Origin of the sequence: Streptomyces tendae, from assembly GCF_014650435.1 — a bacterium.
GTDB classification, from domain to species: domain Bacteria; phylum Actinomycetota; class Actinomycetes; order Streptomycetales; family Streptomycetaceae; genus Streptomyces; species Streptomyces tendae.
Window position 1 is genome coordinate 169,678 of sequence record NZ_BMUY01000001.1, and the last position, 56,590, is coordinate 226,267.

Sequence of the window (56,590 nt, forward strand, 5' to 3'; positions counted from 1 at the left end):
CCCGTGCTCCAGGCGGATCACCGCCTCCTCGGCCTGCTCCCGGTCCTTGAGGGCGTCGAAGGCGCCGTCGTTGAAGATGTTGCAGTTCTGGTAGATCTCGATCAGGGCGGTGCCGGGGTGCTCGGCGGCCTGCCGCAGGACCTCGGTGAGGTGCTTGCGGTCGGAGTCGACGGTCCGGGCGACGAAGGACGCCTCCGCGCCGAGGGCGAGGGAGACCGGGTTGAAGGGCGCGTCCAGGGAGCCCATCGGGGTCGACTTGGTGATCTTCCCGACCTCGGAGGTCGGCGAGTACTGCCCCTTGGTCAGGCCGTAGATCCGGTTGTTGAACAGCAGGATCTTGAGGTTGACGTTGCGGCGCAGGGCGTGGATGAGGTGGTTGCCGCCGATGGAGAGGGCGTCGCCGTCGCCGGTGACGACCCACACGGACAGGTCGCGGCGGGAGGCGGCGAGGCCGGTGGCGATCGCGGGGGCGCGGCCGTGGATGGAGTGCATCCCGTAGGTGTTCATGTAGTACGGGAAGCGGGAGGAGCAGCCGATGCCGGAGACGAAGACGATGTTCTCCTTCGCCAGGCCGAGCTGCGGCATGAAGCCCTGCACGGCGGCGAGGATGGCGTAGTCGCCGCAGCCGGGGCACCAGCGCACTTCCTGGTCCGACTTGAAGTCCTTCATGGACTGCTTGCCCTCGGCCTTCGGCACGAGCTGGAGCAGTGCGTTGCCGTCAGCCATCGATGGCCTCCTTCAGGACCGTGGCGAGCTGTTCCGCCTTGAACGGCATGCCGTTGACCTGGTTGTACGACTGGGCGTCGACCAGGTACTTCGCCCGGATCAGGGTGGCGAGCTGGCCGAGGTTCATCTCCGGGACCACCACCTTGTCGTAGCGGCCCAGGATGTCGCCGAGGTTGGCCGGGAAGGGGTTGAGGTGGCGCAGGTGGGCCTGGGCGACCCGGCCGCCCTCCTTGCGGATCCGCCGCACGGCGGCGGTGATCGGCCCGTACGTCGAGCCCCAGCCCAGCACCAGCGTCCGCGCGCCGTCCGGGTCGTCGACGTCCAGGTCGGGGACCTCGATGCCGTCGACCTTGGCCTGACGGGTGCGGACCATGAAGTCGTGGTTGGCCGGGTCGTAGGAGATGTTCCCGGTGCCGTCCTGCTTCTCGATGCCGCCGATCCGGTGTTCCAGACCCGGCGTGCCCGGCACCGCCCACGGGCGGGCCAGGGTGTGCGGATCGCGCTGGTAGGGCCAGAACACCTCGGTGCCGTCGTCCAGCGTGTGGTTCGGGCCCTGCGCGAACCGCACCGCCAGGTCGGGCAGTTCGTCCGGCTCGGGGATCCGCCAGGGTTCGGAGCCGTTGGCCAGGTAGCCGTCGGACAGCAGGAACACCGGAGTCCGGTACGTCACCGCGATCCGCGCCGCCTCCAGAGCGGCCTCGAAGCAGTCGGCCGGGGTGCGCGGGGCGACCACCGGGACCGGCGCCTCGCCGTTGCGCCCGTACATCGCCTGCAGCAGGTCGGCCTGCTCCGTCTTGGTCGGCAGACCCGTCGACGGGCCGCCCCGCTGGATGTCCACCACCAGCAGCGGCAGCTCCAACGACACCGCCAGCCCGATCGTCTCGCTCTTGAGCGCCACCCCCGGACCCGACGTCGTCGTCACCGCCAGCGACCCGCCGAAGGCAGCACCCAGCGCCGCACCGATCCCCGCGATCTCGTCCTCCGCCTGGAAGGTGCGCACGCCGAAGTTCTTGTGCCGGGACAGCTCGTGCAGGATGTCGGAGGCCGGGGTGATCGGGTACGAGCCCAGGAACAGCGGCAGGTCCGTCTGCCGGGACGCGGCGATCAGGCCGTAGGCCAGCGCCAGGTTCCCGGAGATGTTGCGGTAGGTGCCGGGCGGGAACGCCGCCGCCGCCGGCGCCACCTCGTAGGAGACGGCGAAGTCCTCCGTGGTCTCCCCGAAGTTCCAGCCCGCGCGGTAGGCCGCGATGTTGGCGGCGGCGATCTCCGGCTTCTTCGCGAACTTCGACCGCAGGAACTTCTCCGTGCCCTCGGTGGGCCGGTGGTACATCCACGACAGCAGCCCGAGCGCGAACATGTTCTTGCTGCGCTCGGCCTCCTTGCGGCTGAGGTCGAACTCCTTGAGCGCCTCGACGGTCAGCGTCGTCAACGGCACCGGATGCAGGTGGTACCCGTCGAGGGAGCCGTCCTCCAGCGGCGAGGTGTCGTAGCCGACCTTCTGCATCGCCCGCCGGGTGAACTCGTCCGTGTTCACGATGATCTCCGCGCCGCGCGGCAGATCACCCACGTTCGCCTTCAGCGCGGCCGGGTTCATCGCCACCAGCACGTTGGGGGCGTCGCCCGGCGTGAGGATGTCGTGGTCGGCGAAGTGCAGCTGGAAGGAGGAGACGCCCGGCAGGGTGCCGGCGGGTGCCCGGATCTCGGCCGGGAAGTTCGGCAACGTCGACAGATCGTTGCCGAACGACGCCGTCTCCGAGGTGAAACGGTCGCCGGTGAGCTGCATCCCGTCGCCCGAGTCCCCCGCGAACCTGATGATCACTCGGTCCAGCCGGCGGACGTCCTTCGCCCCGACCGGTTTGCGCTGCGCTCCCACGACGGTCTCGTCGGTACCGTCGGCCTGCTCCGCTGGGCTGCTGACCTGGCTGGTCACTTACTGGACCTCCCTAGGGACGGCTGTCCGGGGACTGGTCTCCCACCGACCGTCCCAGGATCAACCCTACGTCCGCGTGCCGTGACTTCCGGTGGACATTCGCATGATGGACACGACTTCGAGACGGCCCACAGCCCTTGAATCCCAGGGCTTTCCCGCCCCCCGGCACCGACGGGGACACACCTCGCCCGTCCTCCGGTTTCTCATTCGTCCGGATGAGCGGCCGCGTTGCCGAGCCCGGCCGGTGCTTCCGAGGCGTGAGCACCTGATGTCAGGAATTGAGATAGGTGAGCACGGCGAGCACCCTGCGGTGATCACCGTCGCTCGGGGACAGGCCCAGCTTCATGAAGATGTTGCTGACGTGCTTCTCGACGGCCCCGTCGCTCACGACGAGCTGCCGGGCGATCGCCGAGTTCGTCCGGCCCTCGGCCATCAGCCCCAGCACCTCCCGCTCACGCGGGGTGAGTCCCGCCAGCACGTCCTGCTTGCGGCTGCGCCCGAGCAACTGCGCGACCACCTCCGGGTCCAGCGCCGTACCGCCCTGCGCCACGCGCACCACCGCGTCCACGAACTCCCGGACCTCGGCCACCCGGTCCTTGAGCAGATAGCCGACGCCCCGGCTGGAACCGGCCAGCAGCTCCGTCGCGTAGCGCTCCTCCACGTACTGGGACAGCACCAGCACACCGAGATCCGGATGCGCCTTGCGCAGCCGCACCGAGGCCCGCACCCCCTCGTCGGTGTGCGTCGGCGGCATCCGCACGTCCGCCACCACGACGTCCGGCAGCTCGCCCTGGGCGTCCAGCTCGGTGATCGTCTTGACCAGCGCCTCACCGTCGCCGACACCGGCCACGACCTCGTGCCCGCGGTCGGTCAGCAACCGGGTCAGCCCCTCTCGGAGCAGCACTGAATCCTCGGCGATGACCACCCGCACCCTGTCCTCCACGATCCTCGGCCCCCCACAGCCCGTGCACCCTCACGGCCCGCGCGGCCCACGCCGCGTCCACGAACCGTCCGTGCGACGGGTCCAGCATCCCAGCATCCGGGGCCGGACGCGCACGGGCAACGGGAAGAGAACGGGAAGTCCCGGGTGTCAGTCCGGCTCCGGCCGCTCGACGGCCGGTTCTCGATCACACCCACGCGGCCACCGGCGGGCCGGATGCCGTGCGGAATCAGCCGGTGACCGGCTCGTTCCGCCACGGCAGCTCCGCCGTGATCCGCGTCGGCCCTCCGGCGGGGGAGTCCACCACGAGGATCCCGTCCACCGCGTCGAGCCGCTCCGCCAGACCGGCCAGCCCGGACCCGGCCGACGTCTGCGCGCCGCCCACACCGTTGTCGACGACCTGGAGCATCAGCCGGTTCTCCACCCGCCACACCTCCACGGCGGCCGACGTGGCCCTCGAGTGCTTGCTGATGTTCTGGAGCAGCTCCGAGACGGTGAAGTAGGCGATGCCCTCGATGGCCGACGCCGGCCGCTCCGCCAGGTCGACCTCCACCCGCACCGGCACGGTGCAGCGGGAGGCGACCGAGGAGAGCGCCGCGTCCAGGCCGCGGTCGGTCAGTACCGCGGGGTGGATGCCCCGAGCCAGGTCCCGCAGCTCCTGGAGAGCCGTCTTCACCTCGCCGTGCGCCTCGTCCACCATGACGGCCGCGGCGCGCGGGTCCTCCTTCAGCTTCTCCTTGGCCAGGCCCAGGTCCATGGCGAGGTTGACCAGGCGGGCCTGTGCCCCGTCGTGCAGGTCGCGCTCGATGCGCCGCAGGTCGGCGGCGGCCGTGTCGACCACGACCCCACGGTCCGACTCCAGCTCCACGACCCGCGTCGCCAGCCGCGACGGTCCGAGCAGCCCGTGCACCATGACCCGGTCCACCATGGTCAGCGCCCGCACCAGCCACGGCGTGGCCAGCGTGAACAGCAGTCCGACCAGCGCGGTCACGGCGATCTCGAAGGGGTTGTCCAGGTAGACCCGGTGCGTCTCGTCGCCGTACAGCTGGAGCCCGTCCTGACCGGCGTACATCGGGAACACCCAGAACCACAGCGGGTACGTCAGCATCGCCCACCCGATCGCCCAGACGGTCAGGGAGACGACGAACGAGAACACGGCCCACGGGAACTGCAGCATCGCGTACAGCAGGCTCCGCCAGGAGACGCCGCTCTTGAGTACGGCTCCCATCCAGCCCATCGCGCCCTGCTTCTTCAGCCGCAGCGGCTCCGGGTCGGACACCCGCAGGCCCAGCAGGACACGCGCCCGCGCCCGCTCCATCGCGCCGAAGCCCCTGCACCCGGCGAGCGCCGCCGCCAGCACCGGCACCCCCAGGAACGTCACCAGCAGGCCCGCCCCCAGCGACACCATCGTCACGGCGTACGTGAAGAGCAGGATGCCGATCGGCAGACCCAGCAGGACATAGCCGAACTCGCGCCAGCTGCGCGCCTCGAACGGTGCCCGCAGTCCCGCCGGCAGCCGGTGGCGCCGTGCTCCGGTGTCCCCGGGGAAGCCGGACCCGCTCCCGAGCCCGTAACCCTGTCCGTATTCCGTGGCCATCGGTGCCGTCCTTCTCCTCGTCGTCTGCGGCTGCGCTGTCGTACCTCCAGCCTCCTCGGCCGGACCGCCACGGCCAATGGAGCCCGTCGGCGTCTGGGGAGGGGGGTTTTCCCTACCTCGTCGCTACCTCCTGGCGACCGAGCCGGCCGTGTCGGCCTCCGTGCGGTCGCGCCACGGCAGCTCGGCCGTGATCGTCGTCGGGCCGCCCTCCGGGGAGTCGACGACGAAGAGACCGTCGACGGCCGACAGCCGGTCGGCGAGGCCCTTCATCCCCGTACCGCCGTCGAGACTCGCGCCCCCGCGGCCGTTGTCCCCCACCTGTATGAGCAGTCGGTCGGACGACCGCCACACCTCCACCGAGGCCGAGCCGGCCCCGCTGTGCTTGCTGACGTTCTGGAGCAGCTCCGAGACCGTGAAGTAGGCGATGCCCTCGATGGCGGCCGCGGGGCGCTCGGCCAGGTCGACGGTCACCCTGACCGGCACGGTGCAGCGGGAGGCGACCGAGGAGAGCGCCGCGTCCAGGCCGCGGTCGGTCAGGACGGCCGGATGGATACCGCGGGCCAGGTCCCGCAACTCCTGCAGGGCGAGCTTCACCTCGCCGTGCGCCTCGTCGACCATGGCCGCCGCCGCGTCGGGATCCTCCAGGAGCTTCTCCTTGGCCAGGCCCAGCCCCATGGCGAGGTTGACCAGGCGGGCCTGTGCCCCGTCGTGCAGGTCGCGCTCGATGCGCCGCAGGTCGGCGGCGGCCGTGTCGACCACGACCCCCCGGTCCGACTCCAGCTCGGCGATCCGCCGCTCCAGCTCGTCGGACGGGGACAGCAGCCCGCGCACCATGGCCCGGTCGACGTTGGCGAGGCCCCGCGCGATGAACGGCAGCACCGGCCACAGCACGAACAACGACGTCAGCGTGACGCAGAAGGTGAGAACGCCCCAGGGGAACCGGATGAACTCGTACAGCACGGTGCGCCAGCCCACCGGGTCCTTCAAGGACATCCACAGCTCTGCGAAGAAGCCGCGCTCGCTCCGCAACGGCAGCGGGCTCGGCTCGTCCACCCGCACGCCCAGCAGCATCCGGGCCCGCGCCCGCTCCAGCCTGCCCAACTGACGCGCGCCCCGCAGGCCGACCGCCAGCAGCGGGAGCCCGATCACCGTGACCGTCAACCCGACGCCGACGGACAGCATCGTCACGACGTAGATGAACCCGAGCAGCGCCGCCGGGAGATTCGCCAGCAGGTGGGCGATCTCCTTCCAGGTGTGCCGGTCATAGGCGAAACGGGCCGGCGGGAGGTGGTCGCCGGCCGCTGCGCCGGTGGTCCCGGCGAGGCTGGAGGTCGAGAGGCGTTCGGTCATACCCGTCAGCGTGCCGTGCGGTGCGGCGCCGCGCCATGAGGCGGACCGCCGGGGACGCACTGAGGAAAACCCCACCCCCGCGCTCCGAGGTGCGACGGGCTGCTTACCGTCTCTTTATCAGGCTCTAGACTCCCGTGCGTACAGATCGTCGAACAGCGGCGTTCGCGACGTCCACGACAGGGAGCGAGGGGCGCACGTGCCGGAACCGACCGTCGGCGACGCGACCGCCGGCGCCGTGACCACCGCCGATGCGACCGTGGGGCTCGCCGCCGACTACTTCCAGTCCTACTCGGTCGTCGGCCTGCTCGCCGTCGTGGGGGTGCTCTTCGTCGCCGTGGCCTTCGGCGCCGGACGCCTGCTGCGACCGGTGGTCCCGACGCCCGAGAAGCTGCTCACCTACGAATGCGGCGTCGACCCCGTGGGTGAGGGCTGGGCACACACCCAGGTCCGCTACTACGTCTACGCGTTCCTCTACGTCATCTTCGCGGTCGACTCGATCTTCCTCTTCCCCTGGGCCACGGTCTTCGCCGACCCTGGTTACGGGGCCACGACCCTCGTGGAGATGTTCATCTTCCTCGGTTTCCTGGCCGTGGGTCTGTTGTACGCATACAAGAAGGGCGTCCTGTCGTGGACGTGAACCCCGGCGCACCCGCCGACCCCGCACCCGTACCGCTCCCCGAGCCCAAGAGGCTGGGCACGCTCGCACGCCTCGCCCCGGAGCCGATGAAGGTCGTCCTGAACTGGGGCCGCCGCTACTCGCTCTGGGTCTTCAACTTCGGCCTCGCCTGCTGCGCCATCGAGTTCATCGCCGCGTCGATGGCCCGCCACGACTTCATCCGGCTCGGTGTGATCCCGTTCGCGCCCGGCCCCCGCCAGGCCGACCTGATGGTCGTCTCGGGCACGGTGACCGACAAGATGGCGCCGGCCGTCAAGCGCCTGTACGAGCAGATGCCCGAGCCGAAGTACGTCATCTCCTTCGGCGCCTGCTCCAACTGCGGCGGCCCCTACTGGGACTCCTACTCCGTGACGAAGGGCGTCGACCAGATCATCCCCGTCGACGTCTACGTCCCCGGCTGCCCGCCGCGTCCCGAGGCGCTGTTGCAGGGCATCCTCAAGCTCCAGGAGAAGATCGCGCGGGAGTCGCTGGGGGAGCGGTACGGCACCACGTCCCGGCCGTCGACGGCCGCGCTGCGCAGCGGCCTGGTACGGCCTCCGGCCCCGGCCTCCGACAGCGGGGAGGGCCGATGACCGCGGTCGGCTGGCTGCCCGCGGACGCCGCGGAACTCTTCGGTCCGGACGCCACGGCAGCGGAGTCGTACGAGCTGCTGACCGTCGACGTGCCGCCCGCCTCCTGGATCACCGCCCTGGAGACGGCGCGCGACCGGCTCGGCTGCACCTACTTCGACTGGCTGAGCGCGGTCGACGAGCCCGGCACCGGCTTCCGCGTCGCGGCACACGTCGTGGCGCTGGGACCGGTCCGCAGGCTGCTGCTGCGCACCACCGTCCCGCACGAGGCCCCGGTCCTGCCCACCGCCGTCGCGGTGTACGCGGGCGCGGCCTGGCACGAGCGCGAGACCCACGAGATGTTCGGTGTCGCCTTCGCGGACCACCCGGCGCTGGACCACCTGCTCCTGCCGGAGGGCTTCGAGGGCCACCCGCTGCGCAAGGACTTCGTCCTCGCCGCCCGCGTCGCCAAGGCCTGGCCCGGGGCCAAGGAGCCGGGCGAGTCCGACCACGGCGGCCCCCGTCGCCGCCAGATGCTGCCGCCGGGCGTCCCCGATCCCAACGAGTGGGGCCCGCTGAAGGGTCAGCTCCCGCCCGCCCCCGCGCGCCCGGCACGAGGCGCGGGGCGCGCGGCCGGGGAGCGTCCGGTCCGCGGGGCGGGCGAACGCCCCGCCCGCCGGACCCGTACGGCCGCCGAGGGCTCCGTCGGCCAGACCGCTCCCGACGCCGGGACCCCGGCCGCACCGCGCCGCTCCCGCACGGCGGCGGAGGGCTCGGCCGGTCAGACCTCCCCGGCCGGCGAACCGGCGGCCGCACCGGCACCGCGCCGGTCACGCAGCGCGAGCCAGGGCTCCGCCTCCCAGCGAGCCGCCGCCCCGCCGGACGGGCCCACCTCCGATACGGCCACCGGACAGCAGGGCGACGCGGGCGCGGTGAGCCCCCGGCGGACCCGGAGCGCGTCGCAGGGCTCGGCGAGCCGGCGGGAGGGGGAGGCCCCCGACGCCGGGCAGCCGGACGAGGCGGCTGCTGGCGGCGTCGGCCCCCGGGGCGGCACCCGCACCGGCAACGCGCCCTCGCCCACCGGGGAACCGGCGCCGAAGCCGACGCCCACCGAGGGACCGACACCGCAGCCGACGCCCTCGGCGCCACGCAGTCCGGACGCCCCGTGGCATCACGCCCGACCGGCGTTCGACGAGCCCACCGCCGCCACGACCGCCGCCGCCGCGGGGGAGTCGGGGGTCTCCGACGAGTCGCCGGATGTTCCCGAAGAGTCCGAGGCTTCCCACGAGTCACCGTCGGTTCCCGAAGAGTCCGAGGCTTCCCAAGAGTCACCGGACGCTCCCCGGGAGTCCGGCGCTCCCGACGACACCGACACCCCGCCCGATCCGCCCAACTCGCCAGGAGGCCCGCAGTGAACGACGCGCTCGACGTCACCCTGCGCCTCCTGGTCGTCTTCGTCGTCTTCCTCGCGTTCCCCCTGATCGTCGGCCAGACCGAGCACAAGGTGATGGCCCACATGCAGGGCCGACTGGGCCCGATGTACGCGGGTGGCTTCCACGGCTGGGCCCAGCTCGTCGCGGACGGCGTGAAGTTCGCGCAGAAGGAGGACGTGGTGCCCGCCGACGCGGACCGCCGCATCTTCCAGCTCGCCCCGGCCGTGGCCCTGCTGCCGTACCTCCTGGTCCTCCTGGCCATACCGGTCGGGCCCGGAGAGGGCACGGTCGGTCAGGTCGTCGACGCGGGCGTCTTCTTCGTCCTCGCCGTGATGGGCGTGGGCGTCCTCGGCTCGCTCATGGCGGGCTGGTCCTCGGCCAACAAGTTCTCCCTCCTCGGCGGTCTGCGTACCGCCGCCCAACTCCTCGCGTACGAACTCCCGATGCTGCTGACCGCGGCCTCCGTCGCCATGGCCGCCGGCACGGTCTCCCTCGTCGGCATCCTCGACGCCTTCGAGTGGTGGTGGCTGCCCTGGCAGATCGTCGGCGCGATCGTCTTCTTCGTCGCCGGGCTGGCCGAACTGCAACGGCCCCCGTTCGACATGCCGGTCGCGGACTCGGAGATCATCTTCGGCGCCTACACCGAGTACACCGGCCTGCGCTTCGCCCTGTTCCTCCTCGCCGAGTACGCCGGAATCGTCGTCCTGTGCGGTCTGACCACCGTCCTCTTCCTGGGTGGCTGGCACGGCCCCTGGGGCGCCGACGGCCTCGGCTGGGTGTGGACCCTGCTCAAGGCGGCCGTCCTCGCCTTCGTCGTGATCTGGCTGCGCGTCACCTACCCGCGGCTGCGCGAGGACCAGCTCCAGAAACTGTCCTGGACGCTCCTCGTCCCCCTCTCCCTCGCCCAGATCGCCCTCACCGGCGTCGTCAAGGTGGTGATCGCGTAATGGCCCCCGTCCCCGGCAGCGGCCTGGCCAAGGGCCTGGCCGTCACCCTGCGCACGATGACGCGGAAGACCGTCACCGAGCAGTACCCGGACGCCCAGCCCGAACTGCCGCCCCGTACCCGCGGCGTGATCGGCCTGTTCGAGGAGAACTGCACGGTCTGCATGCTGTGCGCCCGCGAGTGCCCCGACTGGTGCATCTACATCGACTCCCACAAGGAGACGGTCCCCGCGGCCACCCCCGGCGGGCGCTACCGCAGCCGCAACGTCCTCGACCGCTTCGCCATCGACTTCGCCCTGTGCATGTACTGCGGTATCTGCATCGAGGTCTGTCCTTTCGACGCCCTGTTCTGGTCCCCGGAGTTCGAATACGCCGAGACCGACATCCGCGACCTCACCCATGAGCGGGACAAGCTCCGTGAGTGGATGTGGACCGTGCCGGCCCCGCCCGCACTCGACCCCGGCGCGGAGGAGCCCAAGGAACTCGCCGCCGCCCGCAAGGCCGCCGACAAGCTGGCCGCACAGCAACAGCAACAGCAGCAGCAACAGCAGCAGCGGACGGACCGGCCAGGACAGGAGGACCCGTCGTGATCCTCGCCGCCGGATCCCACGGCTTCCTGTCCCCGACCGGCGTGGAGATCGCCTTCCTCCTCGTCGGCCTGGTCACCCTCGGAGCCGCCGTCCTCACCGTCACCACTCGCCAGCTCGTCCACGCCGCCCTGTGGCTCGTGGTGGCCCTGGGCGGCCTCGCCGTCGAATACCTGCTGCTCACCGCCGAGTTCATCGCCTGGGTCCAAGTCCTCATCTACGTCGGTGCCGTCGTCGTCCTCATCCTGTTCGGACTGATGCTCACCAGGGCGCCCATCGGCCGCTCCCCGGACGCGGACTCGGGCAACCGCTGGGCCGCGCTCACCGTGGCCGTGGCCTCCGCCGTGGCCCTGGTGTGGGTCGTCGTCGACGCCTTCCGCACCACCTGGATCGACCTGGACGGCCCGGCCGCCGGCTCCACCGCCGTCACCGGAGCGAGCCTGTTCCAGAACTGGGTCCTCCCCTTCGAAGCGCTCTCGGTCCTCCTCCTCGCCGCCCTGGTCGGCGCCATCGTCCTGTCCCGCAAGGCCAGGTCGACCGGCGCGGGCGAAGCGTCCCCGGCCGTAGCCCCGCAGGCAGGAACCTCCCAGGCAGGGACCCCTCAGGCAGGAGCCCCTCAGGCAGGGACCTCTCAGGCCGGCCCTTCCCGGACGGACGGTGTCCGCTGATGCACCTCGCCTATCCCGCCGTCCTCTCCGCCCTCCTCTTCTGTACGGGCCTCTACGGCGTCCTCGCCCGCCGCAACGCGATCCTGGTCCTGATGTCGGTCGAGCTGATGCTCAACGCCGTCAACCTCAACCTGGTCGCCTTCGACGTCTGGCTCAGCAGGGCCGCCGAGGAGACCCTGCACTCCGGGCAGGCCCTGACCCTGTTCACCATCGCCATCGCGGCCGCCGAGATCGGCATCGGCCTGGCGATCGTCCTCGCCGTCCACCGCAACCGCGGCACCTCGGACATCGACAAGCTCCGCGACACCGCCGAGGGCCACGAGCCGGACGGATCCGACACCGACACCCCCGCGACCGGGACGGCCGCCGAGAAGGCCGAGGCCACCGCGTGACCACAACCACCCTCGCCGTACTCGTCCCCCTCCTTCCCTTCCTCGGGGCAGCCGCCGGTCTCCTGCTGGGCCGGTCGGCGCCCGGGTTCGTCCGTCCCCTCGCCGTCCTGCCGACGCTGGCGTCCCTCGTCCTCGCGGTACTCGTGGCGGCCCGGCAGGGCGGCGGCCGGGCCGTCGACGCCGTCACGGAGCTGACGCCCACCGGTTCGGTCCCGGTCGAACTCGCCCTGCACATCGACGGTTTCGCCGCGCTCGTCGCCATCCTGGTCGGCACCGTCGCCACCTGCGTGCAGATCTACTCGACGGGCTACCTGCGCGACGACCCGCGCTACGCCTCCTACGCCGCTCTCGTCTCCCTGTTCACCTCCGCCATGTTCCTCGTCGTCTACTCGGGCGACCTGATGGTGCTGCTGGTCGGCTGGGAAGTCATGGGCATCTGCTCGTACTTCCTGGTCGGCCACTACTGGGAGACCCCGGAGGCACGCGCCGCCTCCCTCAAGGCGTTCCTGGTGACCAAGCTCGGCGACGTCCCCTTCCTGATCGGTCTGCTGGCGCTGGCGACCGAGGCCGGCTCCTTCCGCATCACCCGGATCCTCGGCGCGGTGGCCGACGGATCGCTCGACCACCCGACGGTGATCGCCCTGCTGCTCCTGGCCGGTGTGGCGGGCAAGTCGGCGCAGTTCCCCCTGCACACCTGGCTCCCCGACGCGATGGCGGGCCCGACCCCCGTCTCCGCGCTCATCCACGCCGCGACGATGGTCGCCGCCGGTGTGTACTTCGTCGCCCGGCTCCTTCCGCTCTTCGAGGCATCACGGGCCGCGATGGTCGTCCTCGCCGTCATGGCCGCCGTCACGATGGTCGGCTCGGCGCTCGCCGCGCTAGCCCAGGACGACATCAAACGCGTCCTGGCCTACTCGACGATCGGACAGCTCGGCTACATGACCGGCGCCCTCGCCACCGGCGACCGGGGTGCCGCCGTCTTCCACCTCCTGTCCCACGGCGCCTTCAAGGCGCTCCTGTTCCTCGCCGCCGGCGTGATCATCCACGCCGCCGGCACCAACTCGCTGGCCGCCATGTCCCGCATGCGGGGCCTGCGCGACCGGGTCCCGGACGCCTACTGGACGATGACCGTGGCCCTGCTCGCGCTCGCCGCGATCCCGCCCTTCAGCGGCTTCTTCTCCAAGGAGTCCGTACTCGGCGCCGCGGAGCACGTCGCCACCGGCCACACCGAGCACGCGCCCGGCGCCGCGGGCTGGACCGTGCTCGTCGCCGCCCTGATCACGGCCCTGCTCACCGCCGCCTACGCCACCCGCCTGTGGCTGCTGGCCTTCCGCGGCCGAGGCGCCGAGGCCCCCGACCACGGCAGACAGCCGGTGGTCATGAACGCCGTGCTCTGGGTACTCGCCCTCCCCTCACTCGCCCTGGGCGGACTCGCCTTCCGGCTGCTGCCCGACTGGTTCGACGGCCACGACCTCACCCCGACCCTCACCACCTCCGTGCTGGGCACGGGAGTGGCGCTGGTGGGCGGCATCGTCACCTACGCCGCCTGGCGGCACACCTCGGCGCTCGCCGACCGCACCCCGCTGGGCGCCGTCGCGGCCCACCCCGAGGGCGACGCCGCCCTGGTGGAGGCCGAGGCCATCGCTGCCCACCGGCCCGCCTACGGAGACCTCGCCTCCGCGCCCGACCCCTCGGACCCCGGACGCCTCCTGCTGGGCCCGCTGCACCGGCACGCGGCCGTCGGCTTCCATCTGGACGCGGTGTACACGACCCTCTTCGTCCGCCCGGTTCGGGCGGGGGCAAGCCTCGTCCGTTTCCTCGACCGCGAGGTCGTCGACACCTACGTACGTGCGGCGGGCGCGCTGCCCCGCCTGCTCGGGGCCGCCGTACGGCGGTCCCAGACCGGCAATGTGCAGACCTATGTGAGCGCGCTGCTCGCCGGCACCGTCGTCCTCGCGGTCGCCGCCGTCCTCGTCGCCACGGGAGCGTGAGCAGGCGTGATCGATATCAACGAGTCCGTGATGCAGGTCCTTCTCGCGTTCATCGTCGTCGGCCCGCTCCTCGGCGCCGCCGCCGCCCTTCTGCCGGCGCCACCCGGGCTGAAGGGGAAGTCTCCCGAGCAGGCCGTGCTCCGGCACGGCGTCACCGTCACCGGTGCCGTCCTCATCGCGGCGATCGTCCTCGTGCTCGGCTTCGACCACGACCATCCGTCGAAGATGCAGGCCAGCACGGACATCAGCTGGATCCCCGCACTCGACGTGCGCATCCACCTCGGCATCGACGGCATCTCCCTCCCCCTGCTGGTCCTGACCGCGCTGCTGACCTTCCTCTGCGCGCTCTACTCGTACTTCAAGCAGCGGCACGAGCGGCAGACGCCGCGGGCTTCGAGTCCGAACCCGAAGGCATTCGTCGCGCTGCTGCTCGTCCTCGAGTCCGGCACCCTCGCGACCTTCGCCGTACTCGACCTGATCCTGTTCTTCCTCGCCTTCGAGACGGTCCTCATCCCGATGTACTTCCTCATCGCCCGCTGGGGCGGCGAGGGACGGGCCGGGGCCGCCTGGAAATTCATCCTCTTCACGCTCCTCGGCTCCGTCGTCATGCTGCTCGGCCTGCTCCTGATCGGAATCACGGCAGGCACATTCGACATGGTGGCACTCGCCACTGACAACGGCCGGTCGCTGACCACGTCCGTGCAGGTCATCGCCGTTCTGGCGATCGGGATCGGGCTCGCGGTCAAGACCCCGATGTGGCCGTTGCACAGCTGGCTGCCCGACGCCCACACCGCCGCGCCGACCGTCGGCTCGGTCCTGCTGGCCGGCGTCCTGCTGAAGATGGGCACGTACGGGTTCGTCCGGATCCTGCTCCCGGTCGCGCCGGACGGCTTCCGCACCTTCGCGCCCTACCTCGCCGCCTTCGCCGTGGTCGGCATCATCTACGGCTCCCTGGCCTGCCTGGCCCTCGCCAGAAGGGGCGCCAAGGGGGACCTCAAGCGCCTCATCGCCTACTCCTCCGTCGGTCACATGGGCTTCGTCCTGCTGGGCGTCGCGTCCATGACACCGACCGGCGTGAACGGCGCCCTCTTCGCCAACATCGCCCACGGCCTCATCACCGGCCTGCTCTTCTTCGTGGTCGGCGCGCTCAAGGACCGCACCGGGACCACCGACCTCGACGCCCTCGCCGAGGAGTCCGGTCACGCCCTGTACGGCAGGGCGCCTCGCCTGGGCGGCCTGCTCGCCTTCGCCGCGGTCGCCTCGCTGGGTCTGCCGGGCCTGGCCGGTTTCTGGGGCGAGATGCTCGCCCTGTTCGGTGCCTTCGACCCGCACGACGACCTCAGCCGCCCCGCCTTCCTCACCTTCATGGCCATCGCCGCCTTCGGCACCCTGCTGACCGCCGCGTACATGCTGATCGTGGTCCGCCGCGTCTGCATGGGCGCCGTACCGCAGGACGTCCCGCAGCCGAAGCTCGCCGACGTGCGCACGTACGAGTTCGCCGCCTGGACGCCGCTCGTCGTCCTCACCGTCGTCGCCGGACTGTGGCCGAGGACCCTCCTCGGGCTGACCGACCCGGCCGTGCAGCAGCTCCTCTCAGGAGGCACCCGATGAGCTCCCCGGCCCAGCTCCTCGCGGAGCCCCTGGCGCAGCCACTGGCACAGAACCTCGTCCAGTCCGTCGACTGGCTCGCCATCGCGCCGCCCACCATCACGGCGGTCGTCGGACTCGTCGTCCTCGTCACCGACCTGTTCGTCAAGGACGCCCGCAAGCCGCTGCTCGGGTGGATCTCGGTCGCCGGACTCGCCGCCTCTGCCCTCATGCTGCTGCCCCTGGTGAACGACGACCGCTCGACGTTCTGCCAGCCCGGCGAGCCCGGCGTGTGCAGCTACACCGCGGACACCTTCACCCTCGCCATCCAGTTCCTCGTCCTCGGCGGCGCCCTGCTGACCGCCCTCCTGTCCGTCACCGCGGTCAAGGACGCCGACCGGGGACTGCCCGCGGGCGAGTACTGGTTCCTGCTGCTCTCCTCCGCGGCCGGCGCCGCCCTGCTGCCCGCCTCCCGCGACCTCGCCACCCTGATTGTCGCCCTGGAGGTCGCCTCCCTGCCCGCCTTCGCCCTCGTCGGCCTCCGGCAGGGCGACCGCAGGTCCTCCGAAGCGGCCCTGAAGTTCTTCCTGTCCTCGGTCACGGCGACCGCGGTCAGCCTCATGGGCATCAGCTTCGTGTACGCCACCACAGGCACCCTCTACCTCACCCAGGTGGCCGACCGCATCCAGCGGGTCGACGGGCAGTTCACCACCCTCGCCCAGACCGGCGTCGTCCTCATCCTCGTCGGCTTCGCCTTCAAGACGGCCGCCGTCCCCTTCCACTTCTGGGTGCCCGACACCTACGTGGGCGCCCCCCTGCCGATCGCCGCCTACCTGTCCGTGATCGGCAAGGCGGTCGGCTTCTCCGGCCTCATCCTGATCACGGTCGTCGCGCTGCCGTCCTACGCGGACGTCTGGGGCCCCGCCCTCGCGGCACTGGCCGCGCTCACCATGACCGTCGGCAACGTCGGCGCCCTCCGACAGCAGGCCACGCGCGCGTACAGCGCGGTACGCCTGCTCGCCTGGTCGTCCGTCGGCCAGGCCGGCTACCTCCTGGTGCCGATCGCCGCCGCCGCGTACTCCGACGATCCCGAGCACTCGATCGGCTCGACCGTCGCCTACGCCCTCATGTACGCCGCGGTGAACCTCGGCGCCTTCGCGGTGGCCGCGCTGGTGGGCCGCACGAGGGCACTCAACCGCGTCGCGGACTACCGCGGCCTGTACGCGTCCAACCCCCTCACCGCCCTGCTCCTGGCGTTCTTCCTGCTCTGCCTCGCCGGACTGCCGCCCGGTGTCATCGGCCTCTTCGCCAAGGTCACGGTGTTCAGCGCGGCCGTCGACGCCGGACTCGGCTGGCTGGCCGTCGTCATGGCCGTCAACGTCGTGATCGCGCTCTTCTACTACCTCCAATGGACGGCTCTGCTGTTCCGGACACCCGAGGACGCGCCCGCCGGACACCGTGCCCCCGTCCCCCTCACGGCTGCGATCACTGTGACCGCGGTCCTCGCCGTCGCCCTCTCCGGAGCACCCCAGCTGATCCTCCGCTTCGCCGACACCGGGCTCTTCTGAACCCACCGGCCCCGGGCACGCGCGCGTGCGGCACCCGCCGCCACGCGCGCGTGCCGCTCGCCGCGGCCGTCACCCGTACGGACCACACGTGCCGCGCAGGGTGCCGGGGAACTGGCGGCCCTCGCCTGGCGTTGACCAGTACGGAAGGGTCCACTGGACGTGTCACCCACGGCACCGGTGGCACCGGAGACCAGGAAGCAACCACAGCGAGCGAGACCAGCAAGCAAAGGGTTCCCCTGCTGCACGACTTGGAGGGCGTACCGTGCACCGCCGGCACAACGGGCTCAGGACCGCAGTACTCCTCGGGGGACTGTCCGCGCTCATCATCGTCATCGGCAGCTTCTTCGGCCGAGCGGGGCTCGTCGTCGCCGTCCTCGTCGCCCTGGGCACCAACGCGTACGCGTACTGGAACAGCGACAAACTCGCACTCCGCGCCATGCGTGCCCGCCCGGTCAGCGAGTTCGAGGCCCCGGCGCTGTACCGCATGGTCCGCGACCTCTCCACCCAGGCCCGCCAGCCGATGCCCCGCCTGTACATCTCACCGACGGAGGCGCCGAACGCCTTCGCGACCGGCCGCAACCCGCGCAACGCGGCCGTGTGCTGCACCGAGGGCATCATGCGCCTGCTCGACGAGCGCGAACTGCGCGGCGTCATCGGGCACGAACTCAGCCACGTCTACAACCGCGACATCCTCATCTCCTCCGTCGCCGGCGCCCTCGCCTCGGTGATCATGTTCCTGGTCAACTTCGCCTGGCTGATCCCCGTGGGGCGGTCCAACGACGACGACGGACCCGGCCTGCTGGGCATGCTCCTCATCATGCTGCTCGGACCGCTGGCCGCCACCGTCATCCAACTGGCGATCAGCCGTTCCCGTGAGTACGAGGCCGACGCCTCCGGCGCCCAGCTGACCGGCGACCCGCTCGCCCTGGCCGACGCCCTGCGCAAACTGGAAGTCGGCACCAAGCAGCTCCCGCTTCCCCCGGAGCCCCGGCTCGAGACCGCCAGCCACATGATGATCGCCAACCCCTTCCGGCCGGGGCAGGGACTCTCGAAGATGTTCTCCACCCACCCGCCGATGGCGGAGCGAATCGCCCGACTCGAAAAGATGGCAGGTCGTCAGCAGTGAAGACCATCCTCAACGTCATTTGGCTCGTGCTCAGCGGCTTCTGGCTGTTCCTCGGCTACCTGCTCGCGGGCGCGCTGCTGTGCATCACGATCATCGGAATTCCCTTCGGCGTCGCGGCCTTCCGCATCGGCGTCTACGCCCTGTGGCCCTTCGGGTACACGACGGTCGAGCGACGCGGCGCCGGAGCACCCTCCTGCATCGGGAACGTGCTGTGGCTCGTCCTCGCCGGCTGGTGGCTGGCCCTGGGCCACATCGTCACCGGTATCGCGCTCTGCGTCACGATCATCGGCATCCCGCTCGGCATCGCCAACTTCAAGCTGATCCCCGTCTCACTGCTCCCACTGGGGCGCGAGATCGTACGCACGGACCAGCCGTTCACCGCTGCGGGAACGTCGCAGCGGACCGGCTGGTGAAGGACCTTCGCGGGCTCCCGTGGCCCGCGTTGTCCACAGCCCCCGGGTTGTCCACAGGCCCGCACGGATGTCAGTGGCGGCCTGCATGATGAACCCATGAGCGAGAACGAGCAGTTGCTGGAACGGGTGGCCGCCAAGGCGCGGCACACCCGGCCGTGGGGTTGGGCTTCCCTGCCCGAGCCCGTGGACGGGGCGACGACGGCCCGCGCCGAGGCGGCCCTGGGCTTCCCCCTTCCCGCACTGCTCGCCGAGCTGTACCTGCGCATAGGAGACGGCGGATTCGGCCCGGAGTACGGTCTGTTGCCCCTGCTCGACAGTCCGCCCTCGGGCGAGCCCGCCGCCGTCGCCCAGTACCTCGCCAACCGCGACAGCGCTGCGAAGGACCCCGACTGGCCCTGGCCCGAGGGCGTCCTGCCCATATCCCACTGGGGCTGCGCGATGTACGCGTGCGTCGACTGCCGCTCCCCGCAGGCCACTGTCCTCCTCTTCGAGCCCAACGCCGGTGACGCCGACCATGCCTGGTACGTCGACGCCCCGAGCCTCGCCGACTGGCTGCGCGCCTGGACGGAGGGCACGGGCTGGTACGAGGAGGCCCACGACGGCCCCGAGCCGACTCCCTGGGACGACTTCCCCATACGTACCGGAAGACCGCCCACGCCGACGGGTGGGTCGCCCGCACAGGCGTCCTGAGGGACATCCGGCCGGGCCCCTCCCGCCGGTTCACCCACGGGGAGCCGACGCCGGACCACTTCGGCGCCCCCAGCCGTCGTCTACCGCGGGACTTGCTGCCCCCGCACCCCGTACACCACCACACCCACCGCCAGCACACCCACACCCACCACGACCGACACCGCCGGAAGCGAGAACGCGAGCACCACACAGCCGACCAGCCCGAGCGCCGGCACGACCCGCGACAGCCGCGACGGGTCGAGCGTCCAGGCCGAGGCGTTGGCCACGGCGTAGTACGCCAGCACACCGAAGGAGGAGAAGCCGATCGCCCCACGCACGTCCACCGTCGCAGCCAGGACCGCGACCACCGCGCCCACGGCCAGCTCCGCCCGGTGCGGCACCTGGAAACGCGGGTGCACCGCGGCCAGCGCCCGGGGCAGATGACGGTCCCGGGCCATGGCCAGCGTCGTCCGTGAGACGCCCAGGATCAGCGCCAGCAGCGACCCGAGGGCGGCCACGGCGGCCCCCACCCGCACCACCGGCGCGAGCCCGGGCAGGCCGGCCGCCTCCACCGCGTCCGCCAGCGGCGCCGTCGCCTGCCCCAGGCCGGCCGGGCCCAGCACGGAAAGGACAGCCACCGCGACACACCCGTACACCGCCAGGGTGAGCGCCAGCGCAAGTGGGATCGCGCGCGGAATGGTGCGCCGCGGGTCCCGCACCTCCTCACCGAGGGTCGCGACGCGCGCATACCCGGCGAACGCGAAGAACAGCAGGCCGGCCGCTTGCAGGACCCCGTCGGCGCCACCCGACAGGCCGATGTCCAGCCGCGCGGCGTCGGCCTGCCCCGAACCGAGACACACCACCACCACGGAAGCGAGGACAGCGAGAACCACCGCCACGATCACCCGCGTCAGCCAGGCGGACTTGTGGATCCCGCCGTAGTTCACCGCGGTCAGCGCCACCACGGCGGCGACCGCCACCGCATGCGCCTGCTCCGGCCAGACGTACGTGCCCACGGTGAGCGCCATGGCGGCACAGGAGGCCGTCTTTCCGACGACGAACGACCAGCCCGCGAGATAGCCCCAGAACTCCCCGAGCCGCTCACGCCCATAGACGTAGGTGCCACCCGAGGCCGGATACCGGGCGGCCAGCCTGGCCGACGACATGGCGTTGCAGTAGGCGACGACGGCTGCCACGGCAAGGGCGAGGAGCAGCCCCGAACCGGCTGAGCGCGCCGCCGGCGCGAGGGCGGCGAAGACCCCGGCACCGATCATGGAACCGAGCCCCACGACGACGGCGTCGCCCAGGCCGAGGGTGCGACGCAGCTCCGAACCCCCAGGTGTCATGGGTCGCACCCTACTGATCGGCGCAACCACCCGGCGCGGTCGGAACGTCCCCTCCACCAAGAAGACATGAACACCGCGCGGAGGAACGGCCCGCAGTACTGGCACCGTGTGGGCACAGAGAGAAAGGGCAGGGTCAGGGCATGACCGTCATCAGCTGGATCATCCTCGGACTGTTGGCCGGAGCCGTCGCCAAGTTCCTGCTGCCGGGCCGCGACCCCGGAGGGCTCATCGGCACCACCCTCATCGGCATCGCGGGCGCCTTCCTCGGCGGCTGGATATCGGCCCGCTGGCTCGACCACCCGATCAGCAAGGACTTCTACGACGGCGCCACCTGGGCGGCGGCGATCGGCGGTTCGCTGGTGCTCCTGGTCGCCTACCGGCTCCTGTTCGGCAACTCGCGCGACTGAGCACGCGCAGAGCGGACGAGAAAGGGTGGGCACCGCCGGGGTGCCCACCCTTTTCCGTCCCGGTTCAGCGGATCACCGGTAGTTGACGAACTGCAGCGCGAAGTCGAAGTCCTGGCCCTTGAGCAGGGCGATCACGGTCTGCAGATCGTCCCGGCTCTTCGAGGAGACCCGCAGTTCCTCGCCCTGCACCTGGGCCTTCACGCCCTTGGGGCCCTCGTCGCGGATGAGCTTGGCCACCTTCTTCGCGTTGTCCTGGGAGATGCCCTCCTCGATCGACGCGAAGATCTTGTACTCCTTGCCGGAGAGCTGCGGCTCGCCCGCGTCCAGAGCCTTGAGCGAGATGCCGCGCTTGATCAGCTTGGACTGGAAGACGTCGAGGACCGCGCTCACCCGGTCCTCGGAGTTGGCCTCCATGAGGATCTTCTCCCCGGACCACGAGATCGAGGCCCCCACGCCCTTGAAGTCGTAACGCTGCGAGATCTCCTTGGCGGCCTGGTTGAGGGCGTTGTCGACCTCCTGCCGCTCGACCTTCGAGACGATGTCGAAACTGGAGTCGGCCATGTCCTGTGGCTCCTTGTATCTGGGTGCGTGTCGGGCCGCGTATCGGGTCCGTACCGGCATACGTCGGCGGCCGCCGGGCCCGGCAGGGTCCTCGGCCGCATCCGGACAAGCCTAGCCACCCACCGCGGTCCGGGCGGCGATCAATCGGGTGGCGAAGCACCCCTCCACATCAGGTATTGTTTACGTCGTTGCCACGGAGCGCCGCCCACCAGCGGCTCGACGGGCAGCAAACCCCGGCGGTGTGGCTCAGCCTTCCCAGGTTCGAATCCTGGCGCCGCCACACGGGAATGAAAGGGCCCCGTGACCTGCCCGAACAGCAGGTCACGGGGCCCTTCGTCATGCGTCGGGCAGCACGAGAGGGCGTGGGCTCGGCTCACCGTTCGCGGTGTGCGGGCAGACTGGTGGCATGGCCTCGTCCTCCCGTCGCAGAATCTGCCCCGAGTGCCGTCGCGAGATCGCCGTCGTCGCGGGGCGGTACGCCCGCCACGATCCGCCCGGTGCACGGGAGAGCGGTGAGCTGGTGTCCTGCCCGGGATCGCGCCGGTCGGCGCAACTCGGTGCGGCGCAGCCGTCCTTGGACGGGTACGTCGTCCCCGACTTCCCCGGGCAGTTGCCCCTCTTCTAGCCTCCGCCGGCCTTCGTGAGTGCCCCGAACCCCGGTCGCCCTGCCGGCCTCAGTTCCCGGCCACCGACTTCACCGCGACCGACACCGGCGCCGAACCGCTGATCAGCTCCAGGGTCAGGCCGTTGGTGGCCGGGGTGTCGACCAGTTCCGCCAGGACGGCCGCGACGTCGTCGCGCGGGACGGGGCCGCGGCCGGTGTGCGCCTCCAGACGCACCAGACCCGTGCCCGCGTCGTCCGTCAGGGCGCCGGGGCGCAGGATCGTCCAGTCCAAGGCGTCGAGCGAGCTGACGTACGCGTCCGCCTCGCCCTTGGCGCGCAGGTAGACGTCGAAGATCTCGTCCCCCCGGTGCCGGGGGTCGGCGCCCATGGAGGACACGACCAGGAAGCGCCGTACGCCAGCCCGGACCGCGGCGTCCGCGAAGAGGACCGCGGCCGCCTTGTCCACCGTGTCCTTGCGGGCCGCCCCGCTGCCGGGACCCGCGCCCGCCGCGAAGACCGCCGCGTCCGCGCCCCGCAGCCGCTCCGCGACCTCCTCGACCGAGGCCGACTCCAGATCCAGCACGATCGGTTCGGCGCCCGCCGCGCGCAGATCGTCGGCCTGCTCCGCCTTGCGGACGATGCCCGCCACCTCGTCACCGCGCGCGGCGAGCAACCGCTCCAGCCGCAGCGCGATCTGACCATGACCACCAGCGATGACAATGCGCATGTCTTCGACCGTACGCCCCGACGCCCGCACGCGCCGCACGACTTCGACCACCCCGCGCCGTGCGAATTCGGCGGCCGCGCGCCGCGCCGCGCCGGGCCGGACTCCGCGCGCCGTCCCCCGCGGCCCTCCCTCAGGTCATGTCCCCACGCCCACCGGGACCACCAGAACCGCCGGCACCACCTGGACCACCAGGACCGCCGCGCCCGTCACGTCGTCCACGGCCGCCACCGCCCTGCCGGGGCAGCCCCAGGTCCGGTGCGGTGGTCGAGTCGCCGTACTCCCGTACCGCGCTGGTCCGCGCCACCACGCGCCCCCGGTGTACGACGATCCGGCTGTACGCCAGCGACAGCGCCCCCGACAGCCGGTCCCCGCGCACGGCGACGAGTTCGGCCGGGAAGCCCGCCTCCACCCGCACCTCGGGCAGACCGAGGGCCGACCGAGCCGCCGCGCTCACGGCCTCGTACGCCTCCTCGGGGCGCAGTCCGTGGCGCGAGGCCAGCAGGTAGGCCGCCTCCAGGGGGTCGCCGCGCCCGACCGGGTTGGACACGTCCCGCAGCGCACCGCTCCCGGCGGCGACCCGCACCCCGGCCGCCCGCAGCAGCCGTACCGGAGCCGTGCCGTCGGGGTGGTCCGCCGTCCCGCAGGCGCCCTGCGGCAGGCAGACCACCGTCACCCCCGCCGCCGCGAGCTGGTCCGCGGCCCGGCAGGCCGCGTCGGCGGGCAGCCGTCCGAGGCCGTCGCAGGGGCCGATGGCGACTCCGGGGCGCAGCCCGCCCGCCATGGCCGCCAGCCGGGCCAGCCGCGCCGGGTCGGCGGCGTCCGTGTGCAGGTCGACCGGGCAGCCGTGCTCGGCGGCGACCTCCAGGACCGCCTCCACGTACCCCGCCGGATCCGGGTCCAGGTCAGGACAGCCACCCACCACGTCGGCGCCCATCTTGACCGCGTCCCGCAGCATCGCCAGCCCGTCGGCGCCGGCCGCTCCGGTCAGCACCCTCGGCATCGCCACCGTGGTCAGCTCGGTGAGCCCGCGCAGCGAGCGCCGGGTCCGCAGGACGGCGGTCAGCGCGCCGAGCCCCGCGACGTCGCCCACCCGCACGTGCGCGCGCAGCGCGGTGGCGCCGTGTCCCAGCTGGAGCAGGGCGGCCTCGGTGGCCCGGCGCTGGACGTCCTCGGGCTGGTAGGAGACAGGGCCGGGGGCGTCCGCCGTGAGCGCCGTGTCGGCGTGCACGTGGGGATCGGCCGGGGCCGGTAGCAGCAGGTAGCCATCCAGGTCGAGGTGGCCGCCGGGGTTCAGGTGACCGCCAGAGCCGGAGCCGGAACCGGAGCCGGAGCCGTGGCGGGGTCCGGGACCGGGACCAGGACTCGGCACGCCTCCCGGGGGCAGGTTGCCGAGGGTGCGGCGCGGGGTCAGGCTGCCGGCCGTACCGACCGCCTCGATACGGCCGCCGTGAAGCCGTACGTCCACGGTCCTGCCGTCGGTGAGCCGCGCCCCGGAGAGCAGGAGCGAGCCGCGGTCGGCGGGGCCCGAGGGGGAGGGCGAGTGGGGCGGCTGCGGCTGGCTGTCGGGCATCGCGCTCCTCTGGGCTCGGGGCTGCGCAGTGGGGGACGCAAGATCACGCAGAGTGAGTCGAGCCTAGGACGGTGATCAGCCCGTGGCGCGGAGGAGCGCAATAGTCGTACCGGTGCGGTCCCGTGCCGTTCGGACGCTCCGGGGGCGGTCGGGACGGGACGGGGCAGGGTCGGCGAAACGGATTTGGGCGAACGGCGGGCGACCGTGTAATGTCTTCATCGCTCGCCCCAATAGCTCAGTCGGCAGAGCGTCTCCATGGTAAGGAGAAGGTCAACGGTTCGATTCCGTTTTGGGGCTCTGGTGTGAGAGGTTCCCGTCGCAAGGCGGGGCCCGATCGCATCACAGCGGTGTAGCTCAGTCGGTAGAGCAAGCGGCTCATAATCGCTGTGTCACCGGTTCAAGTCCGGTCACCGCTACTCTTAGTAGCCGATTGCGGGGTCGGTCCTTCAATCGGCTACTCTTTCCTGCGTTAATAACATCAATCCGTTCGTCAAGGAGCACTCACGTGGCTGCCACCGACGTCCGCCCGAAGATCACGCTGGCCTGCGTGGAGTGCAAGGAGCGGAACTACATCACCAAGAAGAACCGGCGTAACAACCCGGACCGACTGGAGATGAAGAAGCACTGCCCGCGTTGCAATGCGCACACCGCGCACCGCGAGACGCGATAGTCAGATCAGGCTCGTACACGAGGCCGTCCCCGAGGCTTGGGGACGGCCTCGTGTCGTTGTCGCCGTCGCTCGTCGACACGGATACGAAGAGCAGCAGGAGGTTGCGAGCCCATGGCGCTCGACCAGTCGTTCGTGGGGCGGACTTACCCGCCCACCGTGCCCTACGAGGTGGGCCGGGAGAAGATCCGCGAGTTCGCGGAAGCGGTGGGGGACGCCAACCCGGCGTACACCGACCCGGAGGCCGCGAAGGCGCTCGGCCATCCCGACGTGATCGCTCCGCCGACCTTCGTGTTCTCGATCACGTTCAAGGCGGCCGGCCAGGTCGTCGAGGATCCGCAGCTCGGGCTGGACTACAGCCGGGTGGTGCACGGCGACCAGAAGTTCGCCTACGTCCGCCCGGTGCGGGCCGGTGACCGGCTCACCGTCACCTCGACCATCGAGGCGATCAAGTCGCTGGCCGGCAACGACATCCTGGACATCCGCGGCGAGGTCCACGACGAGGCCGGCGAGCACGTCGTGACCGCCTGGACCAAGCTCGTGGCCCGCGCGGCCGAGGAGGCGTGAGCGTCCGATGACGAACCCCCTGACGGCGAAGGTCGCGTACGGCGACGTCGAGGTCGGCACCGAACTGCCCGCGCAGAGCTTCCCGGTGGACCGCGCCACGCTCGTGCGGTACGCGGGCGCCTCCGGCGACTTCAACCCGATCCACTGGAACGAGAAGTTCGCCAAGGAGGTGGGCCTGCCGGACGTCATCGCGCACGGCATGTTCACCATGGCCGAGGCCATCCGCGTGGTCACCGACTGGACCGGCGACCCGGGCGCGGTCGTGGAGTACGGCGTCCGCTTCACCAGGCCCGTCGTCGTCCCGAACGACGACCAGGGTGCCGTGATCGAGGTCAGCGGCAAGGTGGCGGCCAAGCTCGACGACAACACCGTGCGCGTCGACCTCACGGCCACCAGCGGCGGCCAGAAGGTCCTCGGCATGTCCCGGGCGGTCGTACGACTGGGCTGATCGGCCCCATACGGTCCCTGGCAGCCGACTGCAGACTGCCGACTGCCGGCTGCCTGTATGCCCGTCCTGCCTCGCCCCCGCCCCGGCCCGGTCGCTCCCTCTCCCCTCCCGCCCCTCCCGCTCGGTCGGGGCGAGCGGGTCAGCGGTGTCAGGGGTTTCAGGGGTGGGTGGCGGCGCGTACTGCCGTGGTCGCCAGCGTCGTGTAGTGCATGGTGAAGCGACCACCCAGCGCGTCGATGGCGTGGCCGACCGCGCCCAGTATCTCGGCCAGTTGGTCGGGGCGGAGCCGGGTGAGGCCGCCGGTGGTGGGGAGCAGTTCCAGCCACTGGTCGCGCGTGTAGGACCGCTGCCAGTCGAAGCGCCACTGCTCCGGGTCGTCGAACCGCCGCGTCTCCCGGATCCCGTCGGCGATCTTCGCGTACCCGGCTCGATACGTCTCCAGAGGGCGCCGCGCAGGCTGGTCGCTGAACGGCGAGTCGGGGGCGACCCGGCGGAGGGCTGCCGCGAGCGGCTCGGCCACCTCGGGCGGCGGCTCGAACACGTGACCGAAGATCGCCAGGCGCCCGTTCGGACTCAGTACCCGGGCTGCCTTGAGGGCGCCGACGGCCGGGTCCACCCAGTGCCACGACTGGGCGGCGATCACGGCGTCGAAGGCGCGGCCCGCCGGTTCCCAGTTCTCGAAGGTCGCCACCTCGACGGGCAGGCCGCGGGCCCGCGCGAAGTCGGCCATCCGCGCGTCCGGCTCGACGCCGAGCACGGTGCAACCGGCGGCCTGGAACTGCCGGGCCGCGATGCCCGTGCCGCAGCCGACGTCGAGTACGTCGGGTTCCGGCCGATCCCCGACGACGCGCGTCACCAGGGCGTCGGGGTAGCTCGGTCGGGCCCGGTCGTAGCGGTGCGCGTCCGCGCCGAAGGACTCGGCGGTCCGTCGGGCCTGGTGCAGCGGTGTCGGCTCCCCTTGCCCCGGTGGGGGCGGAGGGGGAGGCGGAGGTAGAGTGGGCATGCGTTCACTTTAGTGGGCAGGTGCCCACAAGCCAAGAGTGGGCAAGTGCCCACCAGTCCAGGCCAGCCCAGTCCAGCGCGGTCCAGTCCAGGGCGGGCGAGGGCAAGGGCGCCCACGAGTCGACGGACGCCAGGACTGCCTGGCGCACGGAAGGGGTCCGTACGTGCCGACCGGAGTGCATCTTCGCGACGCGCGTCAGCAGCTGTTCGACGCTGCGGAACGCGTACTGCTGCGAGCGGGCCCGAACGGGCTGACCAGTCGGGCCGTCACCGACGAGGCGGGCTGCGCCAAGGGCGTCCTGCACCGGCACTTCGCCGACTTCGACGCCTTCCTCGCCGAGCTCGTGCTCGACCGCGCCGCGCGGCTGGAGACACAGGCGCTGACGCTGCGCGAGGCGGTGGGCACCGGTGCCGTGGCCGACAACCTCACCGAGGCGCTGACCACCCTGTTCGGGCCGGTCCCGGTGGCGATCATCCCGCTCATCACCTTCCGGGACGAGTTGCGGGCCCGGCTGCGGCAGGCCATGCCCGGGGGTGGCATCGCGATCCTCGCCCAGGTCGCTTCGGCGGTCTCCGCCTACCTGGCCGACGAGCGCGTGAGGGGCCGCATCTCGGCCGACGCCGACATCGACTCGCTCACCCTCTCCCTGGTCGGCGGCGGGCATCTCCTGTTCGCGGACCGTGACCCGGGTCCGCCGGACACGGCGGCCGTCGGCAAGCTCGTGAACACGGTGCTCGCCGATGTCCTCCAACGACGTCCGCGCTGACCCAGGCCCGAACACGTCGCCCTCTTGACGAAGTTAGTGATTGAGCACTAACTTCGTCTTCATGGTCAGGATGAGCGCAGAGGAGCGGCGCGAGAGCGTCATCCGTGCGGCGACGAGCGAGTTCGCCCGAGGTGGCTACCACGGCACCTCGACGGAGGCCATCGCCAAGCAGGTGGGCGTCTCCCAGCCGTACCTCTTCCGCCTCTTCCCCGGCAAGAAGGCGATCTTCCTCGCGGTGGCCGAGCGCTGCCTGCGGGACACACGCGAGGTCTTCGAGAAGTCGTCCGAAGGTCTGCACGGTGAAGAGGCCCTGCACGCCATGGCCGAGGCATACTCGCAACTGATCGCGGACCACCCCGAGAAGCTCCAGATGCAGTTGCAGGTGTACGTCACCGTCGCCGCCGCCGAGGCGGCCGGGGACCACGAGTTCGGCGAGATGGTGCGCAAGGGCTGGCTCGAACTCTGGGACACCGTGCACCTGCCGCTGGGGGCGGACATCGGCCAGACGACGACCTTCCTGGCGTACGGCATGCTGATCAACACCCTGGTCGGCATGGGATTCCCGCCGGGGCATCGGGTCTACGGCGGTATCTACGAGTCGGGTCAGGCCAAGCGAAGCCGGGAAGGCGCGTAGGGGTGCGCGGGGGCGCGTAGGGGCACCGAGGAGCGGTCAGGTCCCGCTTCCGCACGCCCATGAAAGTTAGTCATCAATAACTAACCAAATCCACAGCAAGTGCACACCCTCTGGGGGAGAGATGTCACAGCAAGGAGCACGTCGGAACACCCGCGGTGGGGGAGCCGCCTGGGCCCTCGTCATCACCAGCGTCGCCGGTTTCATGGCGGCCCTGGACAACCTCGTCGTCACCACCGCGCTGCCCTCCATCCGCGAGGACCTGGGCGGCGCGCTGCACGACCTGGAATGGACCGTGAGCGCCTACACGCTCACCTTCGCGGTCCTCCTGATGTTCGGCGCTGCCCTCGGCGACCGCTTCGGCCGCCGCAGGCTCTTCGTCGTCGGCATCACCGTCTTCACCGCCGCCTCTGCCGCCGCGGCCATGGCGCCCGGGATCGACTCGCTCATCGCCGCCCGCGCGGTGCAGGGCGTCGGCGCCGCGATCATGATGCCGCTGACGCTGACCCTGCTCACGGCCGCGGTACCCGCCGAACGGCGCGGCATGGCCTACGGCATCTGGGGTGCCGTCAACGGGCTCGCCGTGGCCTCCGGGCCGCTGGTCGGCGGCAGCCTCACCGAGCACATCTCGTGGCAGTGGATCTTCTGGCTGAACGTTCCGCTGGGCCTGGCCCTGCTGCCGCTCGCCCGTCTCCGCCTCGCCGAGTCGCACGGCACCGGTGCCCCGCTCGACATACCCGGCACCCTGCTCGCCAGCGGCGGACTGTTCGGCGTCGTCTACGGTCTGGTCCGGGGCCCCGTGGACGGCTGGACCGGCTCCGTGGTGCTGACCGCCCTGTTCGCCGGGGCCGCGCTGCTGGTCGGCTTCGTCCTCTACAGCACTCGCGCCAAGAACCCCATGCTCCCCATGCGGCTGTTCCGGTCCCGTGCCTTCGCCGGCGTCAACGCGGCGAGCCTGCTGATGTTCCTGGGGATGTTCGGCTCGATCTTCCTGCTCAGCCAGTACATGCAGGGCGTGCTCGGCTACTCGCCCACCGAGGCCGGCCTGCGCATGCTGCCCTGGACCGGCATGCCGATGCTGGTGGCGCCGATCGCCGGCATCCTCTCCGACCGGATCGGAGGGCGCCCGGTCGTCGCGGCCGGACTCTTCCTCCAGGCGGCCGGCCTCGGCTACCTGGCCTCGGTGATCACGGCCGACGCCTCCTACGCGATCCAGCTGCCCGGTCTGATCATCAGCGGGGTCGGCATGGCCCTCTACTTCGCCCCGGCCTCCGCGCTGGTGATGTCCAGCGTGGCCGCCAAGGAGCAGGGCATCGCCTCCGGCGCCAACAACGCGTTGCGCGAGGTGGGCGGGGCGCTCGGTATCGCGGTCATGTCGTCGATCTTCGCCGCGCAGGGCGGCTACGCGTCCGCGCAGACCTTCGTGGACGGACTGCGGCCCGCGGTCGCCGTGGGCGCCGCGATGGTGGCCCTCGGCGGTGTCGCGGCCCTGGCGATCCCGGCACGCCGCCGCACCGGGGAACAGAGCCCCACGGCCGCGCCGAAGACGGCCCCGGCCCCCGAACCGGCCGACGAACCAGTCGACGAACCGGCCCCCGAACCGGCCCTCGCCCCGACGGCACCAACGCCCCGTCACTGACCGCACGGCACTGACGCCCCGGCACTGACGCCCCGGCACTGACGCCCCGGCACCGACCGCACGGCGCAGCACGCGACAGGAGTACGGCATCGCCCCGGCCCCACCGGTCGGGGCGTCGCCCGTCGCCCGTGTTTCCCGCTGCCCGGGGCTGTCGGTGCCGTCTCGTAGTCTTGAGCGCGTGCAGGAACTCCACGACGCGCCCCTCGCCCCCCTGACCACCTTCCGACTCGGCGGGCCCGCGACCCGGCTGGTCACGGCCACGACCGACGCCGAGGTGATCGCCGCCGTCCGCGAGGCCGACGACACCGGGACCCCGCTGCTGCTCATCGGCGGCGGATCCAACCTGGTCATCGGCGACAAGGGCTTCGACGGCACCGCCCTGCACATCGCCACCCGCGGCTTCTCCCTCGACGGCACGACGCTGGAGCTGGCGGCCGGCGAGATCTGGACCGACGCCGTCGCCCGCACCGTCGAGGCGGGCCTGGCGGGCGTCGAGTGCCTGGCCGGCATCCCCGGCTCGGCGGGCGCGACCCCGATCCAGAACGTCGGGGCGTACGGCCAGGAGGTGTCCGCCACGATCACCGAGGTCACCGCGTACGACCGCAGGAGCCGCGAGACGGTCGCCCTCTCCAACGCCGACTGCGCCTTCTCCTACCGCCACAGCCGCTTCAAGGCCGACCCCGAGCGGTACGTCGTGCTGCGTGTCCGCTTCGAGCTGGAGGACGCAGGCGGCCTCTCCGCGCCGCTCCGCTACGCCGAGACGGCCCGTGCCCTCGGCGTCGAGGCGGGCGACCGGGTGCCGCTGACGGCCGCCCGGGAGACGGTGCTGAAGCTGCGCGCCGGGAAGGGCATGGTGCTGGACCCCGAGGACCACGACACCTGGTCGGCCGGGTCGTTCTTCACCAACCCGATCCTCACGGACGAGCAGTTCGCCGCGTTCCGCTCCCGCGTCGCCGAACGCCTGGGTGACGCCGTGGAGCCGCCCGCCTTCCCGGCCGGGGATGGGTGCGTCAAGACCTCCGCGGCCTGGCTGATCGACAAGGCGGGCTTCACCAAGGGGTACGGCACCGGCCCCGCTCGCATCTCCACCAAGCACACCCTCGCCCTCACCAACCGCGGCGAGGCGACCACCGAGGACCTGCTCGCGCTGGCCCGCGAGGTCGTCGCCGGGGTCCACGATGCCTTCGGCGTGACGCTGGTCAACGAACCGGTGACGGTGGGCGTGAGTCTCTGACCGGGGACTTCAGTAGGCCACCCCCACGCCCTGCTTCACCGTCCCCGCGTCCTCGGTCATGGCGAGCATCGCGTGGGCGACGTCGGCCCGGCCCGCGAAGCGGCCCTTGGGCGGGAAGCCGCCGATCACCGTCCGGTACCGGCCGGTCAGCGGCTTGTCCTGCAACCGCGGCGGCCGGACGGCCGTCCAGTCGGTGGCGCTGCGCGCCAGCTCCGCCTCCATGGCGCGCAGATCGGTGTAGACGTCCTTGAGCACGGCGGAGACGGCGCCGCGCACCGCCCGGTCCAGCAGGCCCGCGCCCTCCGGTTCCGGTCCGACCGGAGCGGCACTGACCACGAGCAGTCGGCGCACGCCCTCCGCCTCCATCGCGTCGAGGACCGTACGGGTGAGCCTGGTCGTGACTCCGGCGTCGGCGCGGCGGCGGGCGCCGAGCCCGGACAGCACGGCGTCCCGGCCGGCCACCGCGGGTCGCACCGCGGCGGGGTCGCCCAGGTCCGCCCGGAACACCTCCAGACGTTCGCCGGTCACCGGCAGTCGCGCGGGGTCCCGTACGACGGCCGTGACCTCGTGCCCGGCCTCGAGCGCCTGCCGGACGATCTCCTGGCCGATGCCTCCCGTGGCACCGAAGACGGTGAGCTTCATGGCGTACTACTCCGTTCCGGCGGCGCGGCCGAGTCCGCCGCGCGAGGTGGGTGAGTACTCACTCACCCCTGTCTCCTCTAGAGTGAGTAAGTACTCACCCACTAGTCAAGTCCCGACGGGAGCAGTCATGCCGTCCGCCACACCGGCCAGGGAACGCATCCTGGACGCCGCCCACGAGCTGATGCGGACCGTCGGGCTCACCCGTGCCACGACGAAGGAGATCGCCAGGGTGGCCGGCTGCTCCGAGGCCGCGCTGTACAAGCACTTCGCGAGCAAGGAGGAGCTGTTCATCCGGGTCCTGTCCGAACGGCTGCCGCGGCTGACCCCCCTGCTCCGGAGCCTCGCGACCGAGCCGGGAGGAGCCTCGCTCGAGGAGAACCTGACGGAGATCGCCCGCCAGGCCGTGCTCTTCTACGAGCAGAGCTTCCCGATCGCCGCGTCGCTGTACGCGCAGCCCCAGCTCAAGCGCCGGCACGACGACGCGATGCGCGAGCTGGGCACCGGGCCGCACCTGCCGATCGAGGGCCTCGACACCTACCTGCGGGCCGAGCAGGCGGCCGGGCGCGTCAGGGCCGACGCGGACACCTTCGCAGCCGCGTCGCTCCTGCTGGGGGCCTGCGCGCAGCGGGCCTTCGCGTACGACGCGACACCGAGCGGTGCGCGCCCGCCGGTCGACGCGTTCGCGCACCGCCTGTCCCGGACGCTGCTCGCGGGGCTCCACTGACCCGCAGCCGCAGCCGCAGCCGCAGCCGCAGCCGCAGCCGCAGCCGGGCCGTAGCTGTGGCCGCAACAACAGCCGTACCCGGGCCGGCGTCGGCCGGGAGGCGCGCCCCCCTAGGCCCCGCCCCCTGGGCCCGACCCCCAGGCCCGCCCCTAGGCCGTCAGCCAGTCGTCCACCCCCGCCAGCAGCCGCCCCTTCACGTCCTCCGGCGCCGCCGACCCCCGCACCGACTGCCGCGCCAGTTCCGCCAGCTCCGCGTCCGTGAACCCGTGGTGCTCGCGCGCGATCTCGTACTGGGCGGCCAGCCGGGCCCCGAACAGCAGCGGGTCGTCCGCGCCCAGCGCCATCGGCACCCCCGCCTCGAACAGCCTCCGCAGCGGCACGTCCTCCGGCTTCTCGTACACACCCAGGGCGACGTTCGACGCCGGGCACACCTCGCACGTCACCTGCCGGTCCGCCAGCCGCTTCAGCAGCCGTGGGTCCTCCGCCGCCCGCACCCCGTGCCCGATCCGGTCCGCCTCCAGGTCGTCCAGGCAGTCCCGGACCGACGCGGGACCGGTCAGCTCACCCCCGTGCGGCGCGCTCAGCAGCCCCCCGTCCCGCGCGATGGCGAACGCCCGGTCGAAGTCCCGGGCCATCCCGCGCCGTTCGTCGTTCGACAGGCCGAAGCCGACCACGCCCCGCTCCGCGTACCGCACCGCCAGCCGTGCCAGCGTCCGCGCGTCCAGGGGGTGCTTCATCCGGTTCGCGGCGACCAGCACCCGCATCCCGATGCCGGTGTCCCGCACGGTCGTCTCCACCGCGTCCAGGATGATCTCCAGCGCCGGGATCAGCCCGCCCAGCCGCGGCGCGTACGAGGTCGGATCGACCTGGATCTCCAGCCACCCCGACCCGTCCCGCAGGTCCTCCTCCGCGGCCTCCCGGACCAGCCGCTGGATGTCCTCGGGCGTCTGGAGGCACGACCGCGCGGCGTCGTACAGCCGCTGGAAGCGGAACCAGCCCCGCTCGTCCGTCGCCCGCAGCTTCGGCGACTCCCCGCGGCCCAGCGCCTCGGTCAGCGTCTCGGGCAGCCGCACACCGTGCTTGTCGGCCAGTTCCAGCAGGGTGGTGGGCCGCATCGACCCGGTGAAGTGCAGGTGGAGATGGGCCTTGGGCAGTTCAGAGACATCACGTACACGCTCCATTCCGTGATCCTGCCGTACGACACGCCCGGCCCGACAGCACTTTCCCCGTACGTGGTCTTGCTCGCACAAACAAACGGGGCCACCCCTCAACGTTGAGAGGTGGCCCCGCGGGACGACGGGACGGATCAGTCCCGCGCCTCCGCCAGCAGCTTCTGGATCCGGCTCACGCCCTCGACGAGGTCCTCGTCCCCGAGCGCGTACGACAGCCGCAGGTACCCCGGCGTGCCGAACGCCTCACCCGGCACCACCGCGACCTCGGCCTCCTCCAGGATCAGCGCGGCCAGCTCGACCGAGTCCTGCGGACGCTTGCCGCGGATCTCCTTGCCGAGCAGCGCCTTCACCGACGGGTAGGCGTAGAACGCGCCCTCGGGCTCCGGGCACAGCACGCCGTCGATCTCGTTGAGCATCCGCACGATGGTCTGGCGGCGCCGGTCGAAGGCCTCCCGCATCTTCGCCACGGCGTCCAGGTCGCCGGAGACCGCGGCCAGCGCCGCCGCCTGGGACACGTTGGACACGTTGGACGTGGCGTGCGACTGGAGGTTGGTCGCGGCCTTGACGACGTCCTTCGGGCCGATGACCCACCCGACCCGCCAGCCGGTCATCGCGTACGTCTTCGCCACGCCGTTGACCACGATGCACTTGTCGCGGAGCTCGGGCAGCACGGCCGGCAGGGACACGGAGACGGCGTCGCCGTAGACGAGGTGCTCGTAGATCTCGTCGGTCAGCACCCACAGGCCGTGCTCCACGGCCCACTTGCCGATCGCCTCGGTCTCGGCCTCGCTGTACACCGCGCCCGCCGGGTTCGACGGCGAGACGAAGAGGACGACCTTGGTCTTCTCGGTGCGCGCCGCCTCCAGCTGCTCCACCGTCACCCGGTAGCCGGTCGTCTCGTCGGCGACGACGTCGACGGGCACACCGCCGGCCAGCCGGATCGACTCCGGGTACGTCGTCCAGTACGGCGCCGGGACGATGACCTCGTCGCCCGGGTCGAGGATCGCGGCGAACGCCTCGTAGATCGCCTGCTTGCCGCCGTTGGTGACCAGGATCTGCGACGGGTCGACCTCGTAGCCGGAGTCGCGCAGCGTCTTCGCTGCGATGGCGGCCTTCAGCTCGGGCAGCCCGCCGGCCGGCGTGTAGCGGTGGAACTTCGGGTTCTTGCACGCCTCGACGGCGGCCTCGACGATGTAGTCCGGCGTCGGGAAGTCGGGCTCACCCGCGCCGAAGCCGATCACGGGACGTCCAGCGGCCTTGAGGGCCTTGGCCTTGGCGTCCACGGCGAGGGTCGCGGACTCGGAGATCGCGCCGACTCGGGCGGAGACCCGGCGCTCGGTGGGAGGGGTTGCAGCGCTCATGACCCCATCGTTCCAGACCGGAAACTTCCCGGGCACAGGGGTTTCACGGACTGAACCGGACCGGTCCACGCCCTGAACGCCAGTCCGGTCCACGGCGACTCCAGTCCGGTCCACGGCCTGAACATCAGTCCGGACGTGCTTTCTGTTCGACGCCCGGCCCGTGAGCACGTACACTCTCACCTCGTTGGCCTTCAGCGGCCCGCGATCACCCGGTGCACACCAAGCATCCGGGCGGATGCGGTACGTTGGGGGACGAACAAAGGGTCGTAGCTCAATTGGTAGAGCACTGGTCTCCAAAACCAGCGGTTGGGGGTTCAAGTCCCTCCGGCCCTGCTACACACACCATCGCCAGGATGTGTGCGCATGTACGTACAGCAATGCACCGCCGTGCGGCTCCAACCGGGCGCGGCACGGCCACGACCCGGAATCAGGTGAGGACGAGTGACGGACGCCGTGGGCTCCATCGACATGCCTGATGCCCAGGACGAGGCGCCGGACTCCAACAAGAAGTCCCGCAAGGGCGGCAAGCGAGGCAAGAAGGGCCCGCTGAAGCGGCTCGCGCTCTTCTATCGCCAGATCGTCGCGGAACTGCGCAAGGTCGTCTGGCCCAGTCGCAACCAGCTGACGACGTACACCACTGTGGTGATCATCTTCGTGGTCATCATGATCGGCCTGGTGACTCTGATTGACTATGGCTTCTCTCACGCCGCCAAGTACGTCTTCGGCTGAGTCGAGAGCGAAGGGCGCCGAGGTACCCGGCGCCCCTTTCGCGTGTTCCACCCCTATGTATCCAGGAAGAAGCAGCCACAGTGTCTGACCCGAACGTGAACGACGCCATCGAGCCGGTCGAGTCCGTCGAGGACGAGCTCGGCACCGTCGAGGGCGCCGACAACGAGGACACCGAGGCCTCCGTCGAGGCCGAGGCTGCCGACGACACGGTCGTCGCGGAGACGGACGAGGACGCGACGGACGCAGCGGACGCGGAGGCGGACGAGACCGCCGAGGCCGCCGACGCGGAGGCCGGTGAGACCGACGCCGCCGAGGCCGAGGCCGACGAGCCCGACATCGACCCGATCGAGAAGCTCCGCCAGGAGCTGCGCGTCCTCCCCGGCGAGTGGTACGTCATCCACACCTACGCCGGTTACGAGAACCGTGTGAAGACCAACCTCGAGCAGCGCGCCGTCTCGCTCAACGTCGAGGACTACATCTTCCAGGCCGAGGTGCCGCAGGAAGAGGTCGTCCAGATCAAGAACGGCGACCGCAAGACGATCCGCCAGAACAAGCTGCCGGGTTACGTCCTGGTCCGCATGGACCTCACCAACGAGTCCTGGGGCGTCGTCCGCAACACCCCCGGCGTCACCGGCTTCGTCGGCAACGCCTACGACCCGTACCCGCTGACCCTGGACGAGATCGTCAAGATGCTCGCCCCGGAGGCCGAGGAGAAGGCCGCCCGCGAGGCAGCCGAGGCCGAGGGCAAGCCGGCTCCGCAGCGCAAGGTCGAGGTCCAGGTCCTGGACTTCGAGGTCGGCGACTCGGTCACCGTCACCGACGGCCCCTTCGCCACCCTCCAGGCCACGATCAACGAGATCAACGCCGACTCGAAGAAGGTCAAGGGCCTCGTCGAGATCTTCGGCCGCGAGACCCCGGTCGAGCTGAGCTTCGACCAGATCCAGAAGAACTAGCACCCCCACCGGCCCCGCCGGTACTTCTCTGGACGTACTGCTTCCGACCAGGTCAGGCGCCCGCTCGCGCGGCGTCTGACCTGCTCGGTTTTTGGCCGCGCATCTATACCCGTTATCGTTGTGCGGTATGCCTGTGTCCGGGTAGCTCCCGGACGTGGGCAGGACCCGAATCGAAAGGACCCGGAGAGCTATGCCTCCCAAGAAGAAGAAGGTCACGGGGCTCATCAAGCTCCAGATCCAGGCCGGTGCCGCGAACCCGGCTCCGCCGGTCGGCCCCGCGCTGGGTCAGCACGGCGTCAACATCATGGAGTTCTGCAAGGCCTACAACGCCGCGACCGAGTCGCAGCGTGGCTGGGTCATCCCGGTGGAGATCACGGTCTACGAGGACCGCTCCTTCACCTTCATCACCAAGACGCCGCCGGCCGCCAAGATGATCCTCAAGGCCGCGGGCGTGGAGAAGGGCTCCGGCGAGCCGCACAAGACCAAGGTCGCGAAGATCACGCGCGAGCAGGTCCGTGAGATCGCCACCACCAAGATGCCCGACCTCAACGCCAACGACCTGGACCAGGCGGAGAAGATCATCGCCGGTACCGCGCGTTCCATGGGCGTCACGGTCGAGGGCTGACCTCCACCCCCGTAAACCAGCAGAAGTGGCGGGGCCTGCTCGGCCCGGACCACGACTCCTAAGAAGCCACAGGAGCAGTAGTGAGCAAGCGCAGCAAGTCTCTCCGCGCTGCGGACGCCAAGATCGACCGGGACAAGCTCTACGCCCCGCTCGAGGCCGTCCGTCTCGCCAAGGAGACCTCCACGAGCAAGTTCGACGGCACCGTCGAGGTCGCCTTCCGCCTGGGTGTCGACCCGCGCAAGGCCGACCAGATGGTCCGTGGCACCGTGAACCTCCCGCACGGCACCGGCAAGACCGCCCGGGTCCTGGTCTTCGCGACCGGTGACCGTGCCGAGGCCGCGCGTGCCGCGGGCGCCGACATCGTCGGCTCCGACGAACTGATCGACGAGGTGTCGAAGGGGCGTCTGGACTTCGACGCCGTCGTCGCCACCCCGGACCTCATGGGCAAGGTCGGCCGCCTCGGCCGCGTGCTCGGTCCCCGTGGTCTCATGCCGAACCCCAAGACCGGCACCGTGACCCCGGACGTCACCAAGGCTGTCAACGACATCAAGGGTGGCAAGATCGAGTTCCGCGTCGACAAGCACTCGAACCTGCACTTCATCATCGGCAAGACGTCGTTCGACGACACCAAGCTGGTGGAGAACTACGGCGCGGCGCTGGAGGAGATCCTCCGTCTGAAGCCGTCCGCCGCCAAGGGCCGCTACATCAAGAAGGCCGCCATCAGCACCACGATGGGCCCCGGCATTCCGCTCGACTCCAACCGCACCCGCAACCTCCTCGTCGAGGAGGACCCGGCCGCGGTCTGAGCGAGCAGCTCGCCCCACCGGTTCACGGGCCCCGCACCTTTCGAGGTGCGGGGCCCGTCCCTTTTGGCCCGTCCCCTTTTCCGGCGCCCTGGGTTAGCGTGCGGGCAACGGACCCGCGCATGGGGCGCGGGGGCCGTACGGGGCGCAAGGGGTGGGCGGATGACGGGCACGACGGCACGCCGTACGGTCGTCTCGATCGCGGTGTCGGCCGCGCTGGCGTGCTCCACCGCGTGCACCGGCCCCGGGGGATCCGACGACTCCGGCGGCACCACCGGTCCCTCCGGTTCGACCGCGCCCTCCGCCTACGCCGCGCCGTCCTCCCGTCCTCCGGCCCTCACCGGCGCATCGGCGGACGCCCTGCGGGCCGTCGAGCGGGCCACCGGACGGGCCGGTTCGGCGCGGGTGGAGTCCACGACCGTGATGGGCCGCGAGCTGTCCCTGGAGGCCGCGGGCGCCCTCGGCTGGGACGACGGCCTCACCGGCACCCTGACGATCACCTACACGGGCGGCACGACCGCCGAGACCATGCGCCGCCTCGGCACCACCGCGATGGAGGCCCGGTACCTGCCCGACGCCTACTACGCCAGGATGGGCGACGAGTTCGCCGACCGGGTGGGCGGCCGGCACTGGATCAAGTACGTGTACGAGGATCTGGAGGACCTCGGCGGCGGCGCGGGCGCCGGATTCGCCGACCAGATGCGCAACACCACCCCCAACCAGGCGGTGAAGCTGCTGCTGTCGGCCGGGGACGTGCGCAAAGTGGGCGCGGAGACGACGCGCGGCCGGCGCACCACGCACTGGTCCGGCACCGTGGGCGGGGCCACCGAGCAGACCGTCGACATCTGGGTCGACGACCGGAACCTGCTGGTCAAGAAGGTCGAGCGGGGACGCACCAAGACGGGGGAGCTGACCCAGACCGCGTACTACAGCGACTACGGCGTCCCGGTCTCCGCCGCACGCCCGCCGGCCGAGGACACGGCGGACTTCAAGGAACTGCTGGCGTCCCAGGGGAGCTAGGGCCGGACGGGGCGGACGAGGCGGGGCCGGTCCGGGCCGGAGCGGCGGAGAAATCACAAGATCGTTCGAACCGTTTCGGTTAAGCTCGCGTCCTTGTTTCAAAGAACTGCAAAGAATGCTGTGGAGCGGCGGTGCGTCTCCTGTGCCCCTTCACGCTCCAGCGCTCCTTGAATCCCGTGGGGGGATACCGATGAAGACGTCCGTACGTGTGCCCGTCGGCGCCGGACTGGCCGCACTGCTGCTCGCCGCCGGGGCGGTCGGCTGCTCCAAGGAGGACAATGCCTCCGAGTCCCCGAAGATGACGCCCGCGGCCGCCGTCGCCAAGGCGGCGAAGAACACGGAGGAGATCGACTCCCTCCACTACCGCATGAAGGGCAAGGTCCCCGAGGAGGGCCGGGTCGAGGCCGAGGCCCAGATGCAGATCAAGCCGACGCTCGCGATGAGCATGAAGATGACGGCGCTCGACCAGGGCGCCGAGGGGACCGCGGAGATCCGGCTCGTCGACAAGGCCATGTACATCGGCGGCAGCCCTGAGGCGGCCAAGGAGATGGACGGCAAGCGCTGGATGAAGTTCGACCTGTCCGCGCTCGGCGCCGACGAGGAACTGAACGAGCTGGGCGGCGCCTCCCAGGCCGACAAGAACCCGGCGACCGAGTCCACCTTCCTCACCGGGGCCAAGGACGTCGAGAAGGTCGGCACCGAGACCGTCGACGGCGTGGAGACCACCCACTACAAGGGCACGGTCACCCTCGCCGACCTGGAGAAGTCCATCGGGGACGAGGACGAGGCCACCCGGGAGAAGCGCAAGAAGAGCCTCGAGCAGTACGAGAAGATGGGCGTCGACAAGCTCTCGATGGACATGTGGGTCGACGGCGACGACCAGACCAAGCAGTTCCGGATGCAGGCCGACGCCGACAAGGGCCCGATGGACCTCACCTTCACCTTCCTCGGCGTCAACGAACCCGTGAAGGTCACCGCGCCGCCGGCCGCGGAGGTCGCCGACCTGGCCGAGATGATGAAGGAGGCCCAGCAGGGCTGAGGCGCCGCGCGCGCCCGGCCCGCTCGGGTCGCCCCGGGGACGGATTTGCTTGACACTGCCCCGTTCACGTACGCTGCCACAGAAGCCAAAGACCGCTGGTCGTTGCCGTGTGTTCGAATGAGGACACGGTGGCCGAAGGATCCGCTGAACTGCGGACGACCCGCGCAGGTGACTGTGGATGAGCTCCCGGAAGTCCCCGCCCCGTGCGGATGACGAGCGGTCGAGCCACGCCCCGTGCGCCTGCGCCGGGGCGTTTCGTTTTCCCCAGTCCTCCTTCGGGTCCGCGCGGTCCGAATCACCCGGAAGGAGGCCGAGGCTCTATGGCGACGCCCGAAAAGGCTGCCGCGGTTGCCGAGCTGACGGACAAGTTCCGCAGCTCCAACGCCGCCGTGCTGACCGAGTACCGCGGTCTCACCGTGGCGCAGCTCAAGACGCTGCGCCGGTCGCTCGGTGAGAACGCCCAGTACGCCGTGGTGAAGAACACGCTGACCAAGATTGCGGCCAACGAGGCCGGGATCACGCTCGACGACCAGCTCTTCGCTGGTCCGACGGCCGTCGCCTTCGTCACCGGTGACCCGGTGGAGTCGGCGAAGGGTCTGCGCGACTTCGCCAAGGACAACCCGAATCTCGTCATCAAGGGCGGTGTCCTTGACGGCAAGGCGATGTCCGCCGACGAGATCAAGAAGCTTGCGGACCTCGAGTCCCGCGAGGTTCTGCTCTCCAAGCTGGCGGGTGCCTTCAAGGGCAAGCAGTCCCAGACTGCTCAGCTCTTCCAGGCGCTTCCCTCGAAGCTCGTCCGCACCGTGGACGCGCTCCGTGCCAAGCAGGACGAGCAGGGCGGTGCCGAGTAACTCGGCTCGCTTTCTGGTCCGGGCCGCCTGAGCGCGGCGCGGATCGCAGCGGGCCGACGTACGCCCGCCACACCCCGTACATCCGGCACCTGCCGAATTAGTGGAAGGACCGCCATCATGGCGAAGCTCAGCCAGGACGACCTGCTCGCCCAGTTCGAGGAGATGACCCTCATCGAGCTCTCCGAGTTCGTGAAGGCCTTCGAGGAGAAGTTCGACGTCACGGCCGCCGCCGCCGTCGCCGCCGCCCCGGCCGCCGCTGCCGCTCCGGCCGAGGCCGCTGCCGAGCAGGACGAGTTCGACGTCATCCTCACCGGTGCCGGCGACAAGAAGATCCAGGTCATCAAGGTCGTGCGCGAGCTGACCTCCCTGGGTCTGAAGGAGGCCAAGGACCTCGTGGACGGCGCCCCGAAGCCCGTCCTCGAGAAGGTCGCCAAGGACGCCGCCGAGAAGGCCGCCGAGTCCCTCAAGGGCGCCGGCGCCTCCGTCGAGGTCAAGTAAGACCGCACCGGCACCACGGATCCGTCAGGGTCTGTAACGCCGTAGCACCGAAGAGCGATCATCCATCCGGGTGGTCGCTCTTCGGCGTATCCGGGGTCCGGCGGCGGTCGCCTTGCACGTGTGACGGTGAAGAGTAGGGTGATCTTCGTCGTGCCGTCGCCGGGGCCCTGAGAGCCCCCTGGCGGCAACCGGTTTGGGCAAGGGGGGCCTTGACGAACCGCACGCAGCGCGCAATTCTCAGGGCGTCGTCACAAGGATCCGAATCCGAGGCATGGATCGACGGCGAAGAGGGCAGTATCTGGGTGCGTTGAGGGCGAGGCCTTGCCGCACAGGTGGTGAGAACAACGAGGAGCGAACACGGTCCCCGAGAACCGCACTGGACATCAGTGTGCCAAGTGGCTACACTGACCCTTTGCGCTGCCTGTTAGCTGCCCCCTGCCCGTCACCAGGGGTCTGCCCTCGCCCGAGCACTGACGACCAGAGCACGCCTGACCTGGCTCTTTAGCCACATCAGGCACCCCCTGTCTCCGTGCACGGAAGAGGGGCCGGTACGCGCGTAGTGAGTCCGAGCCCTCGGAAGGACCCCCTCTTGGCCGCCTCGCGCAATGCCTCGACCGCGAATACGAACAACGCTGCCAGCACCGCCCCGCTGCGCATCTCCTTTGCAAAGATCAAGGAGCCCCTCGAGGTTCCGAACCTCCTGGCGCTGCAAACCGAGAGCTTCGACTGGCTCCTCGGCAACGACGCCTGGAAGGCTCGCGTCGAGTCGGCTCTGGAGTCCGGTCAGGACGTCCCCACCAAGTCCGGTCTGGAGGAGATCTTCGAGGAGATCTCCCCGATCGAGGACTTCTCCGGGTCGATGTCGCTGACGTTCCGCGACCACCGCTTCGAGCCCCCGAAGAACAGCATCGACGAGTGCAAGGACCGTGACTTCACGTACGCGGCCCCGCTCTTCGTCACCGCCGAGTTCACCAACAACGAGACCGGCGAGATCAAGTCCCAGACGGTCTTCATGGGCGACTTCCCGCTCATGACGAACAAGGGCACCTTCGTCATCAACGGCACCGAGCGTGTCGTCGTGTCGCAGCTGGTCCGTTCGCCCGGCGTCTACTTCGACTCCTCCATCGACAAGACGTCCGACAAGGACATCTTCTCCGCCAAGATCATCCCGTCCCGGGGTGCCTGGCTGGAGATGGAGATCGACAAGCGCGACATGGTCGGTGTGCGCATCGACCGCAAGCGCAAGCAGTCCGTGACCGTCCTCCTCAAGGCCCTCGGTTGGACGACCGAGCAGATCCTCGAGGAGTTCGGCGAGTACGAGTCCATGCGCGCCACCCTGGAGAAGGACCACACCCAGGGCCAGGACGACGCGCTGCTCGACATCTACCGCAAGCTGCGTCCGGGCGAGCCCCCCACGCGTGAGGCCGCGCAGACGCTGCTCGAGAACCTCTACTTCAACCCGAAGCGCTACGACCTCGCCAAGGTCGGTCGCTACAAGGTGAACAAGAAGCTCGGCGCGGACGAGCCGCTGGACGCCGGCGTGCTCACCACCGACGACATCATCGCCACCATCAAGTACCTGGTGAAGCTGCACGCCGGTGAGACCGAGACGGTCGGCGAGTCGGGCCGGGAGATCGTCGTCGAGACCGACGACATCGACCACTTCGGCAACCGCCGCATCCGCAACGTCGGCGAGCTGATCCAGAACCAGGTCCGTACGGGTCTCGCCCGTATGGAGCGCGTCGTGCGCGAGCGCATGACCACCCAGGACGTCGAGGCGATCACGCCGCAGACCCTGATCAACATCCGGCCGGTCGTCGCCTCCATCAAGGAGTTCTTCGGCACCAGCCAGCTGTCCCAGTTCATGGACCAGAACAACCCGCTGTCGGGGCTGACGCACAAGCGTCGTCTGAACGCCCTCGGCCCGGGTGGTCTCTCCCGTGAGCGGGCCGGCTTCGAGGTCCGCGACGTGCACCCGTCGCACTACGGCCGCATGTGCCCGATCGAGACGCCCGAAGGCCCGAACATCGGTCTGATCGGCTCGCTCGCCTCGTACGGCCGCATCAACCCCTTCGGTTTCATCGAGACGCCGTACCGCAAGGTCGTCGAGGGCCAGGTCACCGACGACGTCGACTACCTGACCGCCGACGAGGAGGACCGCTTCGTCATCGCGCAGGCCAACGCCACGCTCAACGACGACATGCGGTTCGCCGAGGCCCGCGTCCTGGTCCGCCGCCGTGGCGGCGAGGTCGACTACGTCCCCGGTGACGACGTCGACTACATGGACGTCTCGCCGCGCCAGATGGTGTCGGTCGCGACCGCGATGATCCCGTTCCTGGAGCACGACGACGCCAACCGTGCCCTCATGGGCGCGAACATGATGCGTCAGGCGGTGCCGCTCATCAAGAGCGAGTCCCCGCTGGTCGGCACCGGCATGGAGTACCGCTCCGCCGCCGACGCCGGTGACGTGGTCAAGGCCGAGAAGCCGGGTGTGGTCCAGGAGGTCTCCGCGGACTACATCACGACGACCAACGACGACGGCACGTACATCACGTACCGCCTGGCCAAGTTCTCCCGGTCCAACCAGGGCACCTCGGTCAACCAGAAGGTCATCGTCTCCGAGGGCGACCGCGTCATCGAGGGCCAGGTCCTCGCCGACGGGCCGGCCACCGAGAACGGCGAGATGGCGCTCGGCAAGAACCTGCTGGTCGCGTTCATGCCGTGGGAGGGTCACAACTACGAGGACGCGATCATCCTGTCGCAGCGCCTCGTGCAGGACGACGTCCTCTCCTCGATCCACATCGAGGAGCACGAGGTCGACGCCCGTGACACCAAGCTCGGCCCCGAGGAGATCACCCGGGACATCCCGAACGTCTCCGAGGAGGTCCTCGCCGACCTCGACGAGCGCGGCATCATCCGCATCGGTGCCGAGGTCGTCGCCGGCGACATCCTCGTCGGCAAGGTCACGCCCAAGGGCGAGACCGAGCTGACGCCGGAGGAGCGCCTGCTCCGTGCGATCTTCGGTGAGAAGGCCCGTGAGGTCCGCGACACCTCGCTGAAGGTCCCGCACGGCGAGATCGGCAAGGTCATCGGCGTCCGCGTCTTCGACCGCGAGGAGGGCGACGAGCTTCCCCCCGGTGTGAACCAGCTGGTGCGCGTGTACGTGGCGCAGAAGCGCAAGATCACCGACGGTGACAAGCTCGCCGGCCGCCACGGCAACAAGGGCGTCATCTCCAAGATCAACCCGATCGAGGACATGCCGTTCCTGGAGGACGGCACGCCCGTCGACATCATCCTGAACCCGCTGGGTGTCCCGTCCCGAATGAACCCGGGGCAGGTCCTGGAGATCCACCTCGGCTGGCTCGCCAGCCGCGGCTGGGACGTCTCCGGCCTCGCGGAGGAGTGGGCGCAGCGCCTCCAGGTGATCGGCGCCGACAAGGTCGAGCCCGGCACCAACGTCGCCACCCCGGTCTTCGACGGTGCGCGCGAGGACGAGCTGGCCGGCCTGCTCCAGCACACCATCCCGAACCGCGACGGCGAGCGCATGGTGCTCCCGTCCGGCAAGGCGCGGCTGTTCGACGGCCGCAGCGGTGAGCCGTTCCCGGAGCCGATCTCGGTCGGCTACATGTACATCCTCAAGCTCCACCACCTGGTCGACGACAAGCTGCACGCCCGGTCGACCGGCCCGTACTCGATGATCACCCAGCAGCCGCTGGGTGGTAAGGCCCAGTTCGGTGGCCAGCGCTTCGGTGAGATGGAGGTGTGGGCGCTGGAGGCTTACGGCGCCGCGTACGCCCTCCAGGAGCTGCTGACCATCAAGTCCGACGACGTGACCGGCCGCGTGAAGGTCTACGAGGCCATCGTCAAGGGCGAGAACATCCCTGAGCCCGGCATCCCCGAGTCCTTCAAGGTGCTCATCAAGGAGATGCAGTCCCTGTGCCTCAACGTGGAGGTGCTGTCCTCGGACGGCATGTCCATCGAGATGCGTGACACCGACGAGGACGTCTTCCGCGCAGCGGAGGAGCTCGGCATCGACCTGTCGCGGCGCGAGCCGAGCAGCGTCGAAGAGGTCTGACGGGAGTCAGGCGGGGCCTCTCACGCAGAGGCCCCGCCGATCCCGCGACCCCCGTTTCAGACCACAGACTTACAACCCTGAGAGGGATTGACGCATAGTGCTCGACGTCAACTTCTTCGACGAGCTCCGGATCGGTCTGGCCACCGCTGACGACATCCGTCAGTGGAGCCACGGCGAGGTCAAGAAGCCCGAGACCATCAACTACCGCACCCTCAAGCCCGAAAAGGACGGACTCTTCTGCGAGAAGATCTTCGGTCCGACCCGGGACTGGGAGTGCTACTGCGGCAAGTACAAGCGCGTCCGCTTCAAGGGCATCATCTGTGAGCGCTGCGGCGTCGAGGTCACTCGCGCCAAGGTGCGCCGTGAGCGGATGGGCCACATCGAGCTGGCCGCCCCGGTCACCCACATCTGGTACTTCAAGGGCGTCCCGTCGCGCCTGGGCTACCTGCTCGACCTGGCGCCGAAGGACCTCGAGAAGGTCATCTACTTCGCCGCGTACATGATCACCTTCGTGGACGAGGAGCGCCGCACGCGCGACCTGCCCTCGCTGGAGGCCCACGTCTCCGTCGAGCGTCAGCAGATCGAGCAGCGCCGCGACTCCGACCTGGAGGCCCGCGCCAAGAAGCTCGAGACCGACCTGGCCGAGCTGGAGGCCGAGGGCGCCAAGGCCGACGTGCGCCGCAAGGTGCGCGAGGGTGCCGAGCGCGAGATGAAGCAGCTGCGTGACCGTGCGCAGCGCGAGATCGACCGCCTCGACGAGGTGTGGAACCGGTTCAAGAACCTCAAGGTCCAGGACCTCGAGGGCGACGAGCTGCTCTACCGCGAGCTGCGCGACCGCTTCGGCACCTACTTCGACGGTTCGATGGGCGCCGCCGCGCTGCAGAAGCGCCTGGAGTCCTTCGACCTCGACGAGGAGGCCGAGCGCCTCCGCGAGATCATCCGCACCGGCAAGGGCCAGAAGAAGACCCGTGCGCTCAAGCGCCTCAAGGTCGTCTCCGCGTTCCTGCAGACCAGCAACAGCCCCAAGGGCATGGTGCTGGACTGCGTGCCGGTCATCCCGCCGGACCTGCGTCCGATGGTGCAGCTGGACGGTGGCCGCTTCGCGACCTCCGACCTGAACGACCTGTACCGCCGTGTCATCAACCGCAACAACCGCCTGAAGCGGCTTCTCGACCTCGGCGCGCCCGAGATCATCGTGAACAACGAGAAGCGCATGCTCCAGGAGGCCGTCGACGCGCTCTTCGACAACGGCCGCCGCGGCCGCCCGGTCACGGGCCCCGGCAACCGTCCGCTGAAGTCGCTGTCCGACATGCTCAAGGGCAAGCAGGGCCGCTTCCGTCAGAACCTGCTCGGCAAGCGAGTCGACTACTCGGCGCGTTCCGTCATCGTCGTCGGCCCGCAGCTGAAGCTGCACCAGTGCGGTCTGCCCAAGGCCATGGCGCTGGAGCTCTTCAAGCCGTTCGTGATGAAGCGCCTGGTCGACCTGAACCACGCGCAGAACATCAAGAGCGCCAAGCGCATGGTCGAGCGCGGCCGCACGGTCGTGTACGACGTGCTCGAAGAGGTCATCGCGGAGCACCCGGTTCTGCTGAACCGTGCGCCCACCCTGCACCGCCTCGGCATCCAGGCCTTCGAGCCGCAGCTGGTCGAGGGCAAGGCCATCCAGATCCACCCGCTCGTCTGCACCGCGTTCAACGCGGACTTCGACGGTGACCAGATGGCCGTGCACCTGCCGCTGTCCGCGGAGGCGCAGGCCGAGGCCCGCATCCTGATGCTGTCCTCGAACAACATCCTGAAGCCGGCCGACGGCCGTCCGGTGACGATGCCGACCCAGGACATGGTCCTCGGTCTGTTCTTCCTCACCACCGACGGCGAGGGCCGGGACCTCAAGGGTGAGAACCGTGCCTTCGGGTCCGCCGCCGAGGCGATCATGGCGTTCGACGCGGGCGACCTGTCGCTCCAGTCGAAGGTCGACATCCGCTTCCCGGTGGGCACCATCCCGCCCCGCGGCTGGGAGCCCCCGGCCCGCGAGGAGGGTGAGCCGGAGTGGCAGCAGGGCGACACCTTCACCCTGCGCACCACGCTGGGCCGCGCGCTCTTCAACGAGCTGCTGCCCGAGGACTACCCGTTCGTCGACTACGAGGTCGGCAAGAAGCAGCTCTCCGAGATCGTCAACGACCTCGCCGAGCGCTACCCCAAGGTCATCGTGGCGGCGACGCTCGACAACCTGAAGGCGGCCGGCTTCTTCTGGGCGACCCGTTCCGGCGTCACCGTGGCCATCTCCGACGTCGTCGTTCCCGAGGCGAAGAAGGAGATCGTCAAGGGCTACGAGGCGCAGGACGAGAAGGTCCAGAAGCAGTACGAGCGCGGTCTGATCACCAAGGACGAGCGCACGCAGGAGCTCATCGCGATCTGGACCAAGGCGACCAACGAGGTCGCCGAGGCGATGAACGACAACTTCCCGAAGACCAACCCGATCTTCATGATGGTGAACTCGGGTGCACGAGGCAACATGATGCAGATGCGTCAGATCGCCGGTATGCGTGGTCTGGTGTCGAACGCGAAGAACGAGACGATCCCGCGTCCGATCAAGGCGTCGTTCCGTGAGGGCCTGTCCGTGCTGGAGTACTTCATCTCCACGCACGGTGCCCGTAAGGGTCTGGCGGACACCGCGCTGCGTACCGCCGACTCGGGTTACCTCACGCGTCGTCTGGTCGACGTCTCCCAGGACGTCATCATCCGCGAGGAGGACTGCGGCACCGAGCGCGGCCTCAAGCTGCCGATCGCCACGCGCGACGCGGACGGCACGCTGCGCAAGGCCGAGGACGTCGAGACCAGCGTGTACGCCCGCATGCTCGCCGAGGACGTCGTCATCGACGGCAAGGTGATCGCGCCGGCCAACGTCGACCTCGGTGACGTCCTGATCGACGCCCTGGTCGCCCACGGCGTCGAGGAGGTCAAGACCCGCTCGATCCTGACCTGCGAGTCCCAGGTCGGCACCTGCGCCATGTGCTACGGCCGCTCGCTGGCCACCGGCAAGCTGGTCGACATCGGTGAGGCGGTCGGCATCATCGCCGCCCAGTCCATCGGTGAGCCCGGCACCCAGCTGACGATGCGTACCTTCCACACCGGTGGTGTGGCCGGTGACGACATCACGCAGGGTCTGCCGCGTGTCGTCGAGCTCTTCGAGGCCCGTACCCCGAAGGGTGTCGCCCCGATCTCCGAGGCGTCCGGCCGCGTCCGGATCGAGGAGACCGAGAAGACCAAGAAGATCGTCGTCACCCCCGACGACGGCAGCGACGAGACGGCGTTCCCGATCTCGAAGCGTGCCCGTCTGCTGGTGGGCGAGGGCGACCACGTCGAGGTGGGCCAGAAGCTCACCGTGGGTGCCACCAACCCGCACGACGTGCTGCGCATCCTGGGTCAGCGTGCCGTCCAGGTCCACCTGGTCGGCGAGGTCCAGAAGGTCTACAACTCGCAGGGCGTGTCGATCCACGACAAGCACATCGAGATCATCATCCGGCAGATGCTGCGCCGCGTGACGATCATCGAGTCCGGCGACGCCGAGCTGCTGCCCGGCGAGCTGGTCGAGCGCACGAAGTTCGAGACCGAGAACCGTCGTGTGGTCCAGGAGGGCGGTCACCCGGCCTCCGGTCGTCCGCAGCTGATGGGTATCACCAAGGCCTCGCTGGCGACGGAATCCTGGCTGTCGGCCGCCTCCTTCCAGGAGACGACCCGAGTCCTGACGGACGCGGCGATCAACGCCAAGTCCGACAGCCTCATCGGCCTCAAGGAGAACGTCATCATCGGTAAGCTCATCCCGGCCGGTACGGGCCTGTCCCGCTACCGCAACATCCGGGTGGAGCCGACCGAGGAGGCCAAGGCCGCGATGTACTCGGCCGTCGGCTACGACGACATCGACTACTCGCCATTCGGCACGGGCTCCGGCCAGGCCGTTCCGCTGGAGGACTACGACTACGGTCCGTACAACCAGTAAGCGGGCAGCTTGATACGACCGAAGGGCGGTCACCCCGAGTGGGTGGCCGCCCTTCGGCGTTCTCGTACCGGGGCTTCTACGGCACGCCCAGTTCGAAGATGACGTAGTGGGCGTACCAGCCGGAGGCGATCGCGGCCGTGGTGAAGAAGACCGCCAGGGTCGGCAGTTTCAGGCGGCTCAGGGCCGCGGCCGGGGCCAGGAGGAGGGGGAAGGCGGGGAGCAGGTAGCGCATGGTGTTGCCGAACATCTGCTGGGTGCCCAGGACCGTGACGATCGTCGCCAGGGTGTAGGCGACCAGGACCAGCGGGGGCCTCTTGCGCAGCATCAGGGCGATGAGGAAGGGCAGCGCCAGGACCAGCTGGAGGGAGAGCAGGTCCGGGGTGGAGAAGGCGAAGGGGTAGTCGCCGCGGCCCACCGCGAGGTTGCGCAGCACGTCCCAGGTGTAGGCGCCGTAGTCGAAGAAGTGAGCCCAGCCCTCGCGCTGGAGGGTGAAGTAGGCCGTGGCCTCGCCGGTGCTCCAGCCGACCCAGGCGATGTAGGAGAGCAGGCCGAGCGGCGCGACGAGCATCGCGTACACGGGTCCGCGTACGCCGTGCTCGCGCCGGGACGCGGGGCGGGCAAGCGTGACCAGGGCGGCCAGTCCCACGGCGCCTATGAGGACGGCGGACGTGGGGCGGTTCAGGCCGGCGGTGAAGGCCAGCAGGCCCGCCGCCACCCAGCGGCCCTTCATCACGGCGTAGCAGGTCCAGGCGGCGATGGCGACGAACAGCGACTCGGAGTACACCGCCCACTCGACGCCCGCGCCCGGCGCCACCGCCCACAGCCCGGCGGCGACGGTGCCCGCCCGCGCTCCCGCGAGCAGTGAGATCACGGCGTAGATGCCGGCCGCGGCGATGAACGACGTGACGACGGAGACCAGGATGCCGGAGCCGTACAGGCCGAGGCCGGTGGACTCCGAGACCATGCGGATGAGCGCCGGGTAGAGCGGGAAGAAGGCGACCGAGTTCTGCTGGACCGTGAACAGGCCGTCGCCGCCGAGCCGCACCAGGGAAGGGCTGTAGCCGTGCTCGGCGACCTGGAGGTACCACCAGCCGTCCCAGGTGGCCAGCACGTCCCACCAGTGGGCGCCGCCGCCGAAGCGCGGGTTCTTGCCCCGGAAGTCCCCGGCGTGGGTGAGGAGGGTGGCGAAGACCCCGAGGCCGACGAGTTTCGTGACGCCGTAGAGCGCCAGCGGGGCGAGGTAGGGCCGGGCTCCGGGCGGGAGGGCGGGGAGCCGGCTCCGCCAGGGGCGGGCCGCGCCCTCGCCGCCGGCCGGCCGTTCGCCGGTGCCGTCCGGCCCGTCGGTCACCGTGTCGTCGGCAGCCGTGTCCATGGCTGTCATCCCCCTCGGGCCACCCTCAACCGTCAATTGCTGCCATAAGATCGCACAAGAGTCGCACATCTGTACTCAAGGTCATGAGGAGGGAGGCGCGGTGCCCGAGGGACGGGACGCGGAGCAGCACGGACCCCTCGTGCTGTCGGTCGTCATTCCGATGTTCAACGAGGAGGACGTCCTGCCCGCGCTGGTCACCAGGCTCCGTCCGGTCCTCACGGAGCTGGGCGTCCCCCACGAGGTCGTCGCCGTCGACGACGGCAGCGTCGACCGCACGGCGGAACTGCTCGACGCCTTCCGGCTGGGCTGGCCGGAACTGCGCGTGGTCGCGCTGCGGCGCAACTCCGGCCACCAGGCGGCCCTCACGGCCGGGCTCGACCGGGCCCGCGGCGCCTACGTGGTCAGCCTGGACGCAGACCTCCAGGACCCGCCCGAGAAGATCCCCGACATGCTGGCCCTGGCCCGCGCGGAGGGCCTCGACATCGTCTATGGCGTGCGCGCCGACCGCAGCAGCGACTCCGGGTTCAAGCGGTGGTCCGCGGGCCTGTACTACCGCCTCATGCGGCGTCTGGCGGGCCCGTCGGTCCCCGCCCAGGCGGGCGACTTCCGGCTGCTCAGCCGGGCCGCCGTGGACGCGCTCAGGGCCCTGCCCGACCAGCAGCGGGTGTACCGGCTGCTGGTGCCCTGGCTGGGCTTCCCGAGCGGGCAGGTGACGTACGAGCGCGCGCCGCGTACGGCGGGCCGTACGAAGTACCCGCTGGGCCGGATGATCCGCCTGGCGGTCGACAGCGTCACCGGTTTCTCCGCGGCCCCGCTGCGCATCGCCACCTGGCTGGGCGGCGGCGCCTTCGTGGTCTGCCTGGGGCTGCTGGTCTACACGCTGACCGCTTTCGCCTTGGGCCGCACGGTGCCCGGCTGGACCTCGCTGTTCACCGGCATCGTCTTCATCGGCGCCGTACAGCTGGTCTGCGTCGGTCTGCTCGGCGAGTATGTCGGGCGCATATACACGGCTGTGCAGAACCGGCCGACGTACTTCGTCCGCCACGACACGGCGGCGCCGGCACCAGCACCGGCGACGGAACCGGCACCGACCGCCGCACCCGCACCCGTCGACGCGGGCGAAGGCGCATCCGCCGACGCGGACGACGACGCGCCGAGCGTCCCGCTGCCGCGGGGCTGAGGCGGCAGCTGTTGATCAGGGCAAAGTGGAGTGAACCGGGCGGCTATGCCGGTGTCGCCCATTTGTTTTGACCGCAGCGAATGCGCTAGGTACGCTCAGACCTTGTGCCTGGGGTGTGCCCTGGCCCTCGTGCGTGTCTACAGCCGCACCGGGGCCGTGCGTGGCCACCGCATTTCGCGTCTCCTTCCGCCTCGCGGGCGGAGTTCGCGGCTTCGACACACCCGACCGCGTGGGTCGGTGACGTTCCAGGTTAGCTTCACCATTCGGCACACAGAAACCGGAGAAGTAGTGCCTACGATCCAGCAGCTGGTCCGCAAGGGCCGGCAGGACAAGGTCGAGAAGAACAAGACGCCCGCACTTGAGGGTTCCCCTCAGCGCCGTGGCGTCTGCACGCGTGTGTTCACGACCACCCCGAAGAAGCCGAACTCGGCCCTGCGTAAGGTCGCGCGTGTGCGTCTGACCAGCGGGATCGAGGTCACTGCTTACATTCCGGGTGAGGGGCACAACCTGCAGGAGCACTCCATCGTGCTCGTGCGCGGCGGCCGTGTGAAGGACCTGCCGGGTGTTCGCTACAAGATCATCCGCGGCTCCCTCGACACCCAGGGTGTCAAGAACCGCAAGCAGGCCCGCAGCCGCTACGGCGCCAAGAAGGAGAAGTAAGAATGCCTCGTAAGGGCCCCGCCCCGAAGCGCCCGGTCATCATCGACCCGGTCTACGGTTCTCCTCTGGTGACCTCCCTGATCAACAAGGTGCTGCTGAACGGCAAGCGCTCCACCGCCGAGCGCATCGTCTACGGCGCCATGGAGGGCCTGCGCGAGAAGACCGGCAACGACCCGGTCATCACGCTGAAGCGCGCTCTTGAGAACATCAAGCCGACCCTCGAGGTCAAGTCCCGCCGTGTCGGTGGCGCGACCTACCAGGTCCCGATCGAGGTCAAGCCGGGCCGTGCGAACACGCTCGCCCTGCGCTGGCTCGTCGGTTACTCCCGCGCCCGTCGCGAGAAGACCATGACCGAGCGTCTGCTCAACGAGCTCCTCGACGCCTCCAACGGCCTGGGTGCCGCTGTGAAGAAGCGCGAGGACACGCACAAGATGGCCGAGTCCAACAAGGCCTTCGCGCACTACCGCTGGTAGTCGCTACCCACATCGAGACCGAGAGAAGACTGAAGCCTTATGGCTACCACTTCACTTGACCTGGCCAAGGTCCGCAACATCGGGATCATGGCCCACATCGACGCGGGCAAGACGACCACCACCGAGCGGATCCTGTTCTACACCGGTGTGTCGTACAAGATCGGTGAGGTCCACGACGGCGCCGCCACGATGGACTGGATGGAGCAGGAGCAGGAGCGTGGCATCACGATCACGTCTGCTGCGACCACCTGTCACTGGCCGCTCGAGGACAACGACTACACGATCAACATCATCGACACCCCGGGGCACGTCGACTTCACCGTCGAGGTGGAGCGTTCCCTGCGTGTGCTCGACGGTGCCGTGACCGTGTTCGACGGTGTCGCCGGTGTCGAGCCGCAGTCCGAGACGGTGTGGCGTCAGGCCGACCGTTACGGCGTGCCCCGCATCTGCTTCGTGAACAAGCTGGACCGCACCGGCGCCGAGTTCCACCGCTGCGTGGACATGATCTCGGACCGCCTGGGCGCCCAGCCGCTGGTCATGCAGCTCCCGATCGGTGCCGAGGCCGACTTCCAGGGCGTCGTGGACCTGGTCCGCATGAAGGCGCTCGTGTGGTCCGCCGACGCGGCCAAGGGCGAGATGTACGACGTCGTCGACATCCCGGCCACGCACACCGAGGCCGCCGAGGAGTGGCGCGGCAAGCTGGTCGAGGCCGTCGCGGAGAACGACGAAGAGGTCATGGAGCTGTTCCTGGAGGGCCAGGAGCCCACCGAGGAGCAGCTGTACGCCGCGATCCGTCGCATCACCATCGCCTCCGGCAAGTCCAGCGACACCACGGTCACCCCGGTGTTCTGCGGCACCGCGTTCAAGAACAAGGGCGTCCAGCCCCTGCTCGACGCGGTCGTGCGCTACCTGCCGACCCCGCTCGACGTCGAGGCCATCGAGGGCCACGACGTCAAGGACCCCGAGGTCGTCGTCAAGCGCAAGCCGTCGGAGGACGAGCCGCTCGCCGCGCTCGCCTTCAAGATCATGAGCGACCCGCACCTCGGCAAGCTCACCTTCGTCCGGGTGTACTCCGGCCGCCTGGTGTCCGGCACCGCGGTGCTGAACTCCGTCAAGGGCCGCAAGGAGCGCATCGGCAAGATCTACCGCATGCACGCCAACAAGCGTGAGGAGATCGAGTCGGTGGGCGCCGGTGACATCGTCGCCGTCATGGGCCTGAAGCAGACCACCACCGGTGAGACGCTGTCCGACGACAAGAGCCCGGTCATCCTGGAGTCCATGGACTTCCCGGCGCCGGTCATCCAGGTCGCCATCGAGCCCAAGTCGAAGGGCGACCAGGAGAAGCTCGGCGTCGCGATCCAGCGCCTGGCCGAGGAGGACCCGTCCTTCCAGGTCCACACCAACGAGGAGACCGGCCAGACCATCATCGGTGGTATGGGCGAGCTGCACCTCGAGGTGCTGGTCGACCGCATGCGCCGTGAGTTCAAGGTCGAGGCCAACGTCGGCAAGCCCCAGGTCGCCTACCGCGAGACGATCCGCAAGACCGTCGAGCGCGTGGACTACACCCACAAGAAGCAGACCGGTGGTACCGGTCAGTTCGCCAAGGTGCAGATCGCGATCGAGCCGATCGAGGGCGGCGACGCCTCGTACGAGTTCGTGAACAAGGTGACCGGTGGCCGCATCCCGAAGGAGTACATCCCTTCGGTGGACGCCGGTGCCCAGGAGGCCATGCAGTTCGGCATCCTGGCCGGCTACGAGATGACGGGCGTCCGCGTCACGCTCATCGACGGTGGCTACCACGAGGTCGACTCCTCCGAGCTCGCCTTCAAGATCGCCGGTTCGCAGGCCTTCAAGGAGGCCGCGCGCAAGGCTTCGCCCGTGCTCCTCGAGCCGATGATGGCCGTCGAGGTCACCACGCCCGAGGACTACATGGGCGACGTCATCGGTGACATCAACTCCCGCCGTGGCCAGATCCAGGCCATGGAGGAGCGGATGGGTGCCCGCGTCGTGAAGGGCCTCGTGCCGCTGTCGGAGATGTTCGGCTACGTCGGAGACCTCCGCAGCAAGACGTCGGGTCGCGCAAGCTACTCGATGCAGTTCGACTCCTACGCCGAGGTTCCCCGGAACGTCGCCGAGGAGATCATCGCGAAGGCCAAGGGCGAGTAACGGGCTACTCCGTTTAACGGACCCCGTTCTCACGCTTTAGGCTTGACCCCGGAGCCTGCATGGGGCATTCCGCCGTGAACCCGGCGGAATGCCCCCGGCACCCGGGCTTTCCAGCAAAGATCACCTGGCGCCGATGAGTAAGGCGTACAGAACCACTCCACAGGAGGACCCCAGTGGCGAAGGCGAAGTTCGAGCGGACTAAGCCGCACGTCAACATCGGCACCATCGGTCACATCGACCACGGTAAGACGACCCTCACGGCCGCCATTACCAAGGTGCTGCACGACGCGTACCCGGACATCAACGAGGCGTCGGCGTTCGACCAGATCGACAAGGCTCCCGAAGAGCGCCAGCGCGGTATCACCATCTCGATCGCGCACGTCGAGTACCAGACCGAGGCGCGTCACTACGCCCACGTCGACTGCCCCGGTCACGCGGACTACATCAAGAACATGATCACGGGTGCCGCGCAGATGGACGGCGCCATCCTCGTGGTCGCCGCCACCGACGGCCCGATGCCGCAGACCAAGGAGCACGTGCTCCTGGCCCGCCAGGTCGGCGTTCCGTACATCGTGGTCGCCCTGAACAAGGCCGACATGGTGGACGACGAGGAGATCCTGGAGCTCGTCGAGCTCGAGGTGCGTGAGCTCCTCTCCGAGTACGAGTTCCCGGGCGACGACGTTCCGGTCGTCAAGGTCTCCGCTCTGAAGGCCCTCGAGGGCGACAAGGAGTGGGGCAACTCGGTCCTCGAGCTCATGAAGGCCGTGGACGAGGCCATCCCGGAGCCCGAGCGCGACGTCGACAAGCCGTTCCTGATGCCGATCGAGGACGTCTTCACCATCACCGGTCGCGGTACGGTCGTCACCGGCCGCATCGAGCGTGGTGTCCTCAAGGTCAACGAGACCGTCGACATCATCGGCATCAAGCAGGAGAAG

The 56,590-nt window shown here is 70.1% G+C and carries 52 protein-coding genes and 4 tRNA genes (2 of these 56 running past the window's edge); 42 read left to right on the plus strand and 14 right to left on the minus strand.

Annotated elements, in window-relative coordinates:
• The 5 genes from IE258_RS00795 to IE258_RS00815 all read right to left on the minus strand — a co-directional run.
• On the minus strand, positions 1-726 hold the 5' portion of the coding sequence (locus IE258_RS00795; protein ID WP_189737638.1) for a 2-oxoacid:ferredoxin oxidoreductase subunit beta. It extends 333 nt beyond the left edge of the window; only the first 726 of its 1,059 coding nucleotides appear in the window; its start codon is at positions 724-726; its stop codon lies off the left edge, out of view.
• A complete protein-coding gene (locus IE258_RS00800; RefSeq protein ID WP_189737641.1) occupies positions 719-2,656 on the minus strand; it encodes a 2-oxoacid:acceptor oxidoreductase subunit alpha in 1,938 nt (645 codons plus the stop codon). Before IE258_RS00800 ends, IE258_RS00795 begins: the two co-directional genes overlap by 8 nt.
• A 271-nt stretch (positions 2,657-2,927) precedes the next feature.
• Positions 2,928-3,587 (minus strand): response regulator transcription factor, encoded by a 660-nt coding sequence (locus IE258_RS00805; protein ID WP_308434125.1) that lies wholly within the window; start codon positions 3,585-3,587, stop codon positions 2,928-2,930.
• A gap of 238 nt (positions 3,588-3,825) precedes the next feature.
• Positions 3,826-5,193: a sensor histidine kinase gene (locus IE258_RS00810; protein ID WP_189737647.1), complete on the minus strand. Its 1,368-nt coding sequence runs from the start codon at positions 5,191-5,193 to the stop codon at positions 3,826-3,828.
• Positions 5,194-5,316: 123 nt separating this feature from the next.
• Positions 5,317-6,543 carry a sensor histidine kinase gene (locus IE258_RS00815; RefSeq protein ID WP_189737650.1) on the minus strand — a complete coding sequence of 409 codons (1,227 nt, stop codon included), beginning with the start codon at positions 6,541-6,543 and terminating at the stop codon, positions 5,317-5,319.
• Between the two features lie 196 nt (positions 6,544-6,739).
• On the opposite strand from IE258_RS00815, the gene IE258_RS00820 reads away from it, so the two are divergent.
• The 13 genes from IE258_RS00820 to IE258_RS00880 all read left to right on the plus strand — a co-directional run bounded on the left by IE258_RS00820 (position 6,740) and on the right by IE258_RS00880 (position 19,166).
• Positions 6,740-7,180 (plus strand): NADH-quinone oxidoreductase subunit A, encoded by a 441-nt coding sequence (locus IE258_RS00820; protein WP_059299971.1) that lies wholly within the window; start codon positions 6,740-6,742, stop codon positions 7,178-7,180.
• Complete coding sequence (locus IE258_RS00825) at positions 7,171-7,791, plus strand: NADH-quinone oxidoreductase subunit B (RefSeq protein WP_189737653.1); 621 nt, start codon at positions 7,171-7,173, stop codon at positions 7,789-7,791. Before IE258_RS00820 ends, IE258_RS00825 begins: the two co-directional genes overlap by 10 nt.
• Positions 7,788-9,182, plus strand: coding sequence for an NADH-quinone oxidoreductase subunit C (locus IE258_RS00830; protein ID WP_189737656.1), 1,395 nt, complete (start codon positions 7,788-7,790; stop codon positions 9,180-9,182). Before IE258_RS00825 ends, IE258_RS00830 begins: the two co-directional genes overlap by 4 nt.
• Positions 9,179-10,147: a complex I subunit 1/NuoH family protein gene (locus IE258_RS00835; RefSeq protein ID WP_189737659.1), complete on the plus strand. Its 969-nt coding sequence runs from the start codon at positions 9,179-9,181 to the stop codon at positions 10,145-10,147. Before IE258_RS00830 ends, IE258_RS00835 begins: the two co-directional genes overlap by 4 nt.
• Positions 10,147-10,734, plus strand: coding sequence for a NuoI/complex I 23 kDa subunit family protein (locus tag IE258_RS00840; RefSeq protein WP_189737661.1), 588 nt, complete (start codon positions 10,147-10,149; stop codon positions 10,732-10,734). Before IE258_RS00835 ends, IE258_RS00840 begins: the two co-directional genes overlap by 1 nt.
• Positions 10,731-11,399, plus strand: coding sequence for an NADH-quinone oxidoreductase subunit J family protein (locus IE258_RS00845; protein WP_189737664.1), 669 nt, complete (start codon positions 10,731-10,733; stop codon positions 11,397-11,399). Before IE258_RS00840 ends, IE258_RS00845 begins: the two co-directional genes overlap by 4 nt.
• Complete coding sequence (gene nuoK, locus IE258_RS00850) at positions 11,399-11,791, plus strand: NADH-quinone oxidoreductase subunit NuoK (protein ID WP_127892010.1); 393 nt, start codon at positions 11,399-11,401, stop codon at positions 11,789-11,791. Before IE258_RS00845 ends, nuoK begins: the two co-directional genes overlap by 1 nt.
• Positions 11,788-13,782: an NADH-quinone oxidoreductase subunit 5 family protein gene (locus IE258_RS00855; RefSeq protein ID WP_189737667.1), complete on the plus strand. Its 1,995-nt coding sequence runs from the start codon at positions 11,788-11,790 to the stop codon at positions 13,780-13,782. The genes nuoK and IE258_RS00855 overlap by 4 nt, the downstream gene beginning before the upstream one ends.
• A gap of 6 nt (positions 13,783-13,788) precedes the next feature.
• Entirely contained in the window at positions 13,789-15,393 is a 1,605-nt protein-coding gene (locus IE258_RS00860; RefSeq protein ID WP_189737670.1) for an NADH-quinone oxidoreductase subunit M, read from the plus strand.
• A complete protein-coding gene (locus IE258_RS00865) occupies positions 15,390-16,937 on the plus strand; it encodes an NADH-quinone oxidoreductase subunit N (RefSeq protein ID WP_189737673.1) in 1,548 nt (515 codons plus the stop codon). The genes IE258_RS00860 and IE258_RS00865 overlap by 4 nt, the downstream gene beginning before the upstream one ends.
• Positions 16,938-17,199: 262 nt before the next feature.
• Complete coding sequence (gene htpX, locus IE258_RS00870; RefSeq protein WP_159329732.1) at positions 17,200-18,063, plus strand: zinc metalloprotease HtpX; 864 nt, start codon at positions 17,200-17,202, stop codon at positions 18,061-18,063.
• Positions 18,060-18,476 carry a YccF domain-containing protein gene (locus tag IE258_RS00875; RefSeq protein ID WP_159329734.1) on the plus strand — a complete coding sequence of 139 codons (417 nt, stop codon included), beginning with the start codon at positions 18,060-18,062 and terminating at the stop codon, positions 18,474-18,476. The genes htpX and IE258_RS00875 overlap by 4 nt, the downstream gene beginning before the upstream one ends.
• Positions 18,477-18,572: 96 nt before the next feature.
• Entirely contained in the window at positions 18,573-19,166 is a 594-nt protein-coding gene (locus IE258_RS00880; RefSeq protein WP_189737676.1) for an SMI1/KNR4 family protein, read from the plus strand.
• An 80-nt stretch (positions 19,167-19,246) separates the two neighbouring features.
• Here IE258_RS00880 and IE258_RS00885 read toward each other — a convergent pair whose 3' ends face one another.
• Positions 19,247-20,491, minus strand: coding sequence for an APC family permease (locus tag IE258_RS00885; protein ID WP_189737679.1), 1,245 nt, complete (start codon positions 20,489-20,491; stop codon positions 19,247-19,249).
• Between the two features lie 140 nt (positions 20,492-20,631).
• Here IE258_RS00885 and IE258_RS00890 point away from each other — a divergent pair, with 140 nt between their 5' ends.
• A complete protein-coding gene (locus IE258_RS00890) occupies positions 20,632-20,898 on the plus strand; it encodes a GlsB/YeaQ/YmgE family stress response membrane protein (protein WP_189737682.1) in 267 nt (88 codons plus the stop codon).
• 72 nt (positions 20,899-20,970) lie between these two features.
• On the opposite strand, the gene IE258_RS00895 is transcribed toward IE258_RS00890, so the two are convergent.
• On the minus strand, positions 20,971-21,459 hold the full coding sequence (locus tag IE258_RS00895; RefSeq protein ID WP_159329740.1) for a YajQ family cyclic di-GMP-binding protein: 489 nt from the start codon (positions 21,457-21,459) through the stop codon (positions 20,971-20,973).
• Positions 21,460-21,591: 132 nt separating this feature from the next.
• Here IE258_RS00895 and IE258_RS00900 point away from each other — a divergent pair.
• Together IE258_RS00900 and IE258_RS00905 are read left to right on the plus strand one after the other, a co-directional pair.
• Positions 21,592-21,739, plus strand: a tRNA-OTHER gene (locus IE258_RS00900).
• Between the two features lie 126 nt (positions 21,740-21,865).
• Positions 21,866-22,084: a hypothetical protein gene (locus IE258_RS00905; RefSeq protein WP_127891984.1), complete on the plus strand. Its 219-nt coding sequence runs from the start codon at positions 21,866-21,868 to the stop codon at positions 22,082-22,084.
• 49 nt (positions 22,085-22,133) lie between these two features.
• On the opposite strand, the gene IE258_RS00910 is transcribed toward IE258_RS00905, so the two are convergent.
• Together IE258_RS00910 and IE258_RS00915 are read right to left on the minus strand one after the other, a co-directional pair.
• Positions 22,134-22,790, minus strand: coding sequence for an NAD(P)H-binding protein (locus tag IE258_RS00910; RefSeq protein ID WP_189737685.1), 657 nt, complete (start codon positions 22,788-22,790; stop codon positions 22,134-22,136).
• Positions 22,791-22,920: 130 nt separating this feature from the next.
• The gene (locus IE258_RS00915) at positions 22,921-24,360 is read right to left on the minus strand and encodes an amidohydrolase family protein (protein ID WP_189737688.1); all 1,440 of its coding nucleotides are present in this window, start codon (positions 24,358-24,360) and stop codon (positions 22,921-22,923) included.
• 224 nt (positions 24,361-24,584) lie between these two features.
• Here IE258_RS00915 and IE258_RS00920 point away from each other — a divergent pair.
• The 5 genes from IE258_RS00920 (at position 24,585) to IE258_RS00940 (ending at position 26,042) form a co-directional block, all read left to right on the plus strand.
• Positions 24,585-24,657: transfer RNA gene (locus IE258_RS00920), tRNA-Thr, on the plus strand.
• A gap of 46 nt (positions 24,658-24,703) precedes the next feature.
• Positions 24,704-24,776: transfer RNA gene (locus tag IE258_RS00925), tRNA-Met, on the plus strand.
• A gap of 89 nt (positions 24,777-24,865) precedes the next feature.
• Complete coding sequence (gene rpmG / locus IE258_RS00930) at positions 24,866-25,030, plus strand: 50S ribosomal protein L33 (protein ID WP_003948671.1); 165 nt, start codon at positions 24,866-24,868, stop codon at positions 25,028-25,030.
• A 111-nt stretch (positions 25,031-25,141) separates the two neighbouring features.
• Entirely contained in the window at positions 25,142-25,594 is a 453-nt protein-coding gene (locus tag IE258_RS00935; protein ID WP_127895258.1) for a MaoC family dehydratase N-terminal domain-containing protein, read from the plus strand.
• 19 nt (positions 25,595-25,613) lie between these two features.
• The gene (locus tag IE258_RS00940) at positions 25,614-26,042 is read left to right on the plus strand and encodes a MaoC family dehydratase (RefSeq protein WP_087811929.1); all 429 of its coding nucleotides are present in this window, start codon (positions 25,614-25,616) and stop codon (positions 26,040-26,042) included.
• A gap of 157 nt (positions 26,043-26,199) precedes the next feature.
• Here IE258_RS00940 and IE258_RS00945 read toward each other — a convergent pair whose 3' ends face one another.
• Positions 26,200-27,045 carry a class I SAM-dependent methyltransferase gene (locus IE258_RS00945; RefSeq protein WP_189737696.1) on the minus strand — a complete coding sequence of 282 codons (846 nt, stop codon included), beginning with the start codon at positions 27,043-27,045 and terminating at the stop codon, positions 26,200-26,202.
• A 163-nt stretch (positions 27,046-27,208) separates the two neighbouring features.
• On the opposite strand from IE258_RS00945, the gene IE258_RS00950 reads away from it, so the two are divergent.
• From IE258_RS00950 to IE258_RS00965, 4 genes are all read left to right on the plus strand, one after another.
• Positions 27,209-27,811 carry a TetR/AcrR family transcriptional regulator gene (locus IE258_RS00950; RefSeq protein ID WP_189737699.1) on the plus strand — a complete coding sequence of 201 codons (603 nt, stop codon included), beginning with the start codon at positions 27,209-27,211 and terminating at the stop codon, positions 27,809-27,811.
• 61 nt (positions 27,812-27,872) lie between these two features.
• Positions 27,873-28,445, plus strand: coding sequence for a TetR/AcrR family transcriptional regulator (locus tag IE258_RS00955; RefSeq protein WP_189737702.1), 573 nt, complete (start codon positions 27,873-27,875; stop codon positions 28,443-28,445).
• 121 nt (positions 28,446-28,566) lie between these two features.
• Complete coding sequence (locus IE258_RS00960; RefSeq protein WP_189737705.1) at positions 28,567-30,081, plus strand: DHA2 family efflux MFS transporter permease subunit; 1,515 nt, start codon at positions 28,567-28,569, stop codon at positions 30,079-30,081.
• A 178-nt stretch (positions 30,082-30,259) separates the two neighbouring features.
• On the plus strand, positions 30,260-31,315 hold the full coding sequence (locus IE258_RS00965) for a UDP-N-acetylmuramate dehydrogenase (protein WP_189737708.1): 1,056 nt from the start codon (positions 30,260-30,262) through the stop codon (positions 31,313-31,315).
• Between the two features lie 9 nt (positions 31,316-31,324).
• Here IE258_RS00965 and IE258_RS00970 read toward each other — a convergent pair whose 3' ends face one another.
• Entirely contained in the window at positions 31,325-31,957 is a 633-nt protein-coding gene (locus IE258_RS00970; RefSeq protein WP_189737712.1) for an NAD(P)-dependent oxidoreductase, read from the minus strand.
• A 127-nt stretch (positions 31,958-32,084) separates the two neighbouring features.
• Between IE258_RS00970 and IE258_RS00975 the strand changes: the two genes are divergently transcribed.
• Positions 32,085-32,681: a TetR/AcrR family transcriptional regulator gene (locus IE258_RS00975; RefSeq protein ID WP_189737715.1), complete on the plus strand. Its 597-nt coding sequence runs from the start codon at positions 32,085-32,087 to the stop codon at positions 32,679-32,681.
• A gap of 149 nt (positions 32,682-32,830) precedes the next feature.
• Here IE258_RS00975 and IE258_RS00980 read toward each other — a convergent pair whose 3' ends face one another.
• Both IE258_RS00980 and IE258_RS00985 read right to left on the minus strand, forming a co-directional pair.
• The gene (locus IE258_RS00980) at positions 32,831-33,862 is read right to left on the minus strand and encodes an adenosine deaminase (RefSeq protein WP_127895550.1); all 1,032 of its coding nucleotides are present in this window, start codon (positions 33,860-33,862) and stop codon (positions 32,831-32,833) included.
• 125 nt (positions 33,863-33,987) lie between these two features.
• Positions 33,988-35,214: a pyridoxal phosphate-dependent aminotransferase gene (locus IE258_RS00985; RefSeq protein ID WP_189737718.1), complete on the minus strand. Its 1,227-nt coding sequence runs from the start codon at positions 35,212-35,214 to the stop codon at positions 33,988-33,990.
• 260 nt (positions 35,215-35,474) lie between these two features.
• Between IE258_RS00985 and IE258_RS00990 the strand changes: the two genes are divergently transcribed.
• From IE258_RS00990 to IE258_RS01040, 11 genes are all read left to right on the plus strand, one after another.
• Positions 35,475-35,547, plus strand: a tRNA-Trp gene (locus tag IE258_RS00990).
• A gap of 108 nt (positions 35,548-35,655) precedes the next feature.
• Positions 35,656-35,943 (plus strand): preprotein translocase subunit SecE, encoded by a 288-nt coding sequence (gene secE / locus IE258_RS00995; protein ID WP_159329760.1) that lies wholly within the window; start codon positions 35,656-35,658, stop codon positions 35,941-35,943.
• Positions 35,944-36,023: 80 nt separating this feature from the next.
• A complete protein-coding gene (gene nusG, locus IE258_RS01000) occupies positions 36,024-36,896 on the plus strand; it encodes a transcription termination/antitermination protein NusG (RefSeq protein WP_189737721.1) in 873 nt (290 codons plus the stop codon).
• 190 nt (positions 36,897-37,086) lie between these two features.
• Entirely contained in the window at positions 37,087-37,521 is a 435-nt protein-coding gene (gene rplK, locus IE258_RS01005; protein WP_073725164.1) for a 50S ribosomal protein L11, read from the plus strand.
• An 80-nt stretch (positions 37,522-37,601) separates the two neighbouring features.
• Entirely contained in the window at positions 37,602-38,327 is a 726-nt protein-coding gene (gene rplA, locus IE258_RS01010; RefSeq protein WP_159329764.1) for a 50S ribosomal protein L1, read from the plus strand.
• A 159-nt stretch (positions 38,328-38,486) separates the two neighbouring features.
• Positions 38,487-39,344 carry an SCO4651 family lipoprotein gene (locus IE258_RS01015; protein WP_189737724.1) on the plus strand — a complete coding sequence of 286 codons (858 nt, stop codon included), beginning with the start codon at positions 38,487-38,489 and terminating at the stop codon, positions 39,342-39,344.
• A gap of 190 nt (positions 39,345-39,534) precedes the next feature.
• Complete coding sequence (locus IE258_RS01020) at positions 39,535-40,383, plus strand: SCO4651 family lipoprotein (protein WP_189737726.1); 849 nt, start codon at positions 39,535-39,537, stop codon at positions 40,381-40,383.
• A 320-nt stretch (positions 40,384-40,703) separates the two neighbouring features.
• Positions 40,704-41,234, plus strand: coding sequence for a 50S ribosomal protein L10 (gene rplJ / locus IE258_RS01025; protein WP_003974311.1), 531 nt, complete (start codon positions 40,704-40,706; stop codon positions 41,232-41,234).
• A 117-nt stretch (positions 41,235-41,351) separates the two neighbouring features.
• Positions 41,352-41,732, plus strand: a complete 381-nt coding sequence (gene rplL / locus IE258_RS01030) for a 50S ribosomal protein L7/L12 (RefSeq protein WP_087807759.1) — start codon at positions 41,352-41,354, stop codon at positions 41,730-41,732.
• Between the two features lie 589 nt (positions 41,733-42,321).
• On the plus strand, positions 42,322-45,807 hold the full coding sequence (gene rpoB, locus IE258_RS01035; protein WP_159329768.1) for a DNA-directed RNA polymerase subunit beta: 3,486 nt from the start codon (positions 42,322-42,324) through the stop codon (positions 45,805-45,807).
• Between the two features lie 97 nt (positions 45,808-45,904).
• Positions 45,905-49,804 carry a DNA-directed RNA polymerase subunit beta' gene (locus IE258_RS01040; protein ID WP_127892417.1) on the plus strand — a complete coding sequence of 1,300 codons (3,900 nt, stop codon included), beginning with the start codon at positions 45,905-45,907 and terminating at the stop codon, positions 49,802-49,804.
• Between the two features lie 76 nt (positions 49,805-49,880).
• On the opposite strand, the gene IE258_RS01045 is transcribed toward IE258_RS01040, so the two are convergent.
• Complete coding sequence (locus tag IE258_RS01045; RefSeq protein ID WP_189739225.1) at positions 49,881-51,176, minus strand: putative hexosyltransferase; 1,296 nt, start codon at positions 51,174-51,176, stop codon at positions 49,881-49,883.
• Between the two features lie 100 nt (positions 51,177-51,276).
• Here IE258_RS01045 and IE258_RS01050 point away from each other — a divergent pair, with 100 nt between their 5' ends.
• The 5 genes from IE258_RS01050 to tuf form a co-directional block, all read left to right on the plus strand.
• Positions 51,277-52,356: a glycosyltransferase family 2 protein gene (locus IE258_RS01050; RefSeq protein ID WP_229891894.1), complete on the plus strand. Its 1,080-nt coding sequence runs from the start codon at positions 51,277-51,279 to the stop codon at positions 52,354-52,356.
• Positions 52,357-52,644: 288 nt separating this feature from the next.
• Positions 52,645-53,016 (plus strand): 30S ribosomal protein S12, encoded by a 372-nt coding sequence (rpsL, locus tag IE258_RS01055; protein WP_003948652.1) that lies wholly within the window; start codon positions 52,645-52,647, stop codon positions 53,014-53,016.
• 2 nt (positions 53,017-53,018) lie between these two features.
• The gene (rpsG, locus tag IE258_RS01060) at positions 53,019-53,489 is read left to right on the plus strand and encodes a 30S ribosomal protein S7 (protein ID WP_003974303.1); all 471 of its coding nucleotides are present in this window, start codon (positions 53,019-53,021) and stop codon (positions 53,487-53,489) included.
• A 39-nt stretch (positions 53,490-53,528) separates the two neighbouring features.
• Entirely contained in the window at positions 53,529-55,655 is a 2,127-nt protein-coding gene (gene fusA / locus IE258_RS01065; RefSeq protein ID WP_109034207.1) for an elongation factor G, read from the plus strand.
• A gap of 173 nt (positions 55,656-55,828) precedes the next feature.
• Positions 55,829-56,590, plus strand: partial view of an elongation factor Tu gene (tuf, locus tag IE258_RS01070; protein ID WP_159329772.1) — the 5' portion only. The gene runs 432 nt beyond the window's last position; only the first 762 of its 1,194 coding nucleotides appear in the window; it begins with the start codon at positions 55,829-55,831; its stop codon lies beyond the right edge, outside the window.

Excerpts from the sequence above, each read along its gene's own strand:
- IE258_RS00810 (WP_189737647.1), bottom strand. The coding sequence starts at position 5,193 with ATGGCCACGGAATACGGACAGGGTTACGGGCTCGGGAGCGGGTCCGGC.
- IE258_RS00815 (WP_189737650.1), bottom strand. The coding sequence starts at position 6,543 with ATGACCGAACGCCTCTCGACCTCCAGCCTCGCCGGGACCACCGGCGCA.
- IE258_RS00830 (WP_189737656.1), top strand. The coding sequence starts at position 7,788 with ATGACCGCGGTCGGCTGGCTGCCCGCGGACGCCGCGGAACTCTTCGGT.
- IE258_RS00840 (WP_189737661.1), top strand. The coding sequence starts at position 10,147 with ATGGCCCCCGTCCCCGGCAGCGGCCTGGCCAAGGGCCTGGCCGTCACC.
- nuoK (WP_127892010.1), top strand. The coding sequence starts at position 11,399 with ATGCACCTCGCCTATCCCGCCGTCCTCTCCGCCCTCCTCTTCTGTACG.
- IE258_RS00865 (WP_189737673.1), top strand. The coding sequence starts at position 15,390 with ATGAGCTCCCCGGCCCAGCTCCTCGCGGAGCCCCTGGCGCAGCCACTG.
- IE258_RS00880 (WP_189737676.1), top strand. The coding sequence starts at position 18,573 with ATGAGCGAGAACGAGCAGTTGCTGGAACGGGTGGCCGCCAAGGCGCGG.
- IE258_RS00885 (WP_189737679.1), bottom strand. The coding sequence starts at position 20,491 with ATGACACCTGGGGGTTCGGAGCTGCGTCGCACCCTCGGCCTGGGCGAC.
- IE258_RS00890 (WP_189737682.1), top strand. The coding sequence starts at position 20,632 with ATGACCGTCATCAGCTGGATCATCCTCGGACTGTTGGCCGGAGCCGTC.
- IE258_RS00895 (WP_159329740.1), bottom strand. The coding sequence starts at position 21,459 with ATGGCCGACTCCAGTTTCGACATCGTCTCGAAGGTCGAGCGGCAGGAG.
- IE258_RS00905 (WP_127891984.1), top strand. The coding sequence starts at position 21,866 with ATGGCCTCGTCCTCCCGTCGCAGAATCTGCCCCGAGTGCCGTCGCGAG.
- IE258_RS00910 (WP_189737685.1), bottom strand. The coding sequence starts at position 22,790 with ATGCGCATTGTCATCGCTGGTGGTCATGGTCAGATCGCGCTGCGGCTG.
- IE258_RS00915 (WP_189737688.1), bottom strand. The coding sequence starts at position 24,360 with ATGCCCGACAGCCAGCCGCAGCCGCCCCACTCGCCCTCCCCCTCGGGC.
- IE258_RS00935 (WP_127895258.1), top strand. The coding sequence starts at position 25,142 with ATGGCGCTCGACCAGTCGTTCGTGGGGCGGACTTACCCGCCCACCGTG.
- IE258_RS00945 (WP_189737696.1), bottom strand. The coding sequence starts at position 27,045 with ATGCCCACTCTACCTCCGCCTCCCCCTCCGCCCCCACCGGGGCAAGGG.
- IE258_RS00955 (WP_189737702.1), top strand. The coding sequence starts at position 27,873 with ATGGTCAGGATGAGCGCAGAGGAGCGGCGCGAGAGCGTCATCCGTGCG.
- IE258_RS00960 (WP_189737705.1), top strand. The coding sequence starts at position 28,567 with ATGTCACAGCAAGGAGCACGTCGGAACACCCGCGGTGGGGGAGCCGCC.
- IE258_RS00970 (WP_189737712.1), bottom strand. The coding sequence starts at position 31,957 with ATGAAGCTCACCGTCTTCGGTGCCACGGGAGGCATCGGCCAGGAGATC.
- IE258_RS00975 (WP_189737715.1), top strand. The coding sequence starts at position 32,085 with ATGCCGTCCGCCACACCGGCCAGGGAACGCATCCTGGACGCCGCCCAC.
- IE258_RS00980 (WP_127895550.1), bottom strand. The coding sequence starts at position 33,862 with ATGGAGCGTGTACGTGATGTCTCTGAACTGCCCAAGGCCCATCTCCAC.
- IE258_RS00985 (WP_189737718.1), bottom strand. The coding sequence starts at position 35,214 with ATGAGCGCTGCAACCCCTCCCACCGAGCGCCGGGTCTCCGCCCGAGTC.
- rplK (WP_073725164.1), top strand. The coding sequence starts at position 37,087 with ATGCCTCCCAAGAAGAAGAAGGTCACGGGGCTCATCAAGCTCCAGATC.
- IE258_RS01015 (WP_189737724.1), top strand. The coding sequence starts at position 38,487 with ATGACGGGCACGACGGCACGCCGTACGGTCGTCTCGATCGCGGTGTCG.
- IE258_RS01020 (WP_189737726.1), top strand. The coding sequence starts at position 39,535 with ATGAAGACGTCCGTACGTGTGCCCGTCGGCGCCGGACTGGCCGCACTG.
- rplJ (WP_003974311.1), top strand. The coding sequence starts at position 40,704 with ATGGCGACGCCCGAAAAGGCTGCCGCGGTTGCCGAGCTGACGGACAAG.
- rplL (WP_087807759.1), top strand. The coding sequence starts at position 41,352 with ATGGCGAAGCTCAGCCAGGACGACCTGCTCGCCCAGTTCGAGGAGATG.
- IE258_RS01045 (WP_189739225.1), bottom strand. The coding sequence starts at position 51,176 with ATGGACACGGCTGCCGACGACACGGTGACCGACGGGCCGGACGGCACC.
- rpsG (WP_003974303.1), top strand. The coding sequence starts at position 53,019 with ATGCCTCGTAAGGGCCCCGCCCCGAAGCGCCCGGTCATCATCGACCCG.
- fusA (WP_109034207.1), top strand. The coding sequence starts at position 53,529 with ATGGCTACCACTTCACTTGACCTGGCCAAGGTCCGCAACATCGGGATC.